The sequence below is a fragment of the Zoogloea oryzae genome (genome assembly GCF_030161255.1).
GTDB classification, from domain to species: Bacteria; Pseudomonadota; Gammaproteobacteria; order Burkholderiales; family Rhodocyclaceae; genus Zoogloea; species Zoogloea oryzae.
The window spans coordinates 1-40,969 of the sequence record NZ_BSPX01000041.1; the positions used below are offsets into that span (position 1 = coordinate 1).

A 40,969-nucleotide genomic window follows, 5' to 3' on the forward strand; every position below is an offset into this window, starting at 1 on the left:
GCGTCGCCGTGGCCGGCCAGCGGCTCGCCGAGGGGGGCGCCGGTGGCGGCGTCCCACAGGCGCAGGGTGCCGTCCTCGCCGGCGGAGAGGATCTCCCGGCCGTCACGGCTGAAGGTGACGCTGCGCACCAGGCCGTCGTGGCCGACGAGGGGCGGGGCCGCCGGGCGGCCGCGGGCCACGTCCCAGATGATGAGGGTGTCGTCCCAGCCGCCCGAGACGAGGCGTTTTCCATCCGGACTGAAGGCCACGCAGCGCACCGAATCGGTGTGGCCGATGAAGGGCTTGCCGATGGCGCGGCCGGTGGCCACGTCCCACAGGCGCAGGGTGTTGTCGTTGCTGCCGGTGACGAGGCGTTTGCCGTCCGGGCTGAAGGCGACGGCGGTGACGGCGTCCCGGTGGCCGGTGAGGGGCGGGACGGTGGGCTTGCTGGTGCGCACGTCCCACAGCATGGCGGTGCGATCGTCGCTGCCCGAGGCCACGAGGCTGCCGTCGGGGCTGTAGATGGCGCTGCGCACGGCGTCCATGTGGCCGGTGAAGGGGAAGGCGAGGGCCGGTTCGAGGGTGGTGTCGCCCACGTCCCAAAGGCGCAGGGTGGTGTCGTTGCTGCCGGTGATGAGGCTGCGGCCGTCGGGGCTGAAGGCGATCGCGCGGGTGGTGTTGGCGTCGGCTTCGATGGGTGCGCCCAGGGGGGTGGCGGTGCGGGCGTTCCAGAGCTGCAGGGTGTGGTCGTCGGCCACCGTGACGAGGCGCTCGCCGCCGGGGCTGACGGCCATCGCGATGAATTCGTCGGCGGTGCCCACGAGGCGCACCAGAAAGCGTTCGTGGCGCAGGCTGGCGAGAAGCTCGCCTTCGGCCTCGGCATCGGGCGGGCGTTCGGCGCCGCCCAGGCGCAGGGCGGCGAGCAGCTGGAGCAGGGCGCGTTCGTCGGGATCGGGGCGCAGCCCGGCGAGCATCGCGGAGGATTCGGCGCGCAGGCGCAGGCCGGTGGAGTTGCGCAGCTCGGCCACGGCGCGGGCTTCGGCGCGCTGGGCGCGCTGGGCTTCGGCGAGGGCTTCGTTGGCATGCTCGCGGGCCCGGTGTTCGGACCAGATCGAGCTGGCGGTGAGGGCCACCAGCGCCAGCCCGACGCCAGTCACCGTGGCTCGCCACCACTGGCTGGCGCGCATGTGGGTGGGGGCGAGGCACAGGCGCGTCACCACGTCGCGGCTGGCGATGCCGTGGGCGACGGCCTCGAGGGGTTCGTCGAGCCAGATGGTGTCGCCCACCGGGAGCCAGTTGCTGATGGCGGGAACGAGCTCCGGGTCGGTGAGGGCGCCGTCGATGCTGATGGGGATGATCGGCCGCTCGGGGTGCAGGGCGCGGAAGGTCTCGACCTCGGTTTGCACCCAGCCGGGGCGCTGGAGCATGCCCTTGTTGGCGATCACCACCAGGATGCGGGCGCGGGCGAGGGCGCGCTTGAGGGTTTCGTTGAGCTCGTCGCCGGGGGCGGCTTCGTCTTCGCTGTAGAACACCGCGAAATCCCGCTCGCGCAGCTGGCGGGCGAGGTCGGATGCGTAGGACTGGGTGCCCCGGGGCAGATGGCCGAGGGCGAAGGAGATGAACAGGTCGTAGCCGAACAGCCGCGCGGCGAAGGAGTGCCGCTCGCGAGGCGGGCGGCGCCGGTGTTCCGCCGGCTCGGGGGCAGCCGGCGGGGCGTTCTGGAGCGGGGCGGGCGGGTCGTTCATGGTTGGGCGCCGATGGGGTTCAGAGGAAGCCGCGCAGCTGCTGCTTCACATCCACGTAGCGCCTGGCGAAGGCTTCGCCGACCCGCCGGATCTCGGGGATGTGCTCGATGGAGTCGAGCGTCTGCACGTCGGCGGATTTGACGTCGGAGAGGCCCAGGGCGTCGAGGCCGGGCTGGCTCACGTCCGGGTCGTAGCGCACGTAGGCAAACTGCTTGGCGCCGGAGAAGGTGCCATCGCCCACCAGATCGCCCACTTCCCGGTCGATGGGGCGGCCGAAGCGGCATTCGCCCAGCACCCGGCAGGCCATGTCCCAGCCGGCGGCGGCGGCGTTCATCAGGGCGCCGGGCACGGTCTTGGCGGCGTCGAGCAGCCACATGTCTGCGGGCTTGAGGCCGGGGCGCACGGCCGGCGTGCTGCCGGTGCCGGTGGAGACGATGAGCAGCTGGTCGGTGCCGGTCTTCCAGTTGAGCTTGTAGGGCGCGGCGGTGACCATCTGGAAGGCCAGGAAGGCGGCGTTGTTGTAGGTGGTGACGCCGCCATCCACAAACACGAAGTCGTAGGCGTCCTTGCCCTTGCCGAGGGTCACCACCTCGGGCGGGAAGTAGGTGGGCGCGGCGGTGCTGGCGCGTACCAGCTGCCACAGGGGCAGCAGCAGGTTGCAGTCGGGGCGATTGCGCTGGTTGTACTTGGCGAAGGGGTTGTTGCTCACCGGCCAGGGCGAGTCGGTGGTGGCGTTCCGCATCACCATCATCAGCACCGAGCGCAGGCCGGGGCTGCCGAGGGTGGTGTCGCTGCCCAGCGCGGCGGAGAACTCGGTCTGGAGCTTTTTGGCTAGCGGCTCCTTGTTGTAGGAATAGTGCAGGCGCTTGAGCAGGGAGGCCTTGTCGAACATCTGCTTGCCGCCATCCACATAGAACTTGCGGATCTTGTCGGTGCTCATGCCAGCGGCGATGCAGGCGGCGATGATGGCCCCGGTGCTGGTGCCGCACACGAAGTCGAAGTAGTCGCACAGCAGCAGGTCGGGCTTTTTCAGTTCGGCCCGCAGGTCGGCTTCGAGCTTTGCCAGGATCTCGACACTCATCAGCCCGAGGATGCCGCCCCCGTCGCAGGAGAGGATCTTCTTCGGGCCGGGTGCGGTGATGCGCTTTTCGAGGGCGGTGGGCATGGCGGGTGTCCTTTCCTGCAGTTTTTTTGGGGATTACCACATCTTGCGGGTGTCGAGCCAGGTGACCTGTCCGGTGCGGCGCTTGACCTCTTCCACCAGGTGCTGGGTGCCGCCAGGGCCGTCGCCGCCGGCGCCGTTCCAGAGGCAGATGAAGCGGGTGCGCTGGATGCCGCAGGCGAGCGCGCTGTTGAGGAGCCACAGGTTGCAGCGCTCGAAGGCGTTGAGCGCGTTGCCGTGGCTGTCGCAGGGCAGGGGGCCGAGCTCGTCGGGCATCACGCGCGGGGGCTGGCACAGGGGGTTGTCGCGCAGGGCGAGGAAGCGCTTCCTCCAGTCGTCGCCGTTGGTGGCAGGGAGCACCGACGCGGTGATGAACTCGGGCTCGGGCAGGGGCAACAGGAGCTGCACCTTCATGCCGCGGGCGATGGCGGCCTCGGCAAACAGGATGTCGCCGCCCGAGGCGCCCTGGGTGAGGGCGAGATCGGCAGCGGTGGCGCCCAGATCGTCCAGCGCCTTGGCGATGGCGGCGGCGGCGATCGGTTCCTTGTCGGAGGGGAAGCGTGGCTGCTTGCGGTCGGGCGCGTCGATCATGTGGCCGGAGAACAGGAAGACTTTCTCGGGCTTCCAGCTTTCGGCGGGTTTCTGCAGACGGCCCAGGGCGCGTTCGAAGGTGGCGATGCCGGCGGCCACGCGATCCGGAGCAAATCCGATGGACTGCAGGAGGCGCAGCTGGCCGAGGGTCGAGTCGAGGGAGAACCAGTCCTTGTCGGCGAGGGCGATGGCCTCTTTGTAGGCGCGGGTGACGGTGGCGGCATCGCCGTCCAGCACGGCCAGATCGCCGAGGGTGGCGCGGCCCCAGTAGTTGTTGTTGGCGAGCAGTTCGCAGCCGGTGGCCCACGATACGCCGCCAGCCATGCAGTCGAGCTGGGCGTCGTAGGGCGAGGGCTGGCCGGTGAGATCCCGGTAGAGGTGGATGAGGGTGAGGGCGTTGATGCCCGAGTAGTAGTGGCCCGGCGCGGCGCGGAAGGCGGTGACGTAGGATTCGATCGCGGTGAGGAGCAGGGCGTCTTCGTAGCCGGCGTCGCTGCGTTTCTGCTCGGGCGTGCTGCCGTCGCGGTTCCAGGCCTCGACCCAGGCGTCCTTGTCGAGCCGGCCGAGCAGGGCCCAGGTTTCGACCTCCCGGGGGTGGTCGGCGAGGATCTTCTTGTAGATCGCCCGGGCGTCGTCGGCACGGCCGATGCGCTGCAGGCACATGCCCCGGTTGCGGGCCGCTTCGAGGTTGGTGGGGTCGAAGCGGCAGGCGGCTTCGAACTGCTCCAGGGCAAAGTTGAAGTGCCGGCCCTTCATCAGGGCCTTGCCGGCCAGGAGCCTGGCTTCGACCCGCAGGGCGGTGACCGGGGCTTCCTCGGCGAGCACCAGGATGTCTTCGGGGCGCTCGGCCTTGCGGGCCCGCTCGATCCAGGTGCTCCAGTCGTCGTAGTGGCGCCAGAACTCCCGCGCGGCGCCGGCGCGGAGGGATTTCCAGTCGGGCTCGGTGAGGTTGGGCAGCAGCGAATACACCGGGCTGACGATGCGCTCGGGGCCGGCGGCGAGGGTCTCGGCGGTCATCTCGGCGAGCGCGTCGATGTCGGCGGTGAGGAAGTCCGGATCAGGCGCGCCGTCCTTCAGGTGATAGCCGAGCTTGCGGTCGGTGTAGATGTCGAAGGGCTTGGTGCCCCGCGGGCCGAGGGTGAGGACCACGCCCCGGGCGCGCAGGGCGTGGCGTACGCCCAGTTCGTACCACACGTTGGGATTGTCGAGGGTGAGGTCCACCAGCACCAGGTCGGCCATCAGGAGTTCCTGGAACATGTCCACCCGGATGTCGCCGGCGCGCTGTTCCTCGTCGGCCCGGATCACGTCGAGCCCGGCATTTTCGAGGGCGGGGCGCAGGAGCTCGTCGTAGATGCGGTTGAAGTAGATCAGCTTGCCGTCCGGGTCGGCTTTGGTGCCGAAGGGCATCGCGACGAAGGCGTGGAGTTTCATGGCGGCGGGGCTTTCTGGGGCAGGGACGTTTATCCGGATGGCTTGTCCATCTTAGCCCCGGGGACGACAGCCTGCCAAGGAAGGTGGGCGTTGTTTCAATCGGCCTTGAAGCTGGATCCGCGCATCACCTGACAGATCTGCAGGCGGTATTCGGCGTAGAACGACTTGCGGCCTTCCTGCTTGGCGGCCACGTGATCCACCTGCCGGGCCCAGCCCTGCTGGCTGGCTTCGTCCTCGAACTCGACGATCGTCACCCGCTCGCCATCTTCGGCCACAAAGACCTTGTGGGACTTGTAGCCCGGCATGGCGCGAGCGAGTTCGCCCATCCTGGGTGCGAGGGCGTAGTAGGCATCGCGGCCCTCGTCTTTCAGGCGGGCGCGGAAAACGGTCAGCACCATGGCGTGTCTCCTGTGGCTGGATGATTCAGCATAGAGTCCGGCGGGGTGGTCAGCCGCGGATTTCGGGTTCTACAAGCTGGGCGAGCAGCTGGAGCGACTCCTGCCAGCCCAGGTAGCAGGCTTCGAGGGGGATCACCGCCGGGATGCCTTCCTGGACGATGTGGAGCTCCATCCCGCAGAAAACCTCGCGGATGACCACCGTCGTCTGCATCTGGCCCGGCAGGTTCGGGTCGTCGAAGGCGGCGGTGTAGCGCAGCTTCTGGTTGGGTTCGAGCTCGAGATATTCGCCGCCGAAGCTGTGGCTGTGGCCGGTGGTGAAGTTGGTGAAGGACATCCGGTAGCGGCCGCCCACCTGGGGTTCGAGCTGATGCACGGTGCCCACGAAGCCGTGGGGCGGCAGCCATTTTGCCCACGCGGCGGGGTCGAGAAAGGCGCGATAGACCCGCTCCGGCGTGCTGCGGATGACGCGGTGTAGCTGAATCTGTTGGGTGGTCATGATCGATCCTTGTGGTGGGGGAAGGCCCCCGGCTTGGATGACGCCGGGGCCAACGGGCTTCGACGGCCGCATTTGTGGCCACAAAGCCAGATCGGGAGCGACGCTATCGCAACCGTGCTTTCGATTATGCACTGATGTGTCTTATGTCTTTTTGAGTGGTCTATGCTGGAAGCAACCGGGATGACATGACGCGCTGATTCGACCTGGCAACAGCCGTCGCAAGCTAGGCATCCCGTCCCCCGCGTTCTGCCGGACGACGGCCGGGCGCGGGGCGTGATTTCCAGGTTCGGGCAAGGAGGCGGCGTCGGATTCAGGCGCCCCCGGGTTCGGCGGATACCGTCGGTATCGACCGCCTGCCCTCCGCAGTTCCGCCGGCGGGAGGGTATCTCCACAGGAGGACACAACATGCGAACGACAGCGAAATCGACACGGTGGCGCGTGACCGCCTGGGCAGCCTGCCTGCTGGCGGCGAGCCTGGCGCCTGACGCCGGTGCCCAGTACGCGGGCTCGTCGGCCATCACCACCTGGGGCGGCCAGTGCGGCGGCTCCCAGCGCAACTGGTGGGACGACATGTGCATGGCCTGGCGCCACAAGATGGGCGACAAGGGCTGGGTGCAATGGTGGCGCAATTTCCATCTGGTGCAGGGCAACCGCTACGCCGACAACCCGCCCAAATCGTGGGGCATCGACGACACCGGGAGCGGCATCGACTGGAACGACGCCGGTCTGATGTGCCTGCACGGTGGCTGGGGTTCTGGCCGCTGGACCGGCACGATCTACGACAAGGATCCGGACGGGAGCTGCTCGGCCAGTTCGAGCAAGATGCGGCTGGGCTGGAACTCCGGCGGGTGGATGCGTTTCATGCACCTGTCGTCGTGCAACAGCATCCGCTACAGCCAGCGCACCCAGTGGTTCGACGCCGCCCAGGGCGTGCATGTGATCACCGGCTTCCACGGCCTGATGTACATCGGTTCGTCGTATGTGGATGAGTACCGCGACCTCGCCAGCGAGGCGATGAACTCCCGCGGTGTGGCTCGGGCATGGATCGACAACATGCACCACGTGGACCACTGGTACAACTCCTACAAGACCATCTGCCCGGTGGCCGTCGGCTTTGGCGCGACGGCGGCGGCGGCCCAGGCCATCCACGACGAAACCTACAACGGCCACTGGGCTCACCCCACGCCCAACTGGATGCACACGCGCTGGAATTCGGGTTGCAACCCGGACGACGGCCCGGCGCTGCCCAACTGAGCCGATACCTGGAGGATTGGTCATGAAAACACGCTACATCGCATCCCTGCTGGTGCTGGCCTTTGCCACGGCCGGATCGCCAGCCTGGGCGCAGGCACAGACCCAGGACAACCCCCTCGGCACACCGGCCGCCGCGATCGGCAAGTTCTCCGAGAACTACGCCGAGGCGGTGCGCATGGCGCTGCCGCCCATCGACAGCGCCGGCCTCGCCAAGGTCATGGAGCGGGTGCAGGCGGCCGCAACAAATTCAAGGCCGCTGGCGATCTCGAACAGCGCCGAGCTTGAGAAGTTCTTCGGGCTGCGCAGCCGCAACCCCGACAAGTCCGGCGATTTCGTCGATGCGGGCGACGCGGTCTACCGCTTCGAGCCCCAGGCCGGCCGGCTCTACGTGACGTGGCGCCAGACCGACGTGAAGCCCGTCGCACGCGCCACCTTCGCCAGCCGCATCAAGGGCATCCGCGCCTCCCACGAGGCCCTCGCCAAACGGCTGGGCATCTCCGCCGATGAGGTAATGTTTACTGATTTCCGGGAGATCCTCACCAAGACCGACCGCCGCGTTCCGGCCTCGACGGCGGCCACCGCCGACACGCCCATCATGGCCGAAGGCGCCACCACCACGATGCTGCGGGCGGTGGGTGGCGTGCTGGTCGAAGGGAGCTACCTGCGCGTGAGCTCGCCGGACGCCCGTCGTATGAGCCTCGTGAAGGCCAGCTGGCCCCGGGTGCAGCTGGCAGATGCGTCGGCCCGACAACTGCGTGCGCCGAAGGACATGCTCGACGAGTTCGCCAAACGGGTCGCCAATGATTCCCGCGGCGTGCCGGTGAGCGTGCGCATGGCGGTGGTGCTGCGGCCGGCGGACCCGGCAAAACCGGGGATGTACGTGCCGTCGCTGAAGATCGGTGTCGAACCCAAAGCCATCAAGACCGCCGACGGCTATCGCACCGACGCGGGAATGGTCTATTACTCGGATCTGCTGAAGGACAGCCCGGCTTTTGTGGAGGCCTCGGGTGGCGATACCGCCGAGGCGGAAAAGGGAACCGCGCCAAACTGAGCGCGGCGCCTACCGGCGGCCGGGATTGCGCTGGGGCGGAAGGTAGATGCCTGCCTCCGCCTCGCGCCTTCGGGCGTCCTTCCGCGAGGGCCAGTCACCGCAACTACTGCTGCCGCAATCGGCCAGCCTGCACGCGCATTCCAGAGGCGTGCCGAGCGAGTTGCACGCATTGCACGACGGCAGGTGACAGCTGCCGTCGCAGGGCAGATCGCAGCCCACGTCGCACACGCCCCGCTGCGCAAGCGGTGGCAGCCGCAGTGGCGGCGAGAAACGCCGATGGGCCACGCCGCACAGCTGCGTTCGCGCCTGAAGCACCCTGACACCGCCAATCACCCCGAACCGCCGCACCGCCCGATACCCCAGCGCCGAACAGCTCTGCCGCCCGGTGTGGGTGCGGTAGGCGCAGCAGAAGCCTTTGTGGGGGGAGAGGTGACGCTGGTAGAAGCGGATGAGGCTGAGGGCGAGACGGCGCATGGGTGAAGGTTAACGCACGCACAGGAGGGCGAGAAGGGACGATCCGGATGTTGCCTATTCGCCAAGGGTACGTTCGAGAAGACTGAGCGCCTGCCGGCCTTGGCTGGAATAACGATTACTTCGGCGCACCTGCTTCAAGCCCCTTCAGATCTTCTTGCGAGTATAGAAAACCATTCATCTTGCCCTGCTGGTAGCTGCCCTCCTGACACTCGCTATATTGATCACGGTCACCAGGATTGGCATCAAGAGCAGCCTTCGTGTTTGGCTTGGAGTAGAAGATCTTGCTCTCGTAATAGCTGGAAATATCGGGCCTCGGCTTTGATGCCAGAACTTTTTCTATTCGACCGTTCCACATGCTCATGTAGGCGTAACGAAATCCCTCCTGGAATTTGTTGAAACTGCAGACTGACTTCAAGTCTGTTTTTCTTATGTCTACTGTTTTGACAAATCCAGAAGGGTCGCCAATGACAAGCTTTGGCTCTGGCTTGCTGGGTTGCGTGACACATCCGGGAAGAAGGGAAATCAGGCTGAGGGAAATAAGGAGTCTGTGAGTCATGGGGATGTCAGAGCGTGAGTGGAACTTGAAGGTTTTGCCTTCCCAAGTCACAGGATTATTCGAGCTTCGGCACAGATCCGGTGCGATGGCGAGTAGTGCTCATTTGCCTGAATACTGGGATGTACGGACGGTGGCCCCGGTTGGAAGCGCGGCAGTTTGGAGTTCCTCGGTATATTCGGTATCGCCGACATAGAGGATTGTGGCGCCAATCAGGGAGTCATCGGCGGCTATTTGAAGCGCCAGCACTACAGCGGACGCTGTAAGGTTGGGGTCTGGGCCAATTACCGCCAGGTTTGCTCTGGCTTTTGCAGCAGCCAGGAATTTCTGCGTCAAGAGCGCGGCGGTTGCGCCGACATGCGAACCCGCAGGGACGACCGCTAAATGGAAAGTCTGTTTGTCCCGGTCCGAAATCTTCGCTGCATCGTTTATTGCCGTGCCCGTGACGAACTCCCCGGCGGAAGCGGATGATGCAAAGACGTGAATGATAAACAACAAGGCAACGGCGATCCGCATGTTCCGAGCTTTCCTGGAGGCTTGGGGTGAAGTCAATTCGACCTGCCCGGTTTGCGGCGCAGATTGGCTTGACCGACTGGAAAAAGACTTCGCCTCGCTCGCCCGGTGGGCTTTCCGCCGGGGATCTGGATGCCGGGACTGAAGCGTCGACGTTCAGTCCGAACGGCGATGAGGCAAATTGAAATGGATATTACAATGGTTTGTCCCGATCTGGCAAAGATCGACCTCGTGGCCTGCGTGGCGGACACGGTGATCGGGATTGAAGCCCGTTTCGGTAGCCCCGCTCTCTGGGGACGCCTGGTTTTGCATCCGACGACGAGAAGGACGAAGACCGAGGACAGGCGTTGTCCGCCGATCCGAAACTGCGCAGCCTTGAGCTGACTTGCCCAAGGCTGCGTGATGAGTTTCAGGTGGGGGAATGGCTAATGCCAGTCGCGCATGGCGCGAATCAAGCATATTGGCAGCGCACCAGATGCCCGCTGTCCATGTAGGTGATCTCGAAGATGTAAGGATCGCCGTTTTGTCTCTGTTTGATATAGAAGTGAAACGCCACCCCGTCCGCATCTCGTCCGGTGAAATGCAGGATAAAGCCACCGCCGACCTGATCTTCAGGTTGATGCGTTCCCTGCTCGATCGTCACGACATTGACTGAGTCATGGATATCCTGCGCATTCTTGAAGAGCTTGGTCGTCCATTGATCGTGATAATGATCCTTGGCATCCCACAGCGCCGAAATGATGGCCTTGCTGTCGAAGGATTCCAGATATGCCGCGTAGTGCCCGTACTTGCTGGCATATTTCTGTATCTCCAGATTCCATCCCTTCTTGAAATCAAGCATTTTGTGCCTCCAATTTGACTGATTCATTGCGCGAAGTAGACGTCATCACCTGAAGCCTTCAGCGTCTTGCACGATAAGCGCGCGAACTGCCGGCCTGTGCTCGGCGGTCGAGCAAAAGACAAGAATTTGCGTGCTGTAAATCGTTGATGCTTCCCGCTGGAGGCACGTTGGCGCCTCGGTGCCTGGATCCGGGGCGGGAGCAGATCAGGGTTTATAAGCCAGCGTCGGAAAGGCGAGCAGGTGTATGTCTTACGGATTTAAGGCCACGATTCAGTGAAATGCAAGTGGAGTTTAGGGTGTGCGTTCATCGTCAGCCGGAGCGGGGAACGGCGTCCGGGGCTCGGCTGGCAGGGGTCGAGTTCTGCGGGGCGGGGAAAGCCCGGCGCAGCGTCCCTGGCTTTGATAAACCTTCCGGGGTTGGGTGGTGAGCCTCTACGCGCCCGATTATTTCCGGGGGCACCTGGAAAATATCCGCGGAGGGGTTTTTAATCCCTCGCCGTATTTAAAATGATCAAAATTCGACGAGCGTCGTTTTTGATCGGTAATTTATTAATCCCAAATCTGGCTGATTAAACTCCGTCGAGTGTCGGGAAAATTCTGGTTCGTATTAAAAAATATGCGCCGAGTGATTAATTAATTCCGTTTTTTCACAGCGTCAGGTTTTGTCCGTGATTTTTAATTTGCTCGAATTGATTAAAAAATTGCTCTGAGGGATTAATTAATTGCTCGCAGGGTTTTTTCTGCGTTTGGACGTGAAAAAGGCGGGTTGCCCCGCCTTTTTGTCTGACTGCCTCAGGTTCGGCCCGCAGTAAAGTTGCCTTTGCGTGGGCCGACGACCACTGGCGATGGGGTGCCGTCAGTAAATCTCCCGCGTCTCCAGGAACTTGATGTTCGGGAAGCGTTCCTGGGCCATCTGCAGGTTCACCCGGTTGGGGGCGAGGTAGACGTAGTCGCCGTTGCCGTCCAGCGCCATGTTGGCGGGGGATTTGTCGGCGAGGGCGCGCAGGTCGGCGTCGGAGCCGCGCAGCCAGCGGGCGGTGGCGTAGCTGCAGGATTCGAACATCACGTCCACGCCGTATTCGAACTCCAGCCGGTGGGCCACCACGTCGAACTGCAGGGTGCCCACGGCGCCGAGGATGAGTTCGTTGGTGGTGGTGGGGCGGAAGAGCTGGGTGGCGCCTTCCTGGGCGAGCTGCTCGAGGCCCTTCTGCAGCTGCTTCATCTTGAGGGGGTTCTTGATCTGGGCGCGGCGGAAGTGCTCGGGCGCGAAGCTCGGGATGCCGGTGAATTGCAGGTCTTCGCCTTCGGTGAAGGTGTCGCCCAGGTGGATGGTGCCGTGGTTGGGGATGCCGATGATGTCGCCGGCCCAGGCTTCGTCGGTGGTGTTGCGGTCCTGCGCCATGAAGGTGATGGCGTTGTTGATGGCGAGGCTCTTGCCGGTGCTCACCTGCTTGAGCTTGCCGCCGCGCTCGAAGCGGCCGGCGCACACGCGGATGAAGGCGATGCGGTCGCGGTGCTTCGGGTCCATGTTGGCCTGGATCTTGAACACGAAGCCCGAGAACTTGGGCTCGATGGGTTCGACCATGCGGGTCTTGGCGGGGCGGGCCAGGGGCGCGGGGGAGAGCTCCACCACCGCATCCAGCAGGCTCTGCACGCCGAAGTTATTGACCGCCGAGCCGAAGAACACCGGGCACTGCTTGCCTTCCAGGTAGGCCTCGCGGTTGAAGGTGTGGGAGGCGCCGCGGACGAGCTCGATGTCCATGCGCAGCTCGTCGGCCTGTTCGCCGATCACTTCATCGAGGCGCGGGTTGTCGAGGCCCTGGATGATCTCGGAGGTGCCTTTTTCGGCCTGGGGGTCGAAGAACTGGATGGTGTCGGTGTAGAGGTGATACACGCCGCGGAAGCGCTTGCCCATGCCGATGGGCCAGGTCATGGGCGCGCACTGGATGCCCAGCACGGATTCGATTTCGTCGAGCAGCTCGATGGGCTCGCGGCCTTCGCGGTCGAGCTTGTTGATGAAGGTGACGATGGGCGTGTCGCGCAGGCGGCACACGTTGAGCAGCTTGATCGTCTGGGCTTCGACGCCATTGACCGAGTCGATGACCATGACCGCCGAGTCGACTGCGGTGAGGGTGCGGTAGGTGTCTTCCGAGAAATCCTCGTGGCCCGGGGTGTCGAGCAGGTTGATGACGCAGTCGCGGTACGGAAACTGCATCACCGACGAGGTGACCGAGATGCCCCGCTGCTTTTCCAGCTCCATCCAGTCGGAGGTGGCGTGGCGCGCGGCCTTGCGGGCGCGGATTTCGCCGGCCACCTGGATCGCGCCGCCGAACCACAGCAGCTTTTCGGTCAGGGTCGTCTTGCCCGCGTCGGGGTGGGAGATGATCGCGAAGGTGCGACGGCGGGCGATTTGCTGGACGGCTGCAGACATGGCGGGATACGGCGAATGCGAAAAACCCGCGATTATACAGGGCGATGCGCTCGCGCCGGTGGCGGCGTTGGGCTAGAACTCGAGCAGCATCAGCCGCCGCCCGCCGGCGTCGTGCTTGCCAGCCATGCGGAAACCCAGCCGGTTGAAGCGGCGGCTCCGGGCGGTGGAGACGAGCAGCCGGCCGTGTTCGAAGTTTTCCATCAGCCACGCGATGCGGGTGGCGATCAGCGCCCGGGCGATGCCCTGGCCGCGGGCGTGTTCGGTAACGGCCGAGAGGTACAGGATGTGGGTGTCGCTGGCCCAGTCGGCCGCCTTGATGCCGCCCACGCCTACCAGCTCGTCCTGCTGGCGGGCGATGAAGAACTGGCGATAAAAGGGCATCGGCGCGGGCGCGAGCTGGTCGATGAGGCGCTCGCGGCCGTAGCGGGCCGGGTCGGCAAAGGCGGCGAGGAGGACGTCCGCCGCGGCTTCGCGGTCGGCGTCGTCCATCGGGCTGATGAGGATGTCGTCCTTGATGATGTGTCCCCTGGCGGGCCGGTGGCGGGACATGCATTGGAGCGCGGCCTTGTTGCAGCGGTGTTGCAGCGGCGGTGCGACAATCGGGGGCATTCCCCTGCCTGGAGAGATGCGCATGAAGTTTTCGGTCCTGTCGTGGAACATCGAGCATTTCAAGGGCGGTGCGACCCGCCTTAAAAAGGTGGCCAGCCACATCAAGAAGCAGAAGCCGGATGTCTTTGCCCTGCTGGAAATCGAGAACGTGAACGTGCGGGCGCTGATGGAGCAGGCGTTTGCCGGCTACGACTTCGCGCTGACCGACGGGCCCCAGGTGCAGGAGATCCTGGTGGGCTGGCGGCGCACCGCCTTCGAGCAGGCGGTGTTTTCCCAGAAGCGGGAGTTCGACGTGGGCAACGACCGCCTGCGGCCCGGCGCGCTGCTGAGCGTGAAGCACGCCGGCATCTGGTACAACCTGCTGTTTCTTCACACCGACAGCGGCACCGACGCGCCGGCCTTTGGCAACCGGGTCGAGATGTTCGACAAAGCCTGGAGTCTCAAGGCGGCGCTGGATCGCAACCTGGGCGGCGAGGGCGCGTCGCGGCTGGTGGTGATGGGCGATCTGAACACCATGGGCCTGATGTTCCCGCGGCCGGCCAAGAAGTTCCTGCGGGTGGATGCGCCCACCGAGATCGCCGCGCTGGCCGAGGCGGCGGAAGGCGCCGGGATGAAGCTGCTCACCAAGGATCGCGAGGCCACCTGGAAGGGCTCGGCGGGGGAATCCAACCTCGATCACGCCATCGCGTCGGCGTCCCTCAGCTTCAGCCGCTTCGGCACCGCGGCCGATGCGCCCCAGGTGAAGGTGAAGGGCTGGCCCGACCTGACCGGTGCTGCCCAGGCGGGCTTTCTCGCGGACGTGTCGGACCACGCCTCGCTGTATCTGGAGATCGCCTGAGCGGCGTTGCCCCGTTCAGAAGGGCCGGGCGAGGCGGCGGGATTCCTTCGGATCGCGGAAGACCAGCGGTCGGGCGTTGTCGGGTTGCTCCGCCGCGGCCAGCGCCGTGGTGACGAGGTGGTGATCGGGCGACTTGGGGCACACCGGGTCGGTGGCGTCCGGGTTGCCGGTGAGCATGAAGGCCTGGCAGCGGCAGCCGCCGTGGTCCTTGTCCTTGTCGTCGCAGGTCTGGCAGGTTTCGGGCAGCCAGGCGGTGCCGCGGTAGCGGTTGAAGAGCGGCGAGTCGCGCCAGATCCACTCGATGCTGTGCTCGCGTACGTCGGGGAATTCCAGCCCCGGCAGCATCCGCGCGGTGTGGCAGGGCAGGGCGAGGCCATCCGGGGTGACGGCGAGGAAAACTTCGCCCCAGCCGTTCATGCACTTCTTGGGTTTCTTCGACTGGTAATCCGGCGTGACGAACAGGATGCGCATGGCCTTGCCGAGCTTCTCACGCCAGCGCTCGGTGACACGCTCGGCCTCGGCCAGCTGGGCGGCGGTGGGCATCAGCGTGGCGCGATTGAGGAAGGCCCAGCCGTGGTACTGGGTGTTGGCGAGCTCGAGGAACTCGGCGCCAATCTCGGCGGCCATCTCGATGATGCGGTCCAGGTGGTCGATGTTGCCCCGGTGGAGCACGCAGTTGATCACCGTGGGGTAGCCGGCGGCCTTGGTGAGGTCGGCCACCTTGCGCTTGAGGTCGAAGGTGCGGGTGTTGGTGATGAGGTCGTTGGCCTCGCGGGTGGCGTCCTGAAACGAGAGCTGGATGTGGTCGAGCCCGGCTTCCTTCAGCGCGGCCAGGCGCGCCTCGGTGAGGCCCACGCCGGAGGTGATGAGGTTGGTGTAGAAGCCGAGGTTGCGCGCCTCGGCTACCAGGATCTCGATGTCGTCCCGCAGCAGCGGCTCGCCGCCCGAGATGCCGAACTGCGCCGCGCCCATCGCCCGGGCCTGGCGGATCACCGACAGCCAGTCGTCGGTGGAGAGCTCGGGCCCGGCCTGGGCAAAATCCACCGGGTTGTAGCAGAAGCTGCAGTGCAGCGGGCAGCGGTAGGTGACCTCGGCCAGCAGCCAGAGGGGGCCGGGGCGGGGTGGGACGAGCAGGGTTTCCATCACGCGGGCTTCCAGACGATCCAGTTCTGGGCTTCGGCCATCGTCAGGAAGGCCTCCACGTCGGAGGCGAGGCCGGTGGCGTTGAAAGCGGCTTCCAGGTCGGCCACGATGGCGGCGACGTCCCGCTGGCCGTCGCAGCGCTTGAGGATCTCGCCGGCGCTCTGGTTGAGCTTCACCATGCCTTCCGGGTAGAGCAGCACGTGGGCCTGCTGGGCCGGCTCCCACTGGAAGCGGTAGAGGCGGTGGATGGCGGGGCGCATGAGATGCTCCTGTAGGCCGGAATGTGGATTGGACTGTAGGTTGGACTGTAGGTCGGACTTCAGTCCGACATCGCGTGTTCAGCAATGCACGGGGTTGTCGGACTGAAGTCCGACCTACAGATCGACCTACAGGGGCGTGGGTTTTACTTCACGCCACCTTCGAGGCCATAGCGCAGGGCCATCGCGTCGTTCATGGACCACAGGATGTCGAGCTTGAACTTGAGGATGTCCAGGGCCTTGAGCTGCGCGGCGCGGGTGTCGAAGTAGGCGAGGGTGATCGCCAGCCCCTGTTCCACGTCGCGGCGGGCCTGGGTGACGCGGTTGCGGAAATACTGCAGCCCTTCGGATTCGATCCACGGGTAGTGCTCCGGCCAGTTGGCGAGGCGCTGCTTGTGGATGGTGGGCGCGAAGAGTTCGGTGAGGCTGGAGCACACCGATTCCTGCCACGGGCGCTGGCGACAGAAGTTGAGGTAGGCGTCGCAGGCGAAGCGAACGGCGGGGATCACGTGGCGCTGGTCGACGATCTCCTCGCGGGTGAGGCCCACGGCCTCGCCGAGGCGAATCCACGCCTCGATGCCGCCGGCGTCGTCCCCGTGGCCGTCGTGGTCGAGGATGCGCTGGATCCACTCGCGCCGCACCTCGCGGTCGGGGCAGTTGGACATCACCGCCGCGTCCTTCTGGGGGATGATGATCTGGTAGTAGAAGCGGTTGGCCACCCAGCCCTGGATCTGCTCGCGGCTGGCCTTGCCGGTGTTGAGCATCACGTTGAACGGGTGGTGGATGTGGTAGGCCGCGCCCTTGTCGCGCAGCTGGGCTTCGAATTCTTCGGGCGTCCAGGGTTTGGGAGCGTTCACAGTTCGATCTCCATGCCGTCGTAAGCCACCTCGATGCCGGCGGCGGTGAGGATGGCCCGCTCCGTCGAGCCTTCGTCGAGGATCGGGTTGGTGTTGTTGATGTGGATGAGGATGCGGCGCACGTGGCGGGGCAGGCGGGCGAGCTGCTCGATCATGCCGCCGGGGCCGCTCTGGGCCAGGTGGCCGATGTCGCGGGCGCGCTTCTTCGAGAGCCCCATCGCGATCATCTCGTCGTCGGTCCAGAAGGTGCCGTCCACCATCACGCAATCGCTGCTGGCCATGGTGGCGAAGAGGGCTTCGTCGATCTCGGCGAGGCCCGGCGCGTAGAACACCCGGCGGCCGGTGGCGGGGTCGGCGATCACCAGCCCCACGTTGTCGCCGGGCACCGGCGCGCCCCGATGGGGCGAGTAAGGCGGCGCTGCCGAGACCAGCGGGAGGGCCTGCCAGTCGAGGCTCTCGGCGCCTTGCGGGTGGAAGTGCCGGCCATCGTCAGGGATGGGCTGGCGGTCCACGCCGCAGTAGTGTTCGAGCAGATGCAGGATCGGGTTGCCGCGGGTGAGGTCTTCATACACCGGGTCGGTGGTCCAGATCGGCCACGGGCTGCCTTTTTCGCGCAGCATGTAGAGCCCGGTGGTGTGGTCGATCTGGGCATCCACCAGCACCACGGATTCCACCCCGCAGCCGCGCAGCCCGTCCGCCGGCCAGCTGCCGGGAAAGGCCTGAAACTGCTGGAGGATGTCCGGCGAGGCATTGACCAGCGTCCACCGGCGGCCGGTGGCGCTTACCGCAATGGACGACTGGGTGCGGCGCAGAAAGCCGGGCTCGTCGGCGCGCACGGCCTGGCAGTTGGTGCAGTTGCAGTTCCACTGGGGAAACCCGCCGCCGGCGGCGGAGCCGAGAACTCGGATGAACATGGCGATGCCCTGAGGGGCGTTTGCGGCCGGGGGGCCGTGCCGCAAACGCGGGGTGGCTTACTTGGCGGCGATGTACATCGTGATTTCGAAACCGAAACGCAGATCGCAGGCTTGGGGGGTGGTCCAGGTCATGGCTTGTCTCCAATTGTTGATTGATTGCGGCCCGCCGGAATGGCGCAGCCGTGAGACGGATTGTTGCGAAGGGCGGCATACTCGCGCCTCACGAAAATCATGATTCCGCTGGGGCGGCCCCGATGACAGCCCACGACGATTCCTTCTTCCTTCCGGTCGGCGACGGCCACCAGCTTGCCGTGCAGATCGCCGGCAACCCGGCGGGCGAGCCGGTGCTGGTGCTCCACGGCGGGCCGGGTAGCGGCTGCAGCCCGCGGCTGCTGTCGTTGTACGACCCGGCCCGGCAGCGCATCGTGGCTTTCGACCAGCGCGGGGCAGGGCAGTCGCAGCCGGAGGGCGAGACGCGGGCCAACACCACCGCCCACCTCATCGCCGACATCGAACACCTGCGCCGCCAACTGGGCATTGCCCGCTGGCGGGTGACCGGCGGCTCGTGGGGCGCAACCCTGGCGCTGGCCTACGCGATGGCGCACCCGCAGGCGGTGACGGGGCTGGTGCTGCGGAGCAGCTTTCTGCCGGGCATGGGCAATGTGCGGTGGTTCTTCCAGGATGTGGCCGAGCACTGCCCGGCGGCCTGGCAGGCGCTGGCGGCGGGCGTGGAGGAGGGCGAACGGAGCGATCTGCTGGCCGCGCTGATGCATCGCCTCGTCAGCCCCGATCCGGCTGTCGCCCGTGCCGCGGCAATGGCCTGGGCGCGCTACGAATCCGCGGTTGCCGAGCCCACCGTGCCACGGCTGGCCGATCTGCCTGCGCCCGAACTCGACCGGCTCGTGCGCAAGTACCGGCTGCAGGGGCATTACCTCGCGGCGGGCTGCTTTCTCGATGAGGCTGACTTCCTCGCCGGCTGCAGCACGCTCGGTGGATTGCCCGTCACGCTGATCCACGGCCGCGACGACCGGGTGTGTCCGCCGGCCAACGCCGAGCGCCTTCACGCTGCAATCCCCGGCAGCCGGCTGGTATGGATAGCCGGCTGCGGACATCAGGCCTTCAACCCGGCGATGGTGGCCGCATGGCGTGCTGCGCTGGTCAGGGCGGATTGACCCCGGCGGGCGTCATAATGGCAGCCCGCCGAACCTGCATGCATCGCCCGCCATGCCCCGACACCTGCTTTACCTGATCGTCTTCATCGAAGGCTTCTGCTCCCTCGGGGCAGAGGTGATCGCCCTGCGTCGGCTGGTGCCCCACGTGGGCAGCGCCATCGTGGTCACGGCGCCGACCATCGGCTTTTTCCTGCTGGCGCTGGCTTTGGGCTACGCGTCCGGCGCGAAGGTGAGCGCGCGCTTCGCCCAGGTGGTGGCGCGCAACTTTTTGATCTCGGCGCTGCTGGCCGGGCTGGGGCTGGCGCGGCTCACGGTGGATGGCCTGTTCGCCCACCTGCAACCGGCCGGCGTGGCCTACCTGATCTTCATCGGCGGTGTGCTGTGCCCGCTGGCGTGGCTGCTGGGGCAGACGGTGCCGGTGCTCACCAACCTGATGAAGCACATGCGCGCCGGCGAGGCGAGCGGCTACGCGCTGTACTGGTCCACGCTGGGGAGCTTTCTCGGCTCGGTGAGCCTGTCGCTGGGGGTGATGCAGTGGCTGGGCGTATCGGCGGCGGTGCTGGTGTGCGCGCTGCTGCTGGCGCTGGGCAGCCTGCGGCTGGCGGCGCCGGGCTGGCGTGGCTGGATGGGTGCGGCGCTGGCGTCAGCCGGCGCGGTGGCGATCAACGTCTTTCCTGCCACCGACGTGCACGACACGCCCTACGCCGACTACGCCGTGACGCCCGTGGCCTTGCCCGGCAGCGTGGATGCCCGGGCCTTCTTCGTGAACAACTCCCTCGCCTCGCTGATCGACGCCAGCGAGCCGCCGCGCTACGCAAAGTACGTCACCCACCTGCGCCAGATCCTGCTGGAGGATCTCGGCTTCAAGGCCAAGGACATCCTCGTGCTCGGCGCCGGCGGCTTCACCCTGTCGCACCGGGAGCCCTTCAATCGCTACACCTTCGTGGACATCGACCCGCAGATCCGCGAGATCGCCGAGACGCGCTTCCTCAAGGGGCCGATCCGCGGCGATTTTGTGGTGGATGACGCCCGTCGTTACGTGAAGCGCACCGAGCGGCGCTTCGACGCGGTGGTGGTGGATGTGTTCAGCAGCCACACGTCCATCCCCGGCCATCTGGTGACCCAGGAGTTCTGGCACGACGCCCGCCGGGTGCTGGTGCCGGAGGGCGTGCTGCTCGCCAACCTGATCCTCGACGGGCGGCTGGAAACGCCCTACGCCCGCAACCTGCTGGCCACCATCGAGAGCGTGTTCGGGCGCTGCGCCGTGGAGGTGCTGCACCGGGACAAGCCGCTCTCCAACGTGATCGTCAGCTGCCACGCCAGCAGCCAGCCGGCGCAGACCGCGCCCTACACCGACGAGCGCAACGGGGCGGACGTGGATCTGGCCCGCTCGCGCTGACGCTTACTTCAGCCCCAGCGCCGCCTTGAAACCCGCCGCGTCGATCACGCCCGAGCGGGCCTGAATGCCGCCCTTGCCGTCGAAGAGATAGGTGCGCGGCAGCTCGCCTCGCCAGTTGGGGTCGATGGCGTAGGCGAGGGCTTCGGGCACGTCGTCGCCATAGGCCAGGCGTTCGCTCTTCACGCCGGTCTTGTCGATGGCCGGCTGGGTGTCGGCGGTGGGCAGCTCCGCCGCCACGGTGACGATGCGCAGCTGCGGGTTAGCCTTGGCAAGCCCCGCCAGGGTGCGCAGATTCTGCTTGCAGTAGGCGCAGTCCGAAGCCCACAGGGCGACCACCGTCGGGCGGGCGTCGCTGCGCGGTGCGGTGACGGCCTTGGCGGCATGGCGGTCGAGCAGGGTGAAGCTGCCGGCGTCGGTGGCCGCGCCCGCGCTGGTGGCGAGGGCGAGGAGCAGGGCGGCGAGGGTGGGTTTCATCATTGGATCAGGCAGGCCGTTGGGTTGGGTGGCGGGTGCTCAGGGCAGCGGATAGAGCCGGAAGCCCTCGTCCGCCTGACGCCAGAAGGCGTACAGCTTGCCGCCCTTCACCAGCGCCCGGGGCTGGTCGGCGGCGCCGGCAGTGGCGGCGATCTCGAAGGTTTCAAAGCTGCGCCCGCCATCGGTGGAGCGCATCCCCCGCAGGCGGTTCTGCTCGCCGTCGAACTCCTTCCAGACGATCGCCAGCACGCCGCCTGCGATGGCGATGTCGGCGTGGGCCGCCCGCGGGCCGCCCACCGGAATCTGCCCCTCCACAGTGTTCACGCCGATCCGCCCGTAAAAGACACGGCCCTCGTCGTCCTTCACGTTGAACCACGTGGCGTGGCGGGTGCCGGCTTCATCCACCGCCAGCGCCGGCCCGTGGTGGGGGCAGGCGTCCACCCGCCAGCGGTCGAAGGTGGCGCGGTCGACGCGCTCGGGCGAACCGTCCGGCTTCAGGCGGGCGATGGCGTGGTCGCGCTCGTCCGGCGCAAACACGTGGCGCCACAGGGCGATGGGCGCGCCGTCCCGGTCGGCCGCGAGGGCGATGCGGCAGCACTCGCAGGAGTGATCGGCCACCCGCACCTCGGGCGCAAAGCTGCGCCCGCCGTCGGTGGAGACGGCCGCGTAGATCGCCGCGCCCCGGTAGGGCTCCCGCTGCGCCTTGGCGGCTTCCTGGTCGCGCTTGTCGATCCACACCGCGGTGACGCGGCCATCGGGCCCGGCGAGGATGTTCTGGAAGCGATGGGTGATCTCGGCCCGGTCGTGGTGCACGGTGATCGGCGCATCGAAGGCGGCTGCGCCGACGGGCAGGCGGGCGAGGCGGATCTCGCCGGTGTAGGGGCGGGTCAGGGGCTTGGTCCAGCTCACCAGCAGATCGCCATCGCGGTTGAAGGCGATGCGCGGCTGGCTGTCGCCATCGGCGGCGATGGGTTCGGGCTCGGCATTCACCCGCAGCGGCGCGCTCCAGTTGGCGCCGTCGTCGTGGCTGCGGATGAGCTGAAGGTGGCCGCCATTCTTGCTCACCGCGTAGAGCTGGCCGTCCGGGCCAAAAGCTGCGGCGGTGGCGAGTTCGACCCGCGCGGCCTTGGCGGGGGCGGCGTGCATCGCCGCGTCGTGGGCGAAGGCGTGGGGCGGTAGCGCCATCGCGACGGCGACGAGGCTCGCGCCCAGCACGGAACGGATTTCAATCAGTGCAGATTTAATCATCGACTTATTTCAGATCAATTCCGGTTCTATTTTCATCTGTTAATTGGCGTTTCCGAATCCGGATTGGCCAAGGAAATGAATGGTAGCCGCCGGGGTGGGTGTCGTCCATCCTTCTCTTGCCAGGTGTTCATTATCAAATACTTATGAATCAGTGTTTTACAGCCGCGCTGCGGCACGGGTGTGGCGATATGCCGCACCGGCCTGTCGCAGTGTCGCGTCGATAATCCTGCCAATAGTCCTGTAATTGAAACCCCCAATAAGAACAAATAGGAGCTGGCATGAACACCACCCTCCGGCCGCTGGCCATCGCAATTGCATTGATGAATTCTCCCTTCGCGCTGGCCGCCGACAACGCCGAGCCGCGCGAGCTCGACGCGGTGACCATCTCCGCCAGCCGCAGCGAGACCCGCGTCGAGGAGATGCCGCTCCACACCACCGTGATCTCCCGCGCCGAGATCGAGGAATCCCCGGCGCAAACCCTCGACCAGCTGCTGCGCAACATCCCCGGGATGAACTTCACCGGCGTGCCGGCCACCCAGTCCGACCCGACGGGCCACCAGACCAAGATGCGCGGCCTGGGCAACGCCAAGGTGCTGGTGCTGCTCGATGGCGTGCCCATCCACGACCCGTTCTACATGACCACCCAGTGGTTCAAGCTGCCGCTCTCCAACATCGAGCGCGTCGAGATCGTGCGCGGCGGCAACTCCAGCCTGTGGGGCAACATGGCGGTGGCCGGCGTGGTGAATGTGGTGAGCAAGCGCGTCAAGGACAACGCCGGCGAAGCCATGGTGTCGGTGGGTAGCCGGGGCACGGTGAATGTGGCGGTGTCGAAGAACTTTGCGGTGTCGGATGCGCTGAGCTTCCACCTCGCCGCCGACATCTACCACACCGACGGCTACCAGACGACGCCCTCCGAATACCTGTGGCGCTTCCCCCACAAGGGCGCGGTGGTCACCGAGAACCGCAACGTCCAGCTCACCACCTACTTCAAGCCCGCGGCGGATCTTTCCGGCTTCGTGCGCCTCGGCTATCACGTGCAGGATCAGGACATCAGCTACGAGAACGGCAGCAACGTTCAGCGCAGCCCGGATTTTGCCGCCAACCTCACCAAGGCCTTCGGCACCAGCAGCCTCAGCGCCAACGCCTGGGCCCAGCAGGTGCGCTTCGAGAAGTACAACGGCAGCAGCTGCTACTACCAGGGCGGCACCAGCTGCGTAAACAGCAACAGCGCCAGCCTCACCCCGGCCAGCGTCAATTCCAACGTCGTCGAGTTCTACACCCAGTACGGCCACCAGCGTTACCAGGAGCAGGGCGCCTCGCTCACCTACAGCCAGCGGCTGGCGGGCAAATGGACGGGCTTCGAGGCCGGTGTCGACTACCGCGGCCTCAAGGCCGAAGACACCGAATACTTCTACACCACGCCCAGCAACCCGGCCAGACCGCAGGGCAACTTCAACAGCACCACCTCGGGCGAAGGCCGCCAGACCTTCACCGGCCTCTTCGGCCAGACCCGCGTCTTCCCCATTGACCCGCTGGAGATCACCCTCAGCGCCCGCTACGACACCTGGCGCATCAGCGACCGGGCCAACACCCGCACCACCGCCGCCGGCGTGACCACCGGGGGCGACCTGCCCGCCAGCGACAAGACCGCCTTCAACCCCAGCCTTGCACTGCGCTACGAGCTCACCGACGCTGCATCCCTGCGCGCCGCTGCCTACAAGGCCTTCCGCGCGCCCGGCTTCAACAACCTCACCCGCACCTTCGGCACCGGCACCAGCACCACCATCGCCAACCCCGATCTGGCGCCCGAGACGCTCACCGGCTGGGAAGTAGGCAGCGACTACCGCAAGGGCCCGCTGAGCCTCTCGGCCACCTACTTCATGTACGACATCAAGGACATGATCGCCACCTACACCGCCAAGGCCGGCAGCGCGCCGGCTCAGGTGCAGCTCATCTGCGGCGGCGCGGCGCTGCCCGGCTGCGGCGGTTCGGCCAAGTACTACACCAACGACCAGGACGGCCGCTCCCACGGCATCGAGCTCTCCGGCAACTGGCGCATCAGTCACGACTTGAGCCTCGACGCCTGGTACACCCACACCGAAACCTACCTTACCCGTCACGGTGGCATCGTCACCGATCCGCTGCGCGTGCAGCTGGCCGGCGTGCCCAAGGATCTCGCCAGCCTCGGCGCCAACTGGAAACCCACCCCGCGCCTGCGCACCTTTGCCGAAGTCCGCTACATCGGCGCGATGCTGCTCGACACCACCAGCAACAGCAGCACCATGCGCTTCGGGCAGGGTTCCAACACCATCGTCAATGCCAGCGCCACCTACGCGCTCGAAAAGACCGTCGATCTATTCGGCAGCGTGGTCAATCTCTTCGACCGCGGCTATTCCGAGAACACCTACGCCTACAACCAGCCCTACAACCGCACGCTGTCGCAGCCGCGCACGCTTACGGCGGGCGTGCGGGTGCGTTTCTGAGGCGCAATGCGGCAATTGATTCGGGTCAATGAGGCGCGGCGGCCTGGCCGCATACCATGCGCCTCACCCCCGATTCATCATGAGAGAAACCATGTCGCCCAAGAAACTGCTCCCCCTGATCCTCGTTGGCCTGCTCGCCGCCTGCGGCAAGTCTGAAGCCCCCAAGACCGAAGCTCCCGCCGCTGCACCCGCTGCCGCTGCGCCGGCACCCGCCCCGGTTGCCGCTGTTGCCGCCGACGGTGGCCAGGGTGAAGCCCTCTTCAAGAAGACCTGCGCCATGTGCCACCAGACCGGCGTGGCCGGCGCACCCAAGCTCGGCGACAAGGCCGACTGGGGCCCGCGCATCGCCCAGGGCAAGGACACCCTCTACAAGCACGCCATCGAAGGCTTCAACGGCAGCAAGGGCGCCATGCCCGCCAAGGGCGGCAACCCGGCCCTGAAGGACGACGAGGTCAAGCTGATCGTCGACTTCATGATCGCCAGATCCGAATAAGCCCACGACGTTTACCTCAAGCGCGTTCCTCCCAGCGCGCCACGGCCCGGTCAGCGATGACCGGGCTTTTTTTTCGCGCAGATATCTACCTCCTGTAGGTCGGACTTCAGTCCGACATCACGGCCGGATTGACGCACGGTTGTCGGACTAAAGTCCGACCTACAGGGTTGTGCCTGATCAGCCCGGGTGCCTCATCGCCCCGCAACACGGCCCATACGTGCCGGAAGACGCTCCCCCCACCACCATCCTGTAGGTCGGACTTCAGTCCGACACCGCGGCCGGATTGACGCACCGTTGTCGGACTAAAGTCCGACCTACAGGGCTGTGCCTGATCAACCAGGGTGCCTCACCGCCCCGCAACACGGCCCATGCGTGCCGGACGACGCTTCCCCCACCACCATCCTGTAGGTCGGACTTCAGTCCGACATCACGGCCGGATTGACGCACCGTTGTCGGACTAAAGTCCGACCTACATGGTCGTGCCTGATCAGCCCGGGTGCCTCACCGCCCCGCAACACGGCCCTTGCGTGCCGGAAGACCCTTCCCCCACCACCATCCTGTAGGTCGGACTTCAGTCCGACATCACGGCCCGATTGACGCGCGGTTGTCGGACTAAAGTCCGACCTACATGGCCGTGCATCAAAAAGCCGCTGTCAGCGACTATGCTAAACAGCAGGGGCGATGCAGTCCTTCGCTGCTGCTGCCCAAACCCTGGAGAACCCATCATGGAAATCACCGCATCGGTTGGCGCATGGGAGAAGGGCGCCAAGAACCTCGCGCCGGATGTCACGGTCGTCCAGCAGCTTCTTACCCAGGCGGCCCAGCTGCTCGGGCGGCCCGAGATCAACCCTGGCGGGGTGGATGGCGCCATTGGTCGTCCGCCGCGTTCGTCCGGGACCGTCAAGGCCATCCGTGCCTTCCAGAGCCTCTCGGGCTTTGGGGTCGATGGCCGCATCGACCCCGGTGGGCGCACCTGGCAGCGCCTTGCCGCGGTGGTGGAGGGCAGCGTGAGCGTGCCGCCGCCGGGCGACACCTGCTTTCCCTTCGCCCAGCCCGCCACGGCCGACTGGGCCCATTCGCCGCGATCCTTCGGATCAAACCGCAACGGCGGCAAGCGCGCCCACGCCGGCTGCGACCTGTATGCCCCGGTGGGCCGCACCATCTACGCGGTGCGCGACGGCACGGTGCTGCGCGACCCCTACGCCTTCTACGCCGAAACCGATGCCCTGGAGATCGACCACGGCGACTTCGTGCTGCGCTACGGCGAGATCAAGCCCGGCTGCACCCTGCGTAAGGGCGACACCGTGAAGATCGGCCAGCCGATTGCCAAGGTGGGCCTGCTGATTGGCATCAACGTGCCCAGCGCCATGCTGCATCTCGAGATGTACAAGGGCGATGCCAGCGGCAGCCTCAGCCAGAAATCCGCCGACACCTCCGCAAAGCGCCGCGATGGCGTACCCTTTATGCGTCGCGCCGATCTCATCGACCCGACACCCTTCCTCAACGACTGGAAAACGAGGCTCGCCACCCCATGAGTTTTGCCCCCCGCCGGCTTGCGCTGGCCTTCATCGCAAGTCTTGCCGCCAGCGGCGCCGCCCTTGCCACCCCCAGCCTGTGCGACGCCGGGCCGCCCACCTACAACGGGCAGCCAGCCAAAGTATGGGAGGGCGATTTTGATGGCGACGGCAAGCCTGATCGCCTGTGGGTGCTGCCGCCGGGCACGGTATCGGCCCCGGTGGCGGACCGGGCGTCCGATCCCTGGTCGGGCTTTCGGCGGCGTTTCGAGCCGGGGCTGCTGACCATCGTGATCGCCCACGGCCGCTACTGCGATCTCATCCAGAAACCGCGCTTCTTTGCCACGCCCCTATGGGAAGAAGACGACAAGCCCCTCAAGCTGCTGCTGCGCAGCGACCCCGCCATCAAGGACTGGCCGCGCATCTCCCGGCGCTGGAAAGGCGATGGCGTGCTGCTCGGCACCGAAGCCGGGCCGGACGTGCTGATGTACTGGAACGGACGGCGCTGGTGGGTGGCGCAGGGCACCGAAGCACCCTGAACCATCAGGCCGCGCGCGGGGCGATCAACCCCGGCCGCGGCCGCCGAAGCGGCGATGGGGGCCGCGGCGGCGTTGTTCTTCTTCTTCGGTGAGCTTGGGCTTGGGCATCAGCAGGTTCTTGCCGCCCTGCTTGGCATTGGCGGCGTGCTCGGCCATCGCCGCCTCCATCTGCTCCACGCTCATGGGGATCGACGCGGTCTTCTCGGCCGGCGTGTATTCCGACAGGCGCTCGCGCACCAGAAACACCCGCTCGGCGGTATCCGCCTTCTTGGGCAGCTTCTCGCCCAGCGCCAGGGCCGCCGGCGTGAGCGTGTAGCGGCCATCCACCGCCACCATTAGATCATGGGTGGCAAAACGCCGGAAGGATTCGGCCCACAGGTTGCCCGACGTCACCGGGCAGCCCAGCACATCCGCCGCCGCCACAATCTCCACCAGCTCGGCCGGGCGCCGCTTGGAAGCAATCAGGGTGGCCAGCAGCAGCTGGGCGTCGATGTCGTTGATGGGGTACATGATCGGGCCTTTGTGGGCGGGTTGTTCTAGGCTCCTGGGCCGGGCGATGCCGGGCCCGCCCCCCAAGGGGGCCAGGAAACGCGGAAAGACCCCGGCGTTTCCCCGTGAGCGGTAAGGGCCGACATGATGCCTGAACGCGGCGCCGGGGGCACGGGTTGTGTGGTGACGACGTACCTGATCGAGTCTCGAAAAAGGGCAGGCGGCCCGCCACGCCCCCTCGCAACGCCACGACCGAAGCAAGCGCCCCCATACCCAGGCAGTCACACCCGCCAACCCGGCAGTCGCCGCCCCACACCCTTCAGTCCCGCAGCCCCATCCTTCATCACGCCACCCAACATCGTATGCCGGCCCCCGGTTCAAGGCGATCGCGCCACCGCAGAAAGCAGTGCACGACGCAACAGACGATGTTGGCAAGCCAAACCCTTATGTTGGATCGTCAACCTAAACAGTGCACCGTCCTAACCCTTTAGTTGGCGACCCAACATAAAGGTTACGGCAGTCAACTGAAAGGTTAGCGCCGTCAACAAGAACAGTGCACGGCCCAACATAAAGGTAGCGACGGTCAACATAAGGGTTACGCAGGTCAACATGAAGGTTTGCACCTTCAGCATGAAGAAGGCCCCCGGGACTCGCCCAACCCCCACCCCGTAGGGGCGACTTCAGTCGCCCACCCATGCTACTGCACCTCCACGCACTTCACGACCAAACCGCCAACCCGTCACCACCCCCGCAAACCCCGGCCCTCGCTATACCCGACAAGCCCATCAACCCCAGCCATTATTGCTGCGCCGCCGCATCGTCCAATTGCCGTTACGGCAATCACACCATCCCCACCCCTTGCCCAGAAAAATCCGGCAGACAACCCCTTTCCGTATAAAAAATCCCGTCTTTTTATCGGGTTTTTGAGCGTTCTATATCCAATGGCATATTCCTCAACATGCCGCCCAACTGTAACATTTCGTCGTGGCGCCACATTCCATGTTCAATCCAGTAACGGAAACCATCATGACGAAAGTGCAACTCAAGAACCTCGCCCCGGCCGTCCTCCGCGCCGACGAAGCGGCCTACTACGGCCTCAAGAGCATCGCCGACTACAAATCCTCCAATCCCGAGTTCAGCCTCGAAGCCGCCACCGCAGCCCACGAAGAATGCCTGCGTCTGAACGAAGCTGAAACCGTCGCCTACAACACCTACAAAGCCATCCGCGACGCCCGCGCCATCGCCGAACACAAGCGCCACGACGTCGTGAACGGCTGCAAGAACCAGGTCCGCGCCAACTACGGTGAAGATTCGGACGAACTTGCATCGATGGGCCTGAAAAAGAAGTCCGAAAAGAAGACCGGCGGCGGCCGGGGGAAGAAGGGGAAGGATGCGGGGTGAGGGAGGCTGCTAGGTAAGAAGTGAAGAAACCCCCGGGTGGTGCGGTTGGGCTGGCTGGGGGACTGCTAACGGCCAGTTCCGGTCTTTCATTAATTATTGGGATTTACGCCACGAACGGCTACAACACGGCAGTGAGCCGACGTTCAAGCAATCAACGTCAGCCCCCGTTCGCCGACCGATGCAGACGTTGCAGAACTGCCTAAACCCCTGCATCGTGGAACAGTTCTTATTAACTTTGTCATCAATTCAAGAATGCAAATTACTTTCGATCGCAAGACAGTAAACACTTGTTTGCAGCAGAAGTTTGTGCTGCCGACATTTCAACGTGACTACAAATGGGAAGCAAAGCATCTCCAGGAATTGCTAACAGATATACAGGAGGCATTCTTGTCGTCCTGGAAGCCAGGACATGGACGGAAAGATGTGCTCGGCTATGATAACTACTTTCTGGGAACAATTATTACAACTCCGGTCGCCCAAGGAGGTAACGCCATTGTCGACGGGCAGCAACGAATTACTACACTTACCCTGCTCTTATCCTACGTCCATCGTTTGAATAGGAAATTACCTGATCTTGAGATTTCCCCAGTAGATCAAAATATCCGCCGTCGAGTGGCCGGGCAAAACGAATTCAATCTCGATATGGACACTCCACGCCATAGTCTATTCGATTTATTAATCGACGGCACGTTAGACGACGATGATCTTGCCGCCCAAGTGGAATCAATCCCAGACAAAGACTCCGGCACTGAGAGGCTCTGGGCGCTTTACCAGGAAATCGAAAAATCACTTGCTGCAGAAATCAAAGATCAGGGCCGACTCCCGCACTTGTTTGATTTTTTGACTGACTGTGTTTGTATGTTCCAGATTGGAGTCCCTTGCGAACAAGACGGGCACAAAGTCTTTGTGACAATGAATGACCGCGGATTGAAGTTGAGTCCGATCGATCTATTGAAAGGTTTTTTGCTATCGAGTATATCGACGAATGAAGAAAATCGCGCAGCTCACGAAATGTGGACGCAATGCATCCAAAAGCTTAAAGCACTCGGCAATGACGAAGATTCCAACTTTTTCAAGACATGGATTCGCAGCAAGTATGCCAACACGAGTCGAGGAAAAAAACGTGGGGATGCTCCAGGAGACTTCGAGCTAATTGGTGATAGCTATCATCGTTGGGTGATGGATAATAAAGACCTCTTGGGACTTAAAACGAGCGACGATTTTTCAAATCTGCTGACAGGGACCTTGCCATATTATGTCGATCTGTATTGTCGCATTAAGCAGAGTGAGCAGCAGTACCACGAAAATTTCCCTCATGTGTTCTTTAATGGAGCCCGCGACCTCACTCTTCAGTCGATGGTGATTCTCAGTGCGGTTAAGCCGACGGACACCACCTCCGAGGCGACGAAGAAGATTAAAACGATTTCATATTTCTTGGATTACCTTGCGACAATTAGAGTCGTAAACGGAAAAGAAAATACGTATGACAATATTCGGGATTTAATTTTCGAGTTGACAAAAGATATTCGGGATTCGGATCCTGGAGTGCTGAAGACAAAGCTAGTTTCTCGCATTGATAGCGAACGCGATAAGATCGAAGGTCTGCGAACTGCATCCTATGACAGCATCAAGAGGCAGGACCTTTTGCACTTGCTATCAAGACTGGCTGAGTATCTTGAGCGGGCTCTCGATTTGACAAATCGCGTTGGATTTGCCGATTATGTGGACCGGAGTAGAGATTCCAGAACCTTTGATATCGAACACTTACTCGCTAACAATTTTGTCCAGGCAAATTCTGATATCTCAAAAGCAGGAGGTACCCCTTTCTCTTCGAGTTCAGAATTCGCGGCGAAGCGAAATGGTATTGGCGGTTTGATTTTGCTGCCGCGCGGGCGAAATAGATCCATGAAAGACATGGCCTATACCGACAAACTTCAGAGGTATTCAGGCGAAAACATACTCGCACAGACACTTACCGATGGATTCTTTCTGAATCAGCCCAACTGGGCGAAATTTGCGACTGAAACCGGTATTGCTTGCGCGGCGATTGGTTATGCGGATAGTTCAACCTTAGATTGTCGCGCAAACTTCTATGTTGATCTTGCTTCGAAAATCTGGTCGAAGGAGCAGTTGGAGCGACTTTTTTGACGTCGCTGAGAACAAATATTGTTTGAATAGTGTTACGCGACGTTGGCTTCTAAATTGGGCAAGTGGAAGTGGTCGTCTGGGTTGAGCGATCGGCAGCAGCAGCCTCGGGTAGCAGCCAACCCCCGCTGAAATACGCGAACGGTTGGTCAGGGTCGAAATTTTTCATTGATCAAACTGATGTTGTCTGTACGAGTCAGCCTGATCCCGCAATGTCGAGTTACGCTGCGCCAACTTAATCCCCAGAACTGATATCTAAAGGGACAAAATGAGTTTTGAATTACTGAACGTACCCGAAGGCTTCAAGACAAGTGTCGCCTTGATCGTCACGCCTTATGTCGATCCTGACTTTATGAAAAAACTGGCGCAGGAGCTGAGACCCGAGCGCTTATGCCTGTTGGTCGACGAAGGGGTTCGTAGGGCAGATCTAAACAAGATCAGCGCCGAGTGTCGCAACTATGGAACAGAATTGGAAATCCGGCTTGGGCGGGCGAAACAACTGGTCCACATGAAAGCGTTCTACTTTGAGTACCTGCGGGAGGAGGCGCCTAGAAATCGCAGGCGAAGACTCTTGTTCGGATCGGCAAACGCAACGTATGCGGGATTTTCTGGAAAAAGTAATGCCGAGTTGATTGCTGACGTAGACTTGTCAATCGGAAAAGATTCGGAACTGGCGGAATATTTCGACACCATCCTTGCCAGTTTCGACTCTGACTCTGCGATCGTAAAGATTGACAAAGCCTCTATTGATTTGAGTAAGCAGCCTAGCCTATTGCTTCCCGGGTTCAAGTGCATGGCACCGGATAAATTGCCGAGCGGTTTCGATACTTGGCTGCAGCGTGGGGTGCTCGCTGCGCAATATCGCAATTCACCTCAGTTCTTGACTGTCAGCGTCCCATTAAGGAAGTCGCTGCCGCAAGATCTCGTCGCCAAAATATTCGCAAATCGACAGTTCGCAGAGGAAACCAAACGGAACGTTGTCCGTTTTGGCTATCTAAATAGCTCGGACGCGGCGCCAGTGGACGACGACGATGAAACTAAGCCACAGTGGAAGTCGCGTTATGCTGTCTGGACCCATCTTGGCGATTGGATCTCCGAAGATTGTTATGAAGAGCACGCAGAGGTGATGAAGTCCAAGACGTCCGATGTGCGCAAAGTCAAGGTCGATGAATTGAGGGCCAACGCCGAACTGGCACAGTGGAAGGACGCGAAGCGGACAAATTTTCTCTCATCTCTTGGGCAGGTTTGGGAGGATCTGGTGGTGTCTAATGTGAATCCTACGCATTACTTGCAAGCAGATGCTAATGATTTAGCCGTTGCCGGATACGGAGATCGCTTCGATAGAAAGCTCGAGCAAGATATGTTGCTGGCTAACGATCCGGAATTTCGGGAGCGCTTCATCCGTGGGTACGAGTTTCCCGACGTGCCTCGTTTTCGACAGGACACGGCCGCCTGGGAAAGCTTTGTTCGTTCATGGTGTGACTCAGTATTGGTGGAGGCGGCAAAGAATAGGACCAATTCGTTGGTCACACACCGGATCGCTGAAGTAGTGGCGACTGCACAGATCACTCTTGACGATCTCTCTGCAAAAAAGTTGGCTGAGCTATTGCGGAAGTTATGGAACAAGCCTTTCACGGATCGTGAATGCACAGTAGGTGAATGGATGACTATGTATTGGCAGTGATGCTGCGCGTAGCTATGGGTAGGTCCGTTAGTGCGATTCGGATTGTGGTTCGCTAATCCGACCTACTTTTTATTTTTTCAGCATTTTGACCGAGGAGGCGATGTGGACCCGGTATCAATGATCTTTGCGTTTGCCCTTAAGAACCCACAGGCGACCTCATCTGCAATCGAGAACTACAACGCGCCGGGCCAAGTGCAAACTGCCAGGCTCCAGCAGAGTGTCGCTGACTTTGCCATGCAGGCTGTCAATTGCTATCACAAGTCCGCGCGGTTCCGCGGTGTTGAGGTTCTCGGCTCTCCATGGCGTGAACAATACAAGTTTGGCGCCGAGCAATCCGTTGTCTTGCGCATCAGCCTCTCTGGCATGACCGGAACCCCTTATCAAATGGTTGTCGCCGCAATGGCAAAGGAACGGAGTTATCGAGCATTCGTACTCAATGAAAACACGCTAGTTCCGTACAACAAGAACTGTGCGCTTGAGTCATGGACCTCGGCAGAGGTCAGCGAGTGATGACTGGCTTTACATCGCGGCAACCTTGCGCATAAAGCCGCATGCGGCCGGTGAGTTTAAAAGTTAAGCGACAGCTTTCCTCAAAAATTCAGCGACAGCATCGGGTCGAAAGCAGCCACATTGATCTCAAGTTACGCAATCGGTGCCTGCTTGGTCCTGTTAGCCCGATAGCGAGCAAAGAACGGTGAAGTCAGACCTCTTTCCAAAGCGTCTAGAGACCACACAATGACTCAGTTAGCTTCACGTTTTTTCTCGGCGATTACCGCGCTTCTGCTTGCCACGTCGGCCAACGCCCAGACATCCCTCGGCGAGCGCTTAGTCTTGTCTCTATCCTATTGCGACGCGCGTTTCTTCGATGAGGTGAGCGCGAGCCGTGGCGAGCTGGATCGTCATGCGCAGGTGATTGCCCGGGGGCGTGCGGCGACGTTTCCGGTGCCGGACATGACCCATGACACCGAGAGCAAGAGCTTCTTTGCGCTGCCGGTGGAGGTGCGCGGGCTCATCGTGATCGGCTACTTCGACGAGATCACGCGTATCCCGGGTGGGGTGATTGTTTCGTGGGGGCTGCTGGTGCCGACGTCCACGACCGAGGCGGCGCAGAAGCTTGGTGGCCTGTTCTGGGAGGGCGAGCGCTTGCGCACAGAAGGCAAGGTATTCGTTCGCTCCGAGGTGTGGCATCACGACGAACCAATGCGGGGCTGGGTGAAGGAGGTGACCGAGCCGGGCTTGCCCAAACCGAAGACGGTGGAGCGGGTGCTGATGGTCGAGCCTTACAGCGGGGAAACGGCGTTCATTCGCGTGGGGTGTTCGCTGCAGGGGGCGGTGACGCGGGAGATGCTGGATGTGCTGCGGCCGGATTTGCCGCTGAAGTAACAGTGAGATTTATTCAGACTGGGCGTCAGTTGAGTTATGGAAGATTACGCTAGGATGACTTCGCTCAAATTTCCCCGCCTTGTGAGATGTTTCAGATTTTAATTCCGATTGCTGGCTTCTCTTGATTTCATTTTTTTGAAAATGCTTAAATTTTATCCTAATAAGACTAAAGTAATCTTTTTTGATCTCGAATATTATGTCCCTGCCAAGGATCGGTCTCGTTCGACTCCGGCTGGGATGACGTTTTCCCCGGTGTTGTCTGATCACAAAATTCTAGGGGGCTCATTTCTGACTTACTATCCAATGCAAGATCGTGTTGGGAAGAGGCATAACATTTGGGAGTGGAAACTTGGAAGCGAAGAGAAGGTTTTGTGCGAAATATTTCGAGTGATTCAGGATGAGTGGAAATCTATCGAGTCTAAAGATCAGGCTGGTTCTTTAATGCTTGCGGGTATTGGAATTTCTCATAGTGACGTTCCGGCTTTGTTGGCTCGAATGTCTTTGAATGCAATCGCTAGTAATGAGCGGGTTTACGATGTTTTGTGTGGGTGTCGCCAGATCGATCTTTCGGTTGCCACATTCTGCCAATTTGCGTTTAATCAATCTTATTTTGCATACCCCAAAACAAAATCGGCTTTGTATCAAAAATATCTTAAAGGCAAAGTCTTGGAGTCTGGGAAGGGGGTTTGGGAGTTGTATGAGAGCGGCGACGTCAGTGCTATTGAAAAGCGCTGTGCTGAGGAGGTTGCTGATGCACTAGAAATATATAAATCTATGTTCGAAATAAAAAAGAAAAATGATGCCTCACTTGTTAGACTTAAGAGGTTGGATAAAATTGCTGAAATGAATGTTTCTGCTTTGGATGAGAAGTGACTTGTTCAGAGAGGTTGATCTTTTAGGGTGGATGGAGGACGACGATTTTCTTTGCTGGATATAGATCTCGTTTGTTTGGTGAACTGCCAGCAGGGCTCCCGCAGCTACGCGAATGACATCGTTTTTTGGCTGCTTTGTAGCCACCTCAACTTCGCAACTCTTTGTTTTGTTGAGATGTGCTAGCTGGGTCTCAGCAAAGAAGTCAATGCGGTATGCGTAGCTGCGGGAGCCCTGGAACTGCCAGCCTAGTGGTTATGCGCGCCGGCGAGGCTCTTGATGACTTCCCGCGTCACCTCCCCAAACCCCAGCACCTTGCCCCCCTCGGCCTTCACATGCGCCTCTGCCGCTTCGCGGCTGGCGAAGGCGGGGAGGTTGGGTTCGTTCATGGGGCCGCGGGCTTTTGATCCGATGACGTAGAAGGCTTTCTTCGCATCTACCCAGGCTTTAGTGGTGTAGTCGGCAACCCAGATGGCGCCGATGTCGGCGGGTTTGTGGGTTTTGTCGAAGAGCATCATGTTGTTGATGAAGCGGAACATGTCTGCGGGGGAGTCGAAGCTGCTGGCGGTCTGGTCGTTGAAGACGATCTGCGCTGTCCATTGAGGGGTGCGGTAGGGGTACATGCCGCACACGGGGCAGCGGGTGGAGCGCTGGACGTATTGGGGGGATAGATCGGCGGCGCTTGCTGCAATGGGCTGGCCGATGACGAGGGCGGCGAGGAGGGCGGGGACGATGGCGGCGCCGATTGCGGGCAGAACGCGGCGGATCATGGCTGGGCTCCGGGGGTGTTGTCGAGCAGCGGGTCTTGCAGGATGGCGTGGATCACCCGGCGCAGGTTGTCGATGGGGGCATCGCCGCAGTGGGTGAGGGGATCGGCGCGCAGTTTACCGTCGGCGGCGTGCAGGTGATTGGGAAAGGTGGCCAGATCGGTGTGCAGGGGGGCGGTGTCGATGCGCAGTTCGGCTTCGCCCCAGGCCCAGGCGATGGCGTAGGCGTCGGGGGCGGCGATGCGGGCTTCGAGCACGGCGCCGTTGTCGAGGCGGGCGATGAGGGCGTCGAGCTTGACGTCCACCGGGGCGTCCAGGTGTTCGCCAAACTGTTCTTCGATGGCGGCGGCGAGGTCGAGGTGCAGGCTCATGGCGGGGCGGTCAGCGGTTGGCGGCCTGGGTGCGTTCGGCTAGGCGGGCGCGCACGTTGGCGTGGAGATCGGTGAGGAGGCGGGTGGTGAGGTATTGCTCGTAGCCGGGGTGCTCGGGCAGGTTGCCGCTGCGGATGGCGGCGAGGGCTTGTTCGGGTGTGCCGGCGCCCAGCTGGGCGAGCAGGTTGTCGCGGGCTACGCGGACTTCGTACATCAGGCGGGAGAGCTGTTCGATCTCGATGGCGTCGTCGAAGTCGAGGCGGTCGTAGAAGCTGTCCATGGGCGTGTGGTGGCGGTGAGGGTTACATGCGCTGGTCGTGGAGGGCGCCGCCGTCGAGGCGGGCCATGTCGGCGGTGACTTCGGCAAAAGGATAGACCTTGCCGCCTTCCGCTTGGGCAAACTTTGTGGCGCCTTCGCGGGTGCCAAACGAGGGGATGGTGGGGCCCATGGCGCCGCGCTTCTTGGAGCCGACCACATAAAAGGCGCTGCGGGCGTCGATCCAGCTGCCCTTGGGGGCTTCCCAGGGGGTTTTATCCAGATCCTGCACGTAGATGCCGGCGACCTTGCGGGCCTGTTCGGGCTTCAGATACAGCGAGAACATTTCCATGGTGTCGCAGAAGAACTCGGGGGTGGGGGTGCCTTCGTAGAGGATCTGCGCCTTGGGGCCGGGGTAGTCGGCGAGGTACATGCCGTCGAGGGCGCAGGCGCTCTCTTTGGTGATCTCGGCGGGGCCGACGCTGTTGCCGGCCTGCTTGCCGCAGGCGCTGAGCAGGCTGACGGCCACCAGCAGGGCGGCGGTGTGAAGGACGAGGGGCGGCACGGAGCGGGGCAGTTTCATCGTTCAAATCTCCAGATGGCAGCGGCCAGGGGGCCGACGATCCAGGCGAGCATCACGCCGCCGAGGGTGGCAGGGTGGCTCAGGGCTTCGGGGAAGACGGTGGCAAGGCCGTAGAGGGTGCGCACTTCTTCAAGGCTGAACACGTTGAGCACGCGGAACACATCGGCCGGATTGAGCAGCAGCAGGTAGGGGAAAATCGCGCCGCCGTAGTCACCGGCGGTGACGACCAGCGCGCCCAGCAGCAGCAGATCAAACACCAGCACAAAGAAGAACCAGGTGCCGATGGCAAGGCCCGAGGCGCGGGTGCGGTCGCCCGCAAACACCGAGAGCATCACCGCCAAGCTGAGGAAGGCAAAGCCCAGCAAAATGGCCGAGCCCATGAAGCCGGCGTAGTGGAAGAGGGCGTTGAGATCGAGCTGGGGCGAGAGGATCAGCCCCACCGCGCCAAAACCGGCGATGGTGGAAAAGGCCAGCGCCGCGGCGAGCCCGGCGTATTTGCCGAGGATGAGCTCCTTGCGGGTGATGGGCAGGGTGAGGAGCAGATCGAGGGAGCCGCGCTCCCGCTCGCCCACGATGGCGTCGAAGCCGAGGATGAGGGCGATGAGCGGGATGAGGTAGATCACCAGGCTGACGAGGGAGGCGATGGTGAGATCAATGGAGCGGAAGCCCACCGCGCCCTGCTGGGCCGCGCCGAAGTAGGCGATGACGAGGGCGAACACGGTGAACACGATGGCCACCGCCAGCACCCAGCGATTGCGGATGCGGTCCCAGAATTCCTTGCCGGCAATGATGCCGATCTGTCTGAAGTCGATGGAGAGCATGGTGTTTTGGGGAGTGGGGGTTGGGTAGTGGGGAGCGGGCGGAGGTGGTTTCACCCACGTCCTACGTCCTGTTACCTGCTATCTGAGCGGTATCCAAAGAAGGCAACGTCCAGCAACGGTTCGCGCACGATGTTGCTGCTGATTGAGGCCGGTCATCCCGGCATCGCCCTGCCATCCTGTAGGTCGGACTTCAGTCCGACAAGACGTTGGTTGGCTGGGCGCGGGGTGTCGGACTGAAGTCCGACCTACAGGGGCTGTGGGGTTCATGCGCTTTGCTGGTTGCGGATGAACACGTCCTCCAGCAACGGTTCGCGCACGATGTTGCTGCTGATTGAGGCCGGCCGTCCCGGCATCGCCCTGCCGTCCTGTAGGTCGGACTTCAGTCCGACAAAACGGTGGTTGGCTGGGCGCGAGGTGTCGGACTGAAGTCCGACCTACAGGGGCGGTGGTGTTCATGCGCTTGGTTGGTTGCGGATGAACACGTCCTCCAGCAACGGTTCGCGCATCGTTTTGCTGCTGGTTGAGGCCGGTCATCCCGGCGCCGCGCTGCCATCCTGTAGGTCGGACTTCAGTCCGACAAACCGGTGGTTGGCTGGGCGCGAGGTGTCGGACTGAAGTCCGACCTACAGGGGGGAGGGGGCTCATGCGCTGCGCTGGTTGCGGAGGAACACGTCCTCCAACAACGGTTCGCGCATCGTCTTGCTGCTGGTTGAGGCCAGGCATCCAGGCGCCGTGCTGCCGTCCTGTAGGTCGGACTTCAGTCCGACAAGACGGTGGCTGGCTGGGCGCGAGGTGTCGGACTGAAGTCCGACCTACAGGGGCGGTGGTGCTGTTCATGTGCCGCTCCGGTAGCCGAAGAAAACGTCCTCCAGCGACGGTTCGCGTACGTGGAGATCGCGCATGGTGTCGCCGAGGGTGGCGAGGCGGGTGAGGGCGGGCATCTTGGCTTCGCGGGGCAGGCGGATGTGCAGCACGCTGCCGGCTTCCTCGATGCTTTCGATGGCCATGCCCTCGAGCAGGCGGGTGACCTGCTCCTTGAGCCCGCCGCCGCCGGCGATCTCGAGGGTGAGGGGCAGGTTCATGGCTTCGCGCAGATCCTGCACCGTGCCGGTGGCGCGGATGAGGCCGCCTTCCATGATGGCGAGGCGATCCACCCGCTCCTGGATCTCGGCGAGGATGTGAGAGGTGAGCACCATGGTCACGCCTTCGGCCTTGAGCTCGCGCAGGATGCGGTAGAAGTCGCGGATGGCGCCGGGGTCGAGGCCGGTGGTGGGTTCGTCGAGAAACAGCAGCCGCGGCGTGCCAAGCAAAGCCTGAGCAAAGCCGAGGCGCTGGCGCATCCCCTTGGAGTATTCGCGCACGCGGCGGCCGGCGGCGTGGGAGAGGCCGACCTTCTCCAGCAGCCCAGCGCATTCGCTGCGCGGCACGGCTTTGAGGTCGGCAAAGAAGAACAGGGTTTCGAGCCCGGTGAGGTTGTCGTAGAGCACGACGTTCTCGGGCAGGTAGCCGATCTTGCGGCGGGTCTCGCGGAAACGCGGGCCGGTGACGGATTCGCCGTCGAGGCGGATCTGCCCGCGGGTGACGGGGATGAGCCCGAGCATCATCTTGAACAGGGTGCTCTTGCCGGCGCCATTGTGGCCGATGAGGCCGAACAGTTCGCCCGGGGCGATGTCGAGATCGACGCCTTTGACGGCCTGAACGGTGCCGAAATCCTTGGTCACCCCGCGGGCTTCAACGATAGTGCTTGCCAAGCCAGTTTCTCCAGTCGGAATGTTCGGGGCGCATGCGCGGTTTTGGATCCACGATGCTGGGGGCGCGCAGCAGCGGAAACTGCTGGCTGATGAGGCGGAGGGTCTGGATGGCGGGGCTGGCGAGCAGCAGCTTGACCATCGGGTGCTTCCACGACAGGCGATCGACCATGTCGTTGGCTTCGTAGGGCACGTCGCCGATGCCGTCGCCGTTGCGGTCCCAGCCCACGTAGTTGCTCCAGTGGTTGCCTTCCTTGGCACCCCAGGTCTCGTCCTTCGAGGCGACGTATTTCACCTGCTCGCGGTTGGAGATGAAGTCGTTCTGCTCGACCACGTTGTGCTTGGAGCCGGCCCACAGGTGCACGCCAACCTGGTTATCCACCACCAGGTTGTTACGCAGGGTGTTGTATTCGGCGTCGTAGATAAAGAAGCCGCGGGCGTTGCCGGCAACGATGTTGTTCTCGACCACGGCGTCCTGGATGGTCCGCAGCATGATGCCGTGGTCTGAATTGCCCCAGGCGCGGTTGTTGCGCACGATCTGGTCGCGCACTTCCATCAGCGCGAGGCCGCCGCGGTTGTAGAAGGTGTCGTTGTCCTCCCACACGTTGTGGTAGGAGTTCATGTAGTGGGTGCCGTAGCGGCTGTGGTGCATCCTGTTGCCGCGGAACAGCGCCTTGTGGGAGACATCCACGTAGATGGCGTCGCGCACGAAGCTGATGTCGTTGCCGATGATCTTCGCGCCGGTGGTGTTGTAGAGCTGGATGCCGTTGCCCCGCTGGGACGAGTCCAGATCGCGCTTGCCGGTGATGAGGTTGTGCTCGATCACCACATCCTCGACCTTCTCGATCCACAGCCCGAACAGGGTGTAGCTGAAATCGCATTGGGCAACGCGGGCCCGGTGGGCGCCGGGCTGGAGGTAGATGCCGGCGTTCTGCTCGCCCAGATCGGCGCCCGAATCCGCGACGATCAGCCCTTCGATGGTGACGTCGGTAGCGGTGACGCGGATGGTGTCGCCCTTGCCGCGGCCGTCGATGGTGGGGCGGTCGATGCCGACGAGCTTGAGCGGTTTGTCGATGCGCAGGTTTTCGGGGTAATGCCCGCGGGCCACGCGCACGGTGTCGCCGGGCGCAGCGCGATTGATCGTGGCCTGGACCGACTCACCCGGCTTGACGTCCCAGCTGGCGGCCTGGGCAGCGGCGGCCGTTCCTGCAGCGAGGAGGGCCAGAGCAAGGCGGAGCGGGCGGAATGAAAGGGGCACGGCAACAGGCACGAGGAAGTCCGGATGGCGTGCAGTGTGCGGCGGAATGTCGCAGCGGGCCTTGATTTGGGTGAAGTTGACCGGCTGACGATGTGGTCGGCAGCCCTCGGCCTGGCTTGCACCTGTAGGTCGGACTTCAGTCCGACAACGGTTGGCGGGCTCAAGCCGTGGTGTCGGACTGAAGTCCGACCTACAGGGGTGGGGGTGATCCGGGCGCGGGGATGTGAAAGTCGCTTTGTGTAGTGGTCTAATTTCCTCGGACACCTCGATAGGTGGATCATCCACCCGTAGAGGAGAACTTGATGAAACAGAAACGCCGGGCGTTCGATGCGAG

General features: G+C 63.3%; 41 protein-coding genes. 15 read left to right on the forward strand and 26 right to left on the reverse strand.

Annotated features, from left to right (window positions below):
- From QQK25_RS13735 to QQK25_RS13755, 5 genes are all read right to left on the reverse strand, one after another.
- Window positions 1-1,724, reverse strand: a 1,724-nt coding sequence (locus QQK25_RS13735) for a toll/interleukin-1 receptor domain-containing protein (RefSeq protein ID WP_284188421.1), incomplete at its 3' end; no start/stop codon positions are given.
- A 19-nt stretch (window positions 1,725-1,743) separates the two neighbouring features.
- Complete coding sequence (locus QQK25_RS13740; RefSeq protein WP_284188422.1) at window positions 1,744-2,889, reverse strand: patatin-like phospholipase family protein; 1,146 nt, start codon at window positions 2,887-2,889, stop codon at window positions 1,744-1,746.
- A gap of 33 nt (window positions 2,890-2,922) precedes the next feature.
- Window positions 2,923-4,908: a tetratricopeptide repeat protein gene (locus QQK25_RS13745; RefSeq protein WP_284188423.1), complete on the reverse strand. Its 1,986-nt coding sequence runs from the start codon at window positions 4,906-4,908 to the stop codon at window positions 2,923-2,925.
- A gap of 95 nt (window positions 4,909-5,003) precedes the next feature.
- On the reverse strand, window positions 5,004-5,306 hold the full coding sequence (locus QQK25_RS13750; RefSeq protein WP_284188424.1) for an antibiotic biosynthesis monooxygenase family protein: 303 nt from the start codon (window positions 5,304-5,306) through the stop codon (window positions 5,004-5,006).
- 49 nt (window positions 5,307-5,355) lie between these two features.
- Window positions 5,356-5,802 (reverse strand): SRPBCC family protein, encoded by a 447-nt coding sequence (locus QQK25_RS13755; RefSeq protein ID WP_284188425.1) that lies wholly within the window; start codon window positions 5,800-5,802, stop codon window positions 5,356-5,358.
- A 405-nt stretch (window positions 5,803-6,207) separates the two neighbouring features.
- Between QQK25_RS13755 and QQK25_RS13760 the strand changes: the two genes are divergently transcribed.
- Both QQK25_RS13760 and QQK25_RS13765 read left to right on the forward strand, forming a co-directional pair.
- Window positions 6,208-7,056, forward strand: a complete 849-nt coding sequence (locus QQK25_RS13760) for a hypothetical protein (protein ID WP_284188426.1) — start codon at window positions 6,208-6,210, stop codon at window positions 7,054-7,056.
- 22 nt (window positions 7,057-7,078) lie between these two features.
- Window positions 7,079-8,107, forward strand: coding sequence for a hypothetical protein (locus QQK25_RS13765; RefSeq protein WP_284188427.1), 1,029 nt, complete (start codon window positions 7,079-7,081; stop codon window positions 8,105-8,107).
- Between the two features lie 9 nt (window positions 8,108-8,116).
- On the opposite strand, the gene yidD is transcribed toward QQK25_RS13765, so the two are convergent.
- The 6 genes from yidD to QQK25_RS13790 all read right to left on the reverse strand — a co-directional run bounded on the left by yidD (window position 8,117) and on the right by QQK25_RS13790 (window position 13,528).
- On the reverse strand, window positions 8,117-8,581 hold the full coding sequence (yidD, locus tag QQK25_RS23650) for a membrane protein insertion efficiency factor YidD (protein WP_368736557.1): 465 nt from the start codon (window positions 8,579-8,581) through the stop codon (window positions 8,117-8,119).
- A 115-nt stretch (window positions 8,582-8,696) separates the two neighbouring features.
- Window positions 8,697-9,137: a hypothetical protein gene (locus QQK25_RS13770; protein WP_284188428.1), complete on the reverse strand. Its 441-nt coding sequence runs from the start codon at window positions 9,135-9,137 to the stop codon at window positions 8,697-8,699.
- Between the two features lie 99 nt (window positions 9,138-9,236).
- Window positions 9,237-9,650 (reverse strand): hypothetical protein, encoded by a 414-nt coding sequence (locus tag QQK25_RS13775; RefSeq protein WP_284188429.1) that lies wholly within the window; start codon window positions 9,648-9,650, stop codon window positions 9,237-9,239.
- 448 nt (window positions 9,651-10,098) lie between these two features.
- Window positions 10,099-10,488 (reverse strand): hypothetical protein, encoded by a 390-nt coding sequence (locus tag QQK25_RS13780; RefSeq protein ID WP_284188430.1) that lies wholly within the window; start codon window positions 10,486-10,488, stop codon window positions 10,099-10,101.
- 856 nt (window positions 10,489-11,344) lie between these two features.
- A complete protein-coding gene (locus QQK25_RS13785) occupies window positions 11,345-12,919 on the reverse strand; it encodes a peptide chain release factor 3 (RefSeq protein ID WP_284188431.1) in 1,575 nt (524 codons plus the stop codon).
- A gap of 72 nt (window positions 12,920-12,991) precedes the next feature.
- Complete coding sequence (locus QQK25_RS13790) at window positions 12,992-13,528, reverse strand: GNAT family N-acetyltransferase (protein WP_284188432.1); 537 nt, start codon at window positions 13,526-13,528, stop codon at window positions 12,992-12,994.
- 22 nt (window positions 13,529-13,550) lie between these two features.
- On the opposite strand from QQK25_RS13790, the gene QQK25_RS13795 reads away from it, so the two are divergent.
- A complete protein-coding gene (locus QQK25_RS13795) occupies window positions 13,551-14,366 on the forward strand; it encodes an endonuclease/exonuclease/phosphatase family protein (RefSeq protein ID WP_284188433.1) in 816 nt (271 codons plus the stop codon).
- Between the two features lie 15 nt (window positions 14,367-14,381).
- Here QQK25_RS13795 and pqqE read toward each other — a convergent pair whose 3' ends face one another.
- The 5 genes from pqqE to pqqA all read right to left on the reverse strand — a co-directional run bounded on the left by pqqE (window position 14,382) and on the right by pqqA (window position 17,669).
- Window positions 14,382-15,509: a pyrroloquinoline quinone biosynthesis protein PqqE gene (gene pqqE / locus QQK25_RS13800; protein WP_284188434.1), complete on the reverse strand. Its 1,128-nt coding sequence runs from the start codon at window positions 15,507-15,509 to the stop codon at window positions 14,382-14,384.
- Complete coding sequence (gene pqqD, locus QQK25_RS13805) at window positions 15,509-15,769, reverse strand: pyrroloquinoline quinone biosynthesis peptide chaperone PqqD (RefSeq protein WP_284188435.1); 261 nt, start codon at window positions 15,767-15,769, stop codon at window positions 15,509-15,511. Before pqqD ends, pqqE begins: the two co-directional genes overlap by 1 nt.
- Before the next feature lie 143 nt (window positions 15,770-15,912).
- Window positions 15,913-16,623 carry a pyrroloquinoline-quinone synthase PqqC gene (pqqC, locus tag QQK25_RS13810; RefSeq protein WP_284188436.1) on the reverse strand — a complete coding sequence of 237 codons (711 nt, stop codon included), beginning with the start codon at window positions 16,621-16,623 and terminating at the stop codon, window positions 15,913-15,915.
- Window positions 16,620-17,537: a pyrroloquinoline quinone biosynthesis protein PqqB gene (gene pqqB / locus QQK25_RS13815; RefSeq protein WP_284188437.1), complete on the reverse strand. Its 918-nt coding sequence runs from the start codon at window positions 17,535-17,537 to the stop codon at window positions 16,620-16,622. Before pqqB ends, pqqC begins: the two co-directional genes overlap by 4 nt.
- Before the next feature lie 57 nt (window positions 17,538-17,594).
- On the reverse strand, window positions 17,595-17,669 hold the full coding sequence (pqqA, locus tag QQK25_RS23655; protein ID WP_139379539.1) for a pyrroloquinoline quinone precursor peptide PqqA: 75 nt from the start codon (window positions 17,667-17,669) through the stop codon (window positions 17,595-17,597).
- A 122-nt stretch (window positions 17,670-17,791) separates the two neighbouring features.
- Here pqqA and QQK25_RS13820 point away from each other — a divergent pair, with 122 nt between their 5' ends.
- Complete coding sequence (locus QQK25_RS13820) at window positions 17,792-18,709, forward strand: alpha/beta fold hydrolase (RefSeq protein ID WP_284188438.1); 918 nt, start codon at window positions 17,792-17,794, stop codon at window positions 18,707-18,709.
- Between the two features lie 52 nt (window positions 18,710-18,761).
- Entirely contained in the window at window positions 18,762-20,108 is a 1,347-nt protein-coding gene (locus QQK25_RS13825; RefSeq protein ID WP_284188439.1) for a fused MFS/spermidine synthase, read from the forward strand.
- A 3-nt stretch (window positions 20,109-20,111) separates the two neighbouring features.
- Here the strand turns inward: QQK25_RS13825 and QQK25_RS13830 are convergent, their stop codons facing one another.
- Window positions 20,112-20,582 (reverse strand): TlpA family protein disulfide reductase, encoded by a 471-nt coding sequence (locus QQK25_RS13830; protein WP_284188440.1) that lies wholly within the window; start codon window positions 20,580-20,582, stop codon window positions 20,112-20,114.
- A 39-nt stretch (window positions 20,583-20,621) separates the two neighbouring features.
- Window positions 20,622-21,830: a sialidase/neuraminidase family protein gene (locus tag QQK25_RS13835; protein ID WP_284188441.1), complete on the reverse strand. Its 1,209-nt coding sequence runs from the start codon at window positions 21,828-21,830 to the stop codon at window positions 20,622-20,624.
- A gap of 278 nt (window positions 21,831-22,108) precedes the next feature.
- Here QQK25_RS13835 and QQK25_RS13840 point away from each other — a divergent pair, with 278 nt between their 5' ends.
- The 4 genes from QQK25_RS13840 to QQK25_RS13855 all read left to right on the forward strand — a co-directional run bounded on the left by QQK25_RS13840 (window position 22,109) and on the right by QQK25_RS13855 (window position 26,859).
- Window positions 22,109-24,313 (forward strand): TonB-dependent receptor, encoded by a 2,205-nt coding sequence (locus tag QQK25_RS13840; RefSeq protein WP_284188442.1) that lies wholly within the window; start codon window positions 22,109-22,111, stop codon window positions 24,311-24,313.
- A gap of 91 nt (window positions 24,314-24,404) precedes the next feature.
- Entirely contained in the window at window positions 24,405-24,806 is a 402-nt protein-coding gene (locus QQK25_RS13845) for a c-type cytochrome (RefSeq protein WP_284188443.1), read from the forward strand.
- Window positions 24,807-25,531: 725 nt separating this feature from the next.
- Window positions 25,532-26,341, forward strand: a complete 810-nt coding sequence (locus tag QQK25_RS13850) for a peptidoglycan DD-metalloendopeptidase family protein (RefSeq protein WP_284188444.1) — start codon at window positions 25,532-25,534, stop codon at window positions 26,339-26,341.
- Window positions 26,338-26,859, forward strand: coding sequence for a hypothetical protein (locus tag QQK25_RS13855; protein ID WP_284188445.1), 522 nt, complete (start codon window positions 26,338-26,340; stop codon window positions 26,857-26,859). The genes QQK25_RS13850 and QQK25_RS13855 overlap by 4 nt, the downstream gene beginning before the upstream one ends.
- A gap of 24 nt (window positions 26,860-26,883) precedes the next feature.
- Here the strand turns inward: QQK25_RS13855 and QQK25_RS13860 are convergent, their stop codons facing one another.
- Entirely contained in the window at window positions 26,884-27,369 is a 486-nt protein-coding gene (locus tag QQK25_RS13860) for a hypothetical protein (RefSeq protein ID WP_284188446.1), read from the reverse strand.
- Between the two features lie 1,005 nt (window positions 27,370-28,374).
- On the opposite strand from QQK25_RS13860, the gene QQK25_RS13865 reads away from it, so the two are divergent.
- The 6 genes from QQK25_RS13865 to QQK25_RS13890 all read left to right on the forward strand — a co-directional run bounded on the left by QQK25_RS13865 (window position 28,375) and on the right by QQK25_RS13890 (window position 34,834).
- A complete protein-coding gene (locus QQK25_RS13865; protein ID WP_284188447.1) occupies window positions 28,375-28,749 on the forward strand; it encodes a hypothetical protein in 375 nt (124 codons plus the stop codon).
- A gap of 252 nt (window positions 28,750-29,001) precedes the next feature.
- Window positions 29,002-30,897, forward strand: coding sequence for a DUF262 domain-containing protein (locus QQK25_RS13870; RefSeq protein WP_284188448.1), 1,896 nt, complete (start codon window positions 29,002-29,004; stop codon window positions 30,895-30,897).
- Window positions 30,898-31,162: 265 nt separating this feature from the next.
- The gene (locus tag QQK25_RS13875) at window positions 31,163-32,578 is read left to right on the forward strand and encodes a phospholipase D-like domain-containing protein (RefSeq protein WP_284188449.1); all 1,416 of its coding nucleotides are present in this window, start codon (window positions 31,163-31,165) and stop codon (window positions 32,576-32,578) included.
- Between the two features lie 42 nt (window positions 32,579-32,620).
- Window positions 32,621-33,088 carry a hypothetical protein gene (locus QQK25_RS13880; protein WP_284188450.1) on the forward strand — a complete coding sequence of 156 codons (468 nt, stop codon included), beginning with the start codon at window positions 32,621-32,623 and terminating at the stop codon, window positions 33,086-33,088.
- 225 nt (window positions 33,089-33,313) lie between these two features.
- On the forward strand, window positions 33,314-33,961 hold the full coding sequence (locus QQK25_RS13885) for a hypothetical protein (protein WP_284188451.1): 648 nt from the start codon (window positions 33,314-33,316) through the stop codon (window positions 33,959-33,961).
- A gap of 108 nt (window positions 33,962-34,069) precedes the next feature.
- The gene (locus QQK25_RS13890) at window positions 34,070-34,834 is read left to right on the forward strand and encodes a hypothetical protein (RefSeq protein WP_284188452.1); all 765 of its coding nucleotides are present in this window, start codon (window positions 34,070-34,072) and stop codon (window positions 34,832-34,834) included.
- 245 nt (window positions 34,835-35,079) lie between these two features.
- On the opposite strand, the gene QQK25_RS13895 is transcribed toward QQK25_RS13890, so the two are convergent.
- The 7 genes from QQK25_RS13895 to QQK25_RS13925 all read right to left on the reverse strand — a co-directional run bounded on the left by QQK25_RS13895 (window position 35,080) and on the right by QQK25_RS13925 (window position 40,635).
- Entirely contained in the window at window positions 35,080-35,601 is a 522-nt protein-coding gene (locus QQK25_RS13895) for a nitrous oxide reductase accessory protein NosL (protein ID WP_284188453.1), read from the reverse strand.
- Window positions 35,598-35,969 (reverse strand): toxin-antitoxin system TumE family protein, encoded by a 372-nt coding sequence (locus tag QQK25_RS13900; RefSeq protein ID WP_284188454.1) that lies wholly within the window; start codon window positions 35,967-35,969, stop codon window positions 35,598-35,600. The genes QQK25_RS13895 and QQK25_RS13900 overlap by 4 nt, the downstream gene beginning before the upstream one ends.
- 10 nt (window positions 35,970-35,979) lie before the next feature.
- Window positions 35,980-36,249 (reverse strand): hypothetical protein, encoded by a 270-nt coding sequence (locus QQK25_RS13905; RefSeq protein ID WP_153160880.1) that lies wholly within the window; start codon window positions 36,247-36,249, stop codon window positions 35,980-35,982.
- A gap of 22 nt (window positions 36,250-36,271) precedes the next feature.
- Window positions 36,272-36,808, reverse strand: a complete 537-nt coding sequence (locus QQK25_RS13910) for a nitrous oxide reductase accessory protein NosL (protein ID WP_284188455.1) — start codon at window positions 36,806-36,808, stop codon at window positions 36,272-36,274.
- Window positions 36,805-37,620, reverse strand: a complete 816-nt coding sequence (locus tag QQK25_RS13915) for an ABC transporter permease (RefSeq protein ID WP_306664087.1) — start codon at window positions 37,618-37,620, stop codon at window positions 36,805-36,807. Before QQK25_RS13915 ends, QQK25_RS13910 begins: the two co-directional genes overlap by 4 nt.
- 842 nt (window positions 37,621-38,462) lie before the next feature.
- Window positions 38,463-39,380 (reverse strand): ABC transporter ATP-binding protein, encoded by a 918-nt coding sequence (locus tag QQK25_RS13920; RefSeq protein ID WP_284188457.1) that lies wholly within the window; start codon window positions 39,378-39,380, stop codon window positions 38,463-38,465.
- Entirely contained in the window at window positions 39,361-40,635 is a 1,275-nt protein-coding gene (locus QQK25_RS13925) for a nitrous oxide reductase family maturation protein NosD (protein WP_438696439.1), read from the reverse strand. Before QQK25_RS13925 ends, QQK25_RS13920 begins: the two co-directional genes overlap by 20 nt.
- Window positions 40,636-40,969: the final 334 nt, after the last annotated feature.

Excerpts from the sequence above, each read along its gene's own strand:
- QQK25_RS13865 (WP_284188447.1), top strand. The coding sequence starts at position 28,375 with ATGACGAAAGTGCAACTCAAGAACCTCGCCCCGGCCGTCCTCCGCGCC.
- pqqD (WP_284188435.1), bottom strand. The coding sequence starts at position 15,769 with ATGCGCCCCGCCATCCACCGCCTCTACCGCTTCCAGTGGGAGCCGGCC.
- QQK25_RS13775 (WP_284188429.1), bottom strand. The coding sequence starts at position 9,650 with ATGCGGATCGCCGTTGCCTTGTTGTTTATCATTCACGTCTTTGCATCA.
- QQK25_RS13905 (WP_153160880.1), bottom strand. The coding sequence starts at position 36,249 with ATGGACAGCTTCTACGACCGCCTCGACTTCGACGACGCCATCGAGATC.
- QQK25_RS13770 (WP_284188428.1), bottom strand. The coding sequence starts at position 9,137 with ATGACTCACAGACTCCTTATTTCCCTCAGCCTGATTTCCCTTCTTCCC.
- QQK25_RS13835 (WP_284188441.1), bottom strand. The coding sequence starts at position 21,830 with ATGATTAAATCTGCACTGATTGAAATCCGTTCCGTGCTGGGCGCGAGC.
- QQK25_RS13910 (WP_284188455.1), bottom strand. The coding sequence starts at position 36,808 with ATGAAACTGCCCCGCTCCGTGCCGCCCCTCGTCCTTCACACCGCCGCC.
- QQK25_RS13750 (WP_284188424.1), bottom strand. The coding sequence starts at position 5,306 with ATGGTGCTGACCGTTTTCCGCGCCCGCCTGAAAGACGAGGGCCGCGAT.
- QQK25_RS13825 (WP_284188439.1), top strand. The coding sequence starts at position 18,762 with ATGCCCCGACACCTGCTTTACCTGATCGTCTTCATCGAAGGCTTCTGC.
- QQK25_RS13845 (WP_284188443.1), top strand. The coding sequence starts at position 24,405 with ATGTCGCCCAAGAAACTGCTCCCCCTGATCCTCGTTGGCCTGCTCGCC.
- QQK25_RS13790 (WP_284188432.1), bottom strand. The coding sequence starts at position 13,528 with ATGCCCCCGATTGTCGCACCGCCGCTGCAACACCGCTGCAACAAGGCC.
- QQK25_RS13875 (WP_284188449.1), top strand. The coding sequence starts at position 31,163 with ATGAGTTTTGAATTACTGAACGTACCCGAAGGCTTCAAGACAAGTGTC.
- pqqB (WP_284188437.1), bottom strand. The coding sequence starts at position 17,537 with ATGTTCATCCGAGTTCTCGGCTCCGCCGCCGGCGGCGGGTTTCCCCAG.
- QQK25_RS13755 (WP_284188425.1), bottom strand. The coding sequence starts at position 5,802 with ATGACCACCCAACAGATTCAGCTACACCGCGTCATCCGCAGCACGCCG.
- QQK25_RS13885 (WP_284188451.1), top strand. The coding sequence starts at position 33,314 with ATGACTCAGTTAGCTTCACGTTTTTTCTCGGCGATTACCGCGCTTCTG.
- pqqE (WP_284188434.1), bottom strand. The coding sequence starts at position 15,509 with ATGGAAACCCTGCTCGTCCCACCCCGCCCCGGCCCCCTCTGGCTGCTG.
- QQK25_RS13795 (WP_284188433.1), top strand. The coding sequence starts at position 13,551 with ATGAAGTTTTCGGTCCTGTCGTGGAACATCGAGCATTTCAAGGGCGGT.
- QQK25_RS13780 (WP_284188430.1), bottom strand. The coding sequence starts at position 10,488 with ATGCTTGATTTCAAGAAGGGATGGAATCTGGAGATACAGAAATATGCC.
- QQK25_RS13760 (WP_284188426.1), top strand. The coding sequence starts at position 6,208 with ATGCGAACGACAGCGAAATCGACACGGTGGCGCGTGACCGCCTGGGCA.
- QQK25_RS13840 (WP_284188442.1), top strand. The coding sequence starts at position 22,109 with ATGAACACCACCCTCCGGCCGCTGGCCATCGCAATTGCATTGATGAAT.
- yidD (WP_368736557.1), bottom strand. The coding sequence starts at position 8,581 with ATGCGCCGTCTCGCCCTCAGCCTCATCCGCTTCTACCAGCGTCACCTC.
- QQK25_RS13855 (WP_284188445.1), top strand. The coding sequence starts at position 26,338 with ATGAGTTTTGCCCCCCGCCGGCTTGCGCTGGCCTTCATCGCAAGTCTT.
- QQK25_RS13745 (WP_284188423.1), bottom strand. The coding sequence starts at position 4,908 with ATGAAACTCCACGCCTTCGTCGCGATGCCCTTCGGCACCAAAGCCGAC.
- QQK25_RS13820 (WP_284188438.1), top strand. The coding sequence starts at position 17,792 with ATGACAGCCCACGACGATTCCTTCTTCCTTCCGGTCGGCGACGGCCAC.
- QQK25_RS13765 (WP_284188427.1), top strand. The coding sequence starts at position 7,079 with ATGAAAACACGCTACATCGCATCCCTGCTGGTGCTGGCCTTTGCCACG.
- QQK25_RS13870 (WP_284188448.1), top strand. The coding sequence starts at position 29,002 with ATGCAAATTACTTTCGATCGCAAGACAGTAAACACTTGTTTGCAGCAG.
- QQK25_RS13900 (WP_284188454.1), bottom strand. The coding sequence starts at position 35,969 with ATGAGCCTGCACCTCGACCTCGCCGCCGCCATCGAAGAACAGTTTGGC.
- QQK25_RS13740 (WP_284188422.1), bottom strand. The coding sequence starts at position 2,889 with ATGCCCACCGCCCTCGAAAAGCGCATCACCGCACCCGGCCCGAAGAAG.
- QQK25_RS13850 (WP_284188444.1), top strand. The coding sequence starts at position 25,532 with ATGGAAATCACCGCATCGGTTGGCGCATGGGAGAAGGGCGCCAAGAAC.
- QQK25_RS13895 (WP_284188453.1), bottom strand. The coding sequence starts at position 35,601 with ATGATCCGCCGCGTTCTGCCCGCAATCGGCGCCGCCATCGTCCCCGCC.
- QQK25_RS13785 (WP_284188431.1), bottom strand. The coding sequence starts at position 12,919 with ATGTCTGCAGCCGTCCAGCAAATCGCCCGCCGTCGCACCTTCGCGATC.
- QQK25_RS13860 (WP_284188446.1), bottom strand. The coding sequence starts at position 27,369 with ATGTACCCCATCAACGACATCGACGCCCAGCTGCTGCTGGCCACCCTG.
- QQK25_RS13830 (WP_284188440.1), bottom strand. The coding sequence starts at position 20,582 with ATGAAACCCACCCTCGCCGCCCTGCTCCTCGCCCTCGCCACCAGCGCG.